The sequence below is a fragment of the Polynucleobacter rarus genome, assembly GCF_003072505.1.
Taxonomy (GTDB): Bacteria; Pseudomonadota; Gammaproteobacteria; order Burkholderiales; family Burkholderiaceae; genus Polynucleobacter; species Polynucleobacter rarus.
Genome location: NZ_NTGB01000001.1, coordinates 1,785,955 through 1,843,625, shown reverse-complemented (window position 1 = coordinate 1,843,625; position 57,671 = coordinate 1,785,955). Strand labels below are relative to the sequence as shown.

Annotated in this window: 58 protein-coding genes (1 of these 58 running past the window's edge); 39 read left to right on the top strand and 19 right to left on the bottom strand. The window is 40.4% G+C overall.

The window, feature by feature from the left end; all coding sequences use genetic code 11:
- Nucleotides 1-1,174: the 5' portion of a BLUF domain-containing protein gene (locus tag AOC35_RS08760; RefSeq protein ID WP_159077529.1), read on the bottom strand. Its footprint begins 32 nt before the window's first position; only the first 1,174 of its 1,206 coding nucleotides appear in the window; its start codon is at nt 1,172-1,174; its stop codon lies beyond the left edge, outside the window.
- Nucleotides 1,175-1,509: 335 nt separating this feature from the next.
- Here AOC35_RS08760 and bchI point away from each other — a divergent pair, with 335 nt between their 5' ends.
- Nucleotides 1,510-2,535: a magnesium chelatase ATPase subunit I gene (gene bchI / locus AOC35_RS08755; protein WP_108646714.1), complete on the top strand. Its 1,026-nt coding sequence runs from the start codon at nt 1,510-1,512 to the stop codon at nt 2,533-2,535.
- Nucleotides 2,536-4,371: a magnesium chelatase subunit D gene (locus tag AOC35_RS08750; protein WP_108646713.1), complete on the top strand. Its 1,836-nt coding sequence runs from the start codon at nt 2,536-2,538 to the stop codon at nt 4,369-4,371.
- Nucleotides 4,372-4,380: 9 nt separating this feature from the next.
- On the opposite strand, the gene AOC35_RS15825 is transcribed toward AOC35_RS08750, so the two are convergent.
- Nucleotides 4,381-4,509: a hypothetical protein gene (locus tag AOC35_RS15825; protein ID WP_281259266.1), complete on the bottom strand. Its 129-nt coding sequence runs from the start codon at nt 4,507-4,509 to the stop codon at nt 4,381-4,383.
- Nucleotides 4,510-4,518: 9 nt separating this feature from the next.
- Nucleotides 4,519-5,412, bottom strand: a complete 894-nt coding sequence (locus AOC35_RS08745; RefSeq protein ID WP_108646712.1) for an alpha/beta fold hydrolase — start codon at nt 5,410-5,412, stop codon at nt 4,519-4,521.
- Between the two features lie 227 nt (nt 5,413-5,639).
- On the opposite strand from AOC35_RS08745, the gene AOC35_RS08740 reads away from it, so the two are divergent.
- The 14 genes from AOC35_RS08740 (at nt 5,640) to AOC35_RS08675 (ending at nt 19,110) form a co-directional block, all read left to right on the top strand.
- Nucleotides 5,640-6,548, top strand: a complete 909-nt coding sequence (locus tag AOC35_RS08740) for a polyprenyl synthetase family protein (protein ID WP_108646711.1) — start codon at nt 5,640-5,642, stop codon at nt 6,546-6,548.
- Nucleotides 6,549-6,552: 4 nt separating this feature from the next.
- Complete coding sequence (locus tag AOC35_RS08735; RefSeq protein WP_108646710.1) at nt 6,553-7,713, top strand: methyltransferase; 1,161 nt, start codon at nt 6,553-6,555, stop codon at nt 7,711-7,713.
- A 100-nt stretch (nt 7,714-7,813) separates the two neighbouring features.
- Nucleotides 7,814-8,749, top strand: a complete 936-nt coding sequence (bchC, locus tag AOC35_RS08730) for a chlorophyll synthesis pathway protein BchC (protein ID WP_108646709.1) — start codon at nt 7,814-7,816, stop codon at nt 8,747-8,749.
- Nucleotides 8,749-9,753 (top strand): chlorophyllide a reductase iron protein subunit X, encoded by a 1,005-nt coding sequence (locus tag AOC35_RS08725; protein WP_108646708.1) that lies wholly within the window; start codon nt 8,749-8,751, stop codon nt 9,751-9,753. Before bchC ends, AOC35_RS08725 begins: the two co-directional genes overlap by 1 nt.
- A 2-nt stretch (nt 9,754-9,755) precedes the next feature.
- On the top strand, nt 9,756-11,285 hold the full coding sequence (bchY, locus tag AOC35_RS08720) for a chlorophyllide a reductase subunit Y (protein ID WP_108646707.1): 1,530 nt from the start codon (nt 9,756-9,758) through the stop codon (nt 11,283-11,285).
- Nucleotides 11,285-12,739 carry a chlorophyllide a reductase subunit Z gene (gene bchZ, locus AOC35_RS08715; RefSeq protein WP_108646706.1) on the top strand — a complete coding sequence of 485 codons (1,455 nt, stop codon included), beginning with the start codon at nt 11,285-11,287 and terminating at the stop codon, nt 12,737-12,739. The genes bchY and bchZ overlap by 1 nt, the downstream gene beginning before the upstream one ends.
- A gap of 114 nt (nt 12,740-12,853) precedes the next feature.
- Nucleotides 12,854-13,000 carry a light-harvesting antenna LH1, beta subunit gene (gene pufB, locus AOC35_RS08710; protein WP_108646705.1) on the top strand — a complete coding sequence of 49 codons (147 nt, stop codon included), beginning with the start codon at nt 12,854-12,856 and terminating at the stop codon, nt 12,998-13,000.
- Nucleotides 13,001-13,029: 29 nt separating this feature from the next.
- Nucleotides 13,030-13,251: a hypothetical protein gene (locus AOC35_RS08705; protein ID WP_245898471.1), complete on the top strand. Its 222-nt coding sequence runs from the start codon at nt 13,030-13,032 to the stop codon at nt 13,249-13,251.
- 10 nt (nt 13,252-13,261) lie between these two features.
- Nucleotides 13,262-13,438, top strand: a complete 177-nt coding sequence (pufA, locus tag AOC35_RS08700; RefSeq protein ID WP_108646704.1) for a light-harvesting antenna LH1, alpha subunit — start codon at nt 13,262-13,264, stop codon at nt 13,436-13,438.
- Between the two features lie 93 nt (nt 13,439-13,531).
- Nucleotides 13,532-14,356 carry a photosynthetic reaction center subunit L gene (gene pufL, locus AOC35_RS08695; protein ID WP_108646703.1) on the top strand — a complete coding sequence of 275 codons (825 nt, stop codon included), beginning with the start codon at nt 13,532-13,534 and terminating at the stop codon, nt 14,354-14,356.
- A 20-nt stretch (nt 14,357-14,376) separates the two neighbouring features.
- Nucleotides 14,377-15,369 (top strand): photosynthetic reaction center subunit M, encoded by a 993-nt coding sequence (pufM, locus tag AOC35_RS08690; protein WP_108646702.1) that lies wholly within the window; start codon nt 14,377-14,379, stop codon nt 15,367-15,369.
- On the top strand, nt 15,369-16,412 hold the full coding sequence (gene pufC, locus AOC35_RS08685; RefSeq protein WP_108646701.1) for a photosynthetic reaction center cytochrome PufC: 1,044 nt from the start codon (nt 15,369-15,371) through the stop codon (nt 16,410-16,412). The genes pufM and pufC overlap by 1 nt, the downstream gene beginning before the upstream one ends.
- A gap of 63 nt (nt 16,413-16,475) precedes the next feature.
- Nucleotides 16,476-18,035 carry a phytoene desaturase gene (locus AOC35_RS08680; protein ID WP_245898470.1) on the top strand — a complete coding sequence of 520 codons (1,560 nt, stop codon included), beginning with the start codon at nt 16,476-16,478 and terminating at the stop codon, nt 18,033-18,035.
- On the top strand, nt 18,025-19,110 hold the full coding sequence (locus AOC35_RS08675) for a phytoene/squalene synthase family protein (protein WP_245898469.1): 1,086 nt from the start codon (nt 18,025-18,027) through the stop codon (nt 19,108-19,110). Before AOC35_RS08680 ends, AOC35_RS08675 begins: the two co-directional genes overlap by 11 nt.
- A 10-nt stretch (nt 19,111-19,120) precedes the next feature.
- On the opposite strand, the gene AOC35_RS08670 is transcribed toward AOC35_RS08675, so the two are convergent.
- From AOC35_RS08670 to AOC35_RS08650, 5 genes are all read right to left on the bottom strand, one after another.
- Nucleotides 19,121-19,945 carry a carotenoid 1,2-hydratase gene (locus AOC35_RS08670; protein WP_245898560.1) on the bottom strand — a complete coding sequence of 275 codons (825 nt, stop codon included), beginning with the start codon at nt 19,943-19,945 and terminating at the stop codon, nt 19,121-19,123.
- 80 nt (nt 19,946-20,025) lie between these two features.
- Nucleotides 20,026-21,513 carry a 1-hydroxycarotenoid 3,4-desaturase CrtD gene (crtD, locus tag AOC35_RS08665; protein ID WP_108646700.1) on the bottom strand — a complete coding sequence of 496 codons (1,488 nt, stop codon included), beginning with the start codon at nt 21,511-21,513 and terminating at the stop codon, nt 20,026-20,028.
- Nucleotides 21,506-22,189: a spheroidene monooxygenase gene (locus AOC35_RS08660; protein ID WP_108646699.1), complete on the bottom strand. Its 684-nt coding sequence runs from the start codon at nt 22,187-22,189 to the stop codon at nt 21,506-21,508. The genes crtD and AOC35_RS08660 overlap by 8 nt, the downstream gene beginning before the upstream one ends.
- 11 nt (nt 22,190-22,200) lie before the next feature.
- Complete coding sequence (gene ppsR, locus AOC35_RS08655) at nt 22,201-23,622, bottom strand: transcriptional regulator PpsR (protein ID WP_108646698.1); 1,422 nt, start codon at nt 23,620-23,622, stop codon at nt 22,201-22,203.
- Nucleotides 23,623-23,687: 65 nt separating this feature from the next.
- On the bottom strand, nt 23,688-24,554 hold the full coding sequence (locus tag AOC35_RS08650; protein WP_159077528.1) for a cobalamin B12-binding domain-containing protein: 867 nt from the start codon (nt 24,552-24,554) through the stop codon (nt 23,688-23,690).
- 184 nt (nt 24,555-24,738) lie between these two features.
- On the opposite strand from AOC35_RS08650, the gene bchF reads away from it, so the two are divergent.
- The 20 genes from bchF to dxs all read left to right on the top strand — a co-directional run bounded on the left by bchF (nt 24,739) and on the right by dxs (nt 47,412).
- On the top strand, nt 24,739-25,296 hold the full coding sequence (gene bchF / locus AOC35_RS08645) for a 2-vinyl bacteriochlorophyllide hydratase (protein WP_245898468.1): 558 nt from the start codon (nt 24,739-24,741) through the stop codon (nt 25,294-25,296).
- Nucleotides 25,293-26,597, top strand: coding sequence for a ferredoxin:protochlorophyllide reductase (ATP-dependent) subunit N (locus AOC35_RS08640; protein ID WP_108646696.1), 1,305 nt, complete (start codon nt 25,293-25,295; stop codon nt 26,595-26,597). The genes bchF and AOC35_RS08640 overlap by 4 nt, the downstream gene beginning before the upstream one ends.
- Entirely contained in the window at nt 26,588-28,258 is a 1,671-nt protein-coding gene (gene bchB, locus AOC35_RS08635) for a ferredoxin:protochlorophyllide reductase (ATP-dependent) subunit B (protein ID WP_108646695.1), read from the top strand. Before AOC35_RS08640 ends, bchB begins: the two co-directional genes overlap by 10 nt.
- Entirely contained in the window at nt 28,233-32,033 is a 3,801-nt protein-coding gene (locus AOC35_RS08630) for a magnesium chelatase subunit H (RefSeq protein ID WP_108646694.1), read from the top strand. The genes bchB and AOC35_RS08630 overlap by 26 nt, the downstream gene beginning before the upstream one ends.
- Entirely contained in the window at nt 32,030-32,938 is a 909-nt protein-coding gene (bchL, locus tag AOC35_RS08625) for a ferredoxin:protochlorophyllide reductase (ATP-dependent) iron-sulfur ATP-binding protein (RefSeq protein WP_108646693.1), read from the top strand. Before AOC35_RS08630 ends, bchL begins: the two co-directional genes overlap by 4 nt.
- Entirely contained in the window at nt 32,938-33,636 is a 699-nt protein-coding gene (bchM, locus tag AOC35_RS08620; RefSeq protein WP_108646692.1) for a magnesium protoporphyrin IX methyltransferase, read from the top strand. The genes bchL and bchM overlap by 1 nt, the downstream gene beginning before the upstream one ends.
- On the top strand, nt 33,633-35,063 hold the full coding sequence (locus AOC35_RS08615) for a PucC family protein (protein ID WP_108646691.1): 1,431 nt from the start codon (nt 33,633-33,635) through the stop codon (nt 35,061-35,063). Before bchM ends, AOC35_RS08615 begins: the two co-directional genes overlap by 4 nt.
- 19 nt (nt 35,064-35,082) lie before the next feature.
- Nucleotides 35,083-35,853, top strand: coding sequence for a photosynthetic reaction center subunit H (gene puhA / locus AOC35_RS08610; RefSeq protein ID WP_108646690.1), 771 nt, complete (start codon nt 35,083-35,085; stop codon nt 35,851-35,853).
- Nucleotides 35,850-36,551, top strand: a complete 702-nt coding sequence (gene puhB, locus AOC35_RS08605; protein WP_108646689.1) for a photosynthetic complex putative assembly protein PuhB — start codon at nt 35,850-35,852, stop codon at nt 36,549-36,551. Before puhA ends, puhB begins: the two co-directional genes overlap by 4 nt.
- Nucleotides 36,552-36,560: 9 nt before the next feature.
- On the top strand, nt 36,561-37,025 hold the full coding sequence (gene puhC, locus AOC35_RS08600) for a photosynthetic complex assembly protein PuhC (RefSeq protein ID WP_108646688.1): 465 nt from the start codon (nt 36,561-36,563) through the stop codon (nt 37,023-37,025).
- 8 nt (nt 37,026-37,033) lie between these two features.
- Nucleotides 37,034-37,351, top strand: a complete 318-nt coding sequence (locus AOC35_RS08595) for a hypothetical protein (protein WP_108646687.1) — start codon at nt 37,034-37,036, stop codon at nt 37,349-37,351.
- Nucleotides 37,352-37,365: 14 nt separating this feature from the next.
- Nucleotides 37,366-38,442, top strand: a complete 1,077-nt coding sequence (gene acsF / locus AOC35_RS08590; RefSeq protein WP_108646686.1) for a magnesium-protoporphyrin IX monomethyl ester (oxidative) cyclase — start codon at nt 37,366-37,368, stop codon at nt 38,440-38,442.
- Nucleotides 38,443-38,454: 12 nt separating this feature from the next.
- On the top strand, nt 38,455-39,216 hold the full coding sequence (gene puhE / locus AOC35_RS08585; protein WP_108646685.1) for a putative photosynthetic complex assembly protein PuhE: 762 nt from the start codon (nt 38,455-38,457) through the stop codon (nt 39,214-39,216).
- Nucleotides 39,217-39,219: 3 nt separating this feature from the next.
- Entirely contained in the window at nt 39,220-40,170 is a 951-nt protein-coding gene (gene ispH, locus AOC35_RS08580; RefSeq protein ID WP_108646684.1) for a 4-hydroxy-3-methylbut-2-enyl diphosphate reductase, read from the top strand.
- Between the two features lie 123 nt (nt 40,171-40,293).
- Nucleotides 40,294-41,163: a chlorophyll synthase ChlG gene (gene chlG, locus AOC35_RS08575; protein WP_108646683.1), complete on the top strand. Its 870-nt coding sequence runs from the start codon at nt 40,294-40,296 to the stop codon at nt 41,161-41,163.
- A 1-nt stretch (nt 41,164) separates the two neighbouring features.
- Nucleotides 41,165-42,493, top strand: a complete 1,329-nt coding sequence (locus tag AOC35_RS08570) for a BCD family MFS transporter (protein WP_108646682.1) — start codon at nt 41,165-41,167, stop codon at nt 42,491-42,493.
- Between the two features lie 16 nt (nt 42,494-42,509).
- Entirely contained in the window at nt 42,510-43,715 is a 1,206-nt protein-coding gene (locus tag AOC35_RS08565) for a geranylgeranyl diphosphate reductase (protein WP_108646681.1), read from the top strand.
- Nucleotides 43,712-44,200 (top strand): TspO/MBR family protein, encoded by a 489-nt coding sequence (locus AOC35_RS08560; RefSeq protein WP_108646680.1) that lies wholly within the window; start codon nt 43,712-43,714, stop codon nt 44,198-44,200. The genes AOC35_RS08565 and AOC35_RS08560 overlap by 4 nt, the downstream gene beginning before the upstream one ends.
- Before the next feature lie 9 nt (nt 44,201-44,209).
- A complete protein-coding gene (gene hemA / locus AOC35_RS08555; RefSeq protein WP_108646679.1) occupies nt 44,210-45,526 on the top strand; it encodes a glutamyl-tRNA reductase in 1,317 nt (438 codons plus the stop codon).
- Between the two features lie 11 nt (nt 45,527-45,537).
- Nucleotides 45,538-47,412 carry a 1-deoxy-D-xylulose-5-phosphate synthase gene (dxs, locus tag AOC35_RS08550; protein ID WP_108648779.1) on the top strand — a complete coding sequence of 625 codons (1,875 nt, stop codon included), beginning with the start codon at nt 45,538-45,540 and terminating at the stop codon, nt 47,410-47,412.
- A gap of 101 nt (nt 47,413-47,513) precedes the next feature.
- Here the strand turns inward: dxs and AOC35_RS08545 are convergent, their stop codons facing one another.
- From AOC35_RS08545 to pufB (AOC35_RS08530), 4 genes are all read right to left on the bottom strand, one after another.
- Nucleotides 47,514-47,696 (bottom strand): hypothetical protein, encoded by a 183-nt coding sequence (locus AOC35_RS08545; protein WP_108646678.1) that lies wholly within the window; start codon nt 47,694-47,696, stop codon nt 47,514-47,516.
- Nucleotides 47,697-47,914: 218 nt separating this feature from the next.
- Nucleotides 47,915-49,285, bottom strand: coding sequence for a PucC family protein (locus AOC35_RS08540; RefSeq protein WP_245898467.1), 1,371 nt, complete (start codon nt 49,283-49,285; stop codon nt 47,915-47,917).
- A gap of 89 nt (nt 49,286-49,374) precedes the next feature.
- Nucleotides 49,375-49,557, bottom strand: a complete 183-nt coding sequence (locus AOC35_RS08535) for a light-harvesting protein (protein WP_108646676.1) — start codon at nt 49,555-49,557, stop codon at nt 49,375-49,377.
- Nucleotides 49,558-49,572: 15 nt separating this feature from the next.
- Nucleotides 49,573-49,725, bottom strand: coding sequence for a light-harvesting antenna LH1, beta subunit (gene pufB, locus AOC35_RS08530; RefSeq protein ID WP_108648778.1), 153 nt, complete (start codon nt 49,723-49,725; stop codon nt 49,573-49,575).
- 330 nt (nt 49,726-50,055) lie between these two features.
- On the opposite strand from pufB (AOC35_RS08530), the gene AOC35_RS08525 reads away from it, so the two are divergent.
- Nucleotides 50,056-50,502, top strand: a complete 447-nt coding sequence (locus AOC35_RS08525; protein WP_108646675.1) for a DUF2076 family protein — start codon at nt 50,056-50,058, stop codon at nt 50,500-50,502.
- A 124-nt stretch (nt 50,503-50,626) separates the two neighbouring features.
- Here AOC35_RS08525 and AOC35_RS15820 read toward each other — a convergent pair whose 3' ends face one another.
- A complete protein-coding gene (locus AOC35_RS15820) occupies nt 50,627-50,758 on the bottom strand; it encodes a hypothetical protein (protein ID WP_281259263.1) in 132 nt (43 codons plus the stop codon).
- Between the two features lie 91 nt (nt 50,759-50,849).
- Nucleotides 50,850-51,269, bottom strand: a complete 420-nt coding sequence (trxC, locus tag AOC35_RS08520) for a thioredoxin TrxC (protein WP_108646674.1) — start codon at nt 51,267-51,269, stop codon at nt 50,850-50,852.
- A 139-nt stretch (nt 51,270-51,408) separates the two neighbouring features.
- Between trxC and AOC35_RS08515 the strand changes: the two genes are divergently transcribed.
- On the top strand, nt 51,409-52,068 hold the full coding sequence (locus AOC35_RS08515; protein ID WP_108646673.1) for a peroxiredoxin: 660 nt from the start codon (nt 51,409-51,411) through the stop codon (nt 52,066-52,068).
- Nucleotides 52,069-52,262: 194 nt separating this feature from the next.
- Here the strand turns inward: AOC35_RS08515 and AOC35_RS08510 are convergent, their stop codons facing one another.
- The 5 genes from AOC35_RS08510 to AOC35_RS08490 all read right to left on the bottom strand — a co-directional run bounded on the left by AOC35_RS08510 (nt 52,263) and on the right by AOC35_RS08490 (nt 56,493).
- A complete protein-coding gene (locus AOC35_RS08510; RefSeq protein WP_108646672.1) occupies nt 52,263-52,736 on the bottom strand; it encodes an MEKHLA domain-containing protein in 474 nt (157 codons plus the stop codon).
- A 44-nt stretch (nt 52,737-52,780) separates the two neighbouring features.
- Complete coding sequence (locus tag AOC35_RS08505; RefSeq protein WP_211307495.1) at nt 52,781-53,623, bottom strand: amidohydrolase family protein; 843 nt, start codon at nt 53,621-53,623, stop codon at nt 52,781-52,783.
- Between the two features lie 714 nt (nt 53,624-54,337).
- A protein-coding gene (locus tag AOC35_RS08500; RefSeq protein ID WP_425440625.1) for an IS3 family transposase occupies nt 54,338-55,560 on the bottom strand; the annotation gives its coding sequence in 2 pieces (ribosomal slippage) (nt 54,338-55,267 and nt 55,270-55,560; 1,221 coding nt in all).
- 133 nt (nt 55,561-55,693) lie between these two features.
- A complete protein-coding gene (locus AOC35_RS08495) occupies nt 55,694-55,891 on the bottom strand; it encodes a hypothetical protein (protein ID WP_108646671.1) in 198 nt (65 codons plus the stop codon).
- Nucleotides 55,892-56,052: 161 nt separating this feature from the next.
- The gene (locus AOC35_RS08490; RefSeq protein WP_108646670.1) at nt 56,053-56,493 is read right to left on the bottom strand and encodes a DUF6641 family protein; all 441 of its coding nucleotides are present in this window, start codon (nt 56,491-56,493) and stop codon (nt 56,053-56,055) included.
- A 734-nt stretch (nt 56,494-57,227) separates the two neighbouring features.
- Here AOC35_RS08490 and AOC35_RS08485 point away from each other — a divergent pair.
- On the top strand, nt 57,228-57,671 hold a 444-nt coding region (locus AOC35_RS08485), incomplete at its 3' end, for a GIY-YIG nuclease family protein (protein ID WP_170107036.1).

The window sequence follows — 57,671 nt, the reverse complement described above, 5'->3', positions numbered from 1 at the left end:
TTTGAATCGGTTTAGGTACGGTTAGAGACTGATTAAAGACATCAAGCACATTTTTTTTCAGTTCATTTGTTACGTTACAAATTAAATCAGCGCCAAAACTTTCATGATTTTTTGAAAGATTCGAGAATCCACGTCCTTTAAGGATGATGGCGATTTTAGGATTCAAAGAATAATCATAAATATGCCCAATGAGCATTTTTAAACGCGCTAACTGACTTGCTTTAAAAAGAGTTGGACTTTGGGATAGATCTAAAACATCAATTTTATTGGTATGTACATAACTTAAAAGTTGTTCATCCGTTTTAGAGAAATTGAGTGTTACATCCATACCTGCTTGCCATAGAATTTCATAGTCAATCACGCTTGAAATAATATGTTGTTCTCCAGGCATGTTAGCAACCGTAACCTTAGGTGAATTACTAATAAAAGAACCTGAATGGATATGACGTATTTTTCTAAAAAAGACCAGGGCCCGATTTAGGGCAATCGTTACTTCAAATTCATTAAATAAGTCCTCAGAACTGAGGTCTCCTAAATATAATGCTAGAGGACCGATGACAAAGGAATAAAAGTTACCTAAGGACTGGTTATTTTTCTGAAAATAAGCTTGTAACATTTGTTCAGGTAAATCAGACTGGTCAGTGATTAAAAGCTTTGCTAGGCGATGTATTTCATAAGTATCACGGACTGTTGGAGCCTGATTTAACTCATGATTCTTTAATAGAGCAGGCCAAATATCTTCTCTTACAAGATTAAATAATAAGTCAGAGGTTCTATTTTGAGGGCTGTATGAATCAATCGAGCTTTTATAGATATTTTTTTGTTTAAATAGCTTCATGTTCCAGCCAGAATACAACCTATAAGGTGAGTAGCTTAAAGGTTGGATTTCAGTGATGGAATGGCGATCATCAGCGAGGATTTTTGCCCACGTGCTCTCCAGTTTATCTGGGGGGCCTTCAATGGATTGAAAAAAATCTCCATTGTTATATAAAAATATACCGGTAACACCAAGTTTTTTATTATTAGTAGAAGCTGCTAATTCTAGTTCGCCTAACTGATCATCATTAAATACTTGTAAAGCCTTACTGCGATAGGATAAATGGGCGATAACAGGAGCTTGAGATACATTTTTTGGCAATATTAAGTCTATTGCTTTAGTCATTAATGGACTCACATCATCTCCTCTTTATGATGACTTGAACTAGTTTGTTCAAGCTTCTTCAATCTGCAAGTTCCTCGGCCCAATTCAGAAGATGTTGAAATTGAAAAAGATCAGATCTAAACATCTATTTTTGATGAGCTAATAAAACGGAAGCGTTTTCCTTTTGCAAAAAAACGAATTAAGTAATAAATTTATTAAATTACACCAATTATGTCAATTATAATTTACACAATAATTTCAATTCTTAGGGAAAGTACTAGGCTTTGTGAATTTTCATTAAAAAAATATATGTTAGATTATTCAATCCTTTTTAAAAATCAAAAATAGCTATATAAGAGAGAATAAACATGGCTTTAAATTTTCCATTTACAGCAATTGTTGGCCAAGAAGAAATGAAGTTGGCGATGATTCTTTCGACGATTGATCCAAGTATTGGTGGAGTGCTAGTGTTTGGAGATCGTGGAACCGGTAAGTCAACAATGGTTAGGTCTCTAGCTGCTTTACTGCCGTCGATGAGTGCTGTTGAAGGTTGCAGCTACCATTGTGACCCGATGGGTAAGGTTTTATGTAGTAACTGCGCTGCTCTAAAAGCAGCTGGTAAAAAATTTAAGTCCCAAACTATTGATGCCCCAGTCGTAGATTTACCACTTGGCGCTACAGAAGATCGTATTGTTGGCTCTTTAGATATTGAGAAAGCTTTGTCTCAAGGGGTGAAGTCATTTGAAAGTGGGTTATTAGCTAAAGCGAATCGTGGTTATTTATATATTGATGAGGTTAATTTATTAGAGGATCATTTAGTCGATTTACTGATTGATGTTGCTGCGTCCGGCGAAAACGTGGTGGAACGTGACGGCTTGAGTATTCGTCACCCAGCAAAATTTGTGTTAATTGGCAGTGGTAATCCTGAAGAGGGTGAGTTACGTCCGCAACTATTAGACCGTTTTGGCTTATCTGTAGAGGTGAAGACTCCGAGTGAAGTCATGACCCGTATTGAAATCATTAAACGTCGCGAATTATATGAACGTGATCCTGAGGCCTTTATTCAGCAATGGTCTGAGGCACAAAATGAATTACGAGAAAAAATCATTGCCTCCCGTAAAAGACTTCTAAAGGTGCAAGTTAATGATGAGATCCTGATTCAGGTATCTCAGTTATGCGCTCATTTAGGAGCTGACGGTCTGCGCGGTGAGCTGACGATGATGCGCACCATCAGGGCTATTTGCGCATTTGAGAATAAGAAAATTGCTAATTTAGAGATGCTAAAGCGCATTGCTCCCTACGCGCTAAGGCATCGACTGCGACGTGATCCACTCGACGATACAGGTTCAACTGTTCGTATTGAACGTGCATTAGAAGAACTATTTCAAAAGTAAATGGAGCAGTCTAGACTAGACTCCGAGCAGGACCAAAGGCGTTGGTCTGATGCTTGTTTGATTGCAAAAATTGTCGCAATCGACCCAGCAGGACTTGGTGGCATTTGGGTCAAATCTCAGGCGGGACCTGTCCGAGATCAATGGTTAAAAGGCTTACAGAATTTGATCAACGGTCAAGTCTCGCTCATTAAAGTACCAAGCAATGCAGATGAAGGTGCTCTCATTGGCGAGCTAGATTTATTGAAAACCTTAGCTCAACAAAAAAAGGTCTACTCACTGGGAATTTTGGATCAAATCCATGATGGTTTACTCCTCATGCCGATGGCCGAGCGCATGAAATCTCATACTGCTGCCTTATTGACCCAAGCTTTTGATACCACGGGACAATTCGGCATGATTGCTTTTGACGAAAGCCTGACAGAGGAAGATCAACATTTATTATCTCGCTTGGAAGAGCGATTAGGCTTTCAGATTAACTTAGAGGGGCTGTCTTATCGTCATTGTGAGTTTGCTTTGGAGCCAATTGATATTTTGCAAATCCGAGCAAATTTTAAGCAAATAGAAGTGCCCATTGAAGCGTTGGAAGCGATGATGATTGCAGCGCAATCATTTGGAATAGATTCCTTACGGGTAGGTTTATATGTTGCTCGGGCAGCACGTGTTCTTGCAGCATTGCGTGGAGGGGATTACCTTGAACAGGGTGATATTCAGACGGCAACTCGCTTAGTATTTGCTCATCGTATTACGCGCCTACCTCAACCTAAAGAAGAACAACTAGAGCAGGATCCAGCAGAAGAGTCTCCACCAGAGAGTAAAGAACCACCTCCGGATGAGGCACCCAATCCAAACGATTTACCGCCTCCGCCAATTGAGCCACCCCCCTCTGAACAAGAGTCAACGGATGAAAGAAATCAAGACAAGCCAGAGCCTCCAAGCTTAAATCGTGAAGATTTAGAGGAGATGATCATTGAAGCAAGCAAAGCCACTTTGTCACAAACCTTGTTGGATTCGTTTGATCAAAAACAGAAAATGATTAAATCAAATGCAAGCGCTCAAGGAAAAGTTGGCCAATTACAAAAAGGATTACTGAGTGGTCAAGCGATGCCTTCTCGTAAAGGTCGACCAAGTTATAAGCATAAAGTCGACATTTTAAAGACGATCCAGGCGGCGAGTCCTTGGCAAAAAATTCGGCGTTTAGAAATGCAAGGAGAGCGGGCAACTGCTAAAGGGATCATTATTAAGGTAGATGATATTTATCTCAAACAATATGTCCAGCGCACCAGCACTGTTACGGTCTTTGTGGTGGATGCATCAGGTTCATCGGCCATGGAGCGTTTATCCGAAGCTAAGGGCGCAGTAGAGTTACTCCTCGCTCAATGTTATATCCGCAGAGACCAGGTGGCCCTCATTACTTTCCGTGGCAAAGCGGCAGAGTTGGTTCTGCCCCCCACGAGGTCGCTGGTAAGAGCTAAGCGTCTATTATCTGGCATGCCAGGTGGCGGAGGAACACCACTTGCTGCAGCGATCCAGGATGCCGCACAATTCGGTAAAAAATTAAAGTCTAAAGGTCAAACTCCGTTACTAATTCTTTTAACGGATGGTCGAGCAAACGTAACCCTTGATGGCGTGGGAGGGCGTGAACAAGCCTTTCAAGATGCACTAGCCTGTGCTAAAAAAGCGCGAGCGGAGCAATTACAAATGTTATTTATTGACACTTCAATGCGACCCCAAGAAACGAATCAAAGAATTGCGAGTGAGCTTGGTGCGCACTATTTGCCACTACCTCAAGGTAAATCAGCCTCAGTTGTCGAAGCGGCAAAAATGTTAATTGATTGAAGTGGCGTTTTAGGACTTATTCTTTTTAGATTCGCCGATTCTGCCCATGGATTGGTTACCAAAGTGATACGCTCTAAGAAACATTGCAAGGCCAAAAACACCTAGTCCGATACAAATTAATTTTAAAGTAAGGCTCATTTTTTTCCTTTAAATAGGTAGTTGGTGAATCGTTTTTTCAATGATTTCGATACATCGATGAGTGCTAACTTCCGGCAATAAATGTCCACCTTCCTCAAGATAGATAGTTGCCTCAGGAAAGTATTTATCTAAAATTGGTATGAGGGCAGATTGTTTTACCCACAGATCTTGTTTGCCGACTACAAAAATAAATTGGGTTTGAATGAGCGAGCTCTTGGTAAGTAATACTGGTATATCGGAAGCTGCCATAAAGTTCATTGAACCATAAATATGACTTTGTTCTTTGAACAAATATCGATAGGGTTCGCGTTGTTCTTCACTCAGTATCGAGTTGGTCGAATCCAATAATTTGTTAATCATATTGGTTTTAGGAATGCTCGCGGCAAGAAAGCTTGCCGTCAGTCCTGAAGTCATCAAAGGATTAATTAGTGGCCCTAGAAAAAACAACAAGCTGCTGGGTGGACTTACTAAGGAAGGATTAAAACCAATCACTGCTTCGGGCGGTTTAGTGAGAAGCAAGCTTAATGCCAAGGCACAATTCGTACCTGCGGAATGTCCGATGATGATATTTGGTGTTGGTATCTCAAGAGTTTCAAGCAAAAGCTTTAAGTGTTTTGCAATTTCATCGATATGCAATTGAGATTTTTGAGCGCCACGACTAAAGCCGTGTCCAGGTAAATCAATCGCCAGAACGGTGTAATTCGCCCGAAAGTGATTGAAAATATTGGCCCAAGAATGGGTTGATGCGCCCGTGCCGTGAATAAAAAGCAGCGACTTTGCGTTTGGGTCTGGATGCTTACATAACTGAAAGTGCCAATTGAAGCCCGATAGTCGCAAGGACTGACTGTACTGGCGGTTTGGCCAGTTTGATGGTACTCGAGTGATATCGGTGGTCATCGTCATTTGCGCGGGTCTTTTTTTAAGTCTTATTTGTCATCTGACAGATTACTTGAAATTTTTTCATCAAATTCATATTACTAATAAAGAAATCATCAATTGAAGATTAGGGTTTGCCCTAATATTTATTGAATTAATTGACTTTCCTGATTGATGTGTCTATATTTGTTTACATATTAAGTGAATAATATTATTTACACATTTGTTGCAATTATAAATTACGGGGAGTCAACATGTCACCTAAATTGCTTATTGAGCATGCTCTTGAAGAAGTTTTAAAGTCCTTTGAAAATCAAGGTGGGCCAGAGTCACTCAATAAGGCTATTCGACATGCTGTCATTCCAGGCGGTGCCAGAATTCGTCCGCAACTCTGTTTAGCCGTTGCATTTGCCTGTGGCAATGATGATCCAAAATTGGCGATGGGTGCTGCTGTCGCTTTGGAGTTAATGCATTGCGGCTCTTTGGTGCATGATGATTTACCTTGCTTTGATAATGCTGAGTTGCGCAGAGGGATTCCTTCGGTACATGCGGCTTACGGCGAACGTTTAGCCGTTCTCGCGGGAGATGCTTTGATTGTGATGGCATTTGAGGCTCTCCTGCATTCTGCTGAAGACTCACTCAATCGTTTAGCACCTGTGATGAAAATCGTAGCGCAGGGTGTTGGTGTTCCTAACGGCATTATTGCTGGACAGGCTTGGGAATGTGAGCCAAAAGTGAACTTAAGAACCTATCAAAAAGCTAAAACAGGAGCTTTATTTTCAGCCGCAACTTCTGCTGGAGCTTCGGCAGCAGGATCTAATCCTCTCGTGTGGGCCACTCTAGGCGATAGCCTAGGAGAGGCATACCAGGTGGCTGATGATATTCGTGATGTGATTGGTGATATGCAAAGTTTGGGTAAGCCAGTTGGTAAAGATATAGAGTTAGATCGTCCTAGTGCGACCCGCCAATTAGGCCTTGATGGTGCGGTTGAATACTTTGATGAGCTAGTAGCTCGAGCTATACACTCAATTCCAGAGTGTCCAGGTCAAGATATGTTGAAGAAGTTAGTCCTCAGTGAATCCGAGCGATTGGTACCAAATGCACTGTATGACAGAGTACAGAAAGAATTGGTTCAAAAGTCTAACAAGACTTCAACGGTTTAGTTGAATGGAAAATATTTCCTTGAATATGCTACCGATTGATAAAGATAAGTATTCCTTATTGGATAATATTTTGATCAGAAAAGATCGATTAATCGCGAATCGTCAATTCCAAAGAATCGTTGCTAAAGTCCCATTTTTAAGTTCGATTTCTAAGAGTAGAGCAAAGGGTGTCTTTGACCTCATGGCTGGTTTTGTGTATTCACAAATATTGCTTGCCTGTGTGCGTGTGCGCCTTTTTGAGCACTTAGCAAATGGTCCTTTGAGTTTGGAAGAGCTTTCTAAAAAAGTAGATATGCCAATCAAGGGCTTGGAGCGCTTACTACTCGGTGCACAGTCATTGGAACTAATTGAAACCAGAGGCAATCGTTTTGCTCTGGGAACACTCGGAGCTCCTCTCGTCGGTAATCAAGCCTTGCTGTCAATGATTGAGCATCATGGGGCACTTTATCAGGATATGAGAGATCCGATTGCCTTATTGCGTGGTGAGCTCAAAGAAAAAGCGCTAGAAAGTTATTGGCCCTACATAACAGAACAAAGTGAAGAGTTAAAGAGTTTAAGTGATACAGATAAGGTGTCTCAGTATTCGGCTCTGATGTCCGATTCTTTACCGCTAGTGGCTGACGAAGTGATCGATTCTTATAACTTTAATCAACATCAGTGTTTGTTAGACGTTGGTGGTGGCCAAGGCACCTTTATTTCACTTTTGAGTCAGCGTGTCAAACATCTGCAATTTCAACTCTTCGATTTACCAGGGGTTGCGCAATTAGCCCAAGAAAAATTAGATGAAACATTGGGTGCCGGACGAGTTCAATGTTTTGGTGGTGATTTTTTTAATCATCCGATTCCAAGTGGTGCAGATCTTGTGACCCTGATACGAGTCATTTTTGATCATGATGACGCGAGAGTAAAGCAGTTATTAAGGTCTATTTATCAGTCATTACCCTCAGGCGGCAAGCTTTTGGTGGCTGAGCCAATGGCAAATACAGAGGATTTACCAGCAATGGGGCAGGCTTATTTTGGGTTTTATTTGTTAGCGATGGGTCGAGGAAGGCCGAGAAGTTCTCAAGAAATAAAAGATTTTTTAATTGAGGCTGGGTTTAAAAGAACAAAATTAGTTAAAAACATGATGAAAATCAATGCTCAAATTGTAGTTGCTGAGAAATAAGGAATTTGCTACTTAGGGTAAATACTGATGTAGAATGAAGTAAACAATGTAACAATAATTTTACATTGTAGGTGTAAATCAAAATTAACAGGAACTATAAGTGGAAGCTCAGGCAATTGTAATCAATCAACCTAAACAGGTTTCTTTGAAAAAATTACAAATTGAAGATTTGGGTATGGATGATGTTGCTGTTGAAATGGAATATAGCGGCATTAGTACCGGCACAGAAAAGTTAATCTGGAGTGGTTTGATGCCCCAATTCCCTGGAATGGGCTATCCATTAGTGCCTGGTTATGAATCGGTAGGCCACATTACTCATGTTGGCGAAAATGCTAAGTTAAAAGTTGGTCAGCGTGTTTTTGTGCCGGGAGCCAAATGCTATGGTGAGGTAAAAGGTCTGTTTGGCGGTGCTTCTTCTCATGTGGTTATTCCTGCTCAAAGAGTAACTCTTCTCGATGAAGATGATGGTGCAGAGAGCATCCTTCTTGCGTTAGCTGCTACGGCTTACCATGTAACAGAAGGTAGAGAACAAGCTCAACCAGACTTAATTATTGGTCATGGTGTTGTCGGAAGGCTGCTTGCCCGAATTGCTGTTGCTAAAGGAAAAACACCTATTGTTTGGGAGACAAACCCGATCCGATCCACTGGGGCAATGGGCTATAAAGTGGTTCATCCTAAAGACGATGATTTTCATCAGTATGGTGTGATTTGTGATGCTAGCGGTGATTCCGAAATCATTAACACACTAGTAAGCCGTTTACGTCCACAAGGTGAAATTGTCCTTGCCGGATTTTACGATCGCCCAATATCTTATAACTTTGCTCCTGCTTTTATGCGTGAAATGAAAATGCGCATTGCTGCTCAGTGGCAAGCTAAAGATATCGAAGAAGTTCATCAACTCATTCGTTCTAAGCAATTGGCATTGGATGGGTTGATTACACATACCAGCAACCCTCAGGAAGCTGGCTCAGCTTATCACACTGCATTTAACGATATGCAATGCTTAAAAATGACTCTAAATTGGAGAACAGCGTAATGAATAATCCTATACCTGCAGAAGCAACTGTGCAATTTATGAATTTGAAAAAAGAGGCTGCGGTGGAACCAGATCCAGTTTCTACAAAGCCGGTTACCAAAGAAACACAAATTATTGCGATTTACGGTAAGGGTGGAATTGGTAAGAGTTTTACTTTAGCGAACCTGTCTTACATGATGGCTCAACAAGGTAAAAAAGTCTTATTAATTGGCTGTGATCCAAAAAGTGACACGACCTCTTTACTCTTCGGCGGCAAAGCTTGCCCCACCATTATTGAAACTTCATCGAAGAAGAAATTAGCTGGAGAGTCAGTTGAAATCGGTGATGTTTGTTTTAAACGTGACGGTGTCTTTGCTATGGAACTCGGTGGGCCTGAAGTAGGTCGGGGTTGTGGCGGTCGCGGTATTATTCACGGCTTTGAGACACTTGAAAAATTAGGATTCCATGATTGGGGTTTTGATTATGTTCTGTTAGATTTCCTAGGTGACGTTGTCTGCGGAGGTTTTGGTTTACCAATTGCCCGCGATATGTGCCAAAAGGTAATTGTGGTTGCAAGTAACGATTTGCAATCCTTGTATGTTGCGAATAACGTTTGCTCTGCGGTGGAATACTTCCGTAAGCTTGGAGGAAACGTTGGTGTCGCCGGTATGGTTATTAATAAAGATGACGGTACAGGTGAAGCTGCGGCCTTTGCTGAACGCGCTGGAATTCCAATTCTTTCAGCAATCCCAGCAAATGAAGATATTCGTCGTAAGAGTGCTAATTACGAAATCATTGGTAAACCAGGTACTGAATGGGCAAGTCTATTCGATATGCTCGGAGAGAACGTTGCAAAAGCGCCACCGGTAAGACCTAAGCCATTGTCCCAAGATGAATTATTAGGCTTGTTCTCTGGAGACCAAGTGGGTCGAAGCGTTGTGCTTGAGCCAGCAAGTCTATTTGACATGGTTGGTAAGGTTGAATTACATAAAGATTCACTCGAAGTCATTTACGACAAAGCCTAATCATGACTGACAAAAAAATAATCCCAATCCTAAAAAATCCGGAAGCAATGAATGCTGATGGTATAGGTTGTCATTCCGGAGCAGAACAAATGATTGAAGCTGCAAAAGCAGCCAATAAATCAGAAGTTCTGCAGCGCTATGCCAAAGATTATCCTAAAGGTCCTCATGATCAACCGCAAAGTATGTGTCCTGCTTTTGGATCCTTACGTGTTGGTCTTAGAATGCGACGTACTTCAACTATTTTGTCAGGATCCGCTTGTTGTGTTTATGGTCTGACATTTACATCACACTTTTATGGCGCAAAAAGAAGTGTGGGTTATGTACCGTTCAATTCAGAAAGCTTAGTTACAGGCAAGCTATTTGAAGATATTCGAGAGGCGGTTTATCTAGAGGCAGATCCTGTAAAGTATGACGCCATTGTCATTATTAATTTATGTGTTCCAACTGCTAGTGGAGTTCCTTTGCAGTTGTTACCAAAAGAAATTAATGGTGTGCGAATTATTGGGATTGACGTGCCAGGGTTTGGTGTGCCAACTCACGCAGAAGCAAAAGATGTATTAGCTGGCGCAATGCTGAAGTATGCAAGAAGTGAAGCCGAGGCAGGTCCAGTCACAGCACCTCGTCAAGGTAAATCTGAAAAACCTACCATTACATTATTAGGCGAAATGTTCCCGGTTGATCCGGTTGGTATTGGCATGATGCTTGAACCAATGGGTCTGGCAGCAGGTCCAGTTGTGCCAACTCGTGAATGGCGCGAGCTATACCAAGCGCTCGACTGTGCAGCAGTAGCAGCGATTCATCCATTTTATACAGCGAGTATTCGCGAGTTTCAGGCAGCTGGAAGAACTATTGTGGGTTCTGCTCCAATTGGTTATGACGGTACTGCTGCATGGCTTGAAGAAATTGGTAAATCTTGCAATATTTCCGCAGATCTCATTGCAGCCTCACAAAATAAATTTCTACCAATGATTAAAGGTGCTTTATCGGCCAAACCTATTAAGGGTCGAATTACCTTAAGTGGTTACGAAGGATCTGAGTTACTCGTGGGACGCCTCTTAGTCGAGAGTGGAGCTGATTTACGTTATGTAGGTACAGCATGTCCTAAAACGATTTGGAGTGAAAACGACAAAAATTGGTTAGAGTCAAAAGGTGTTCGTGTTCAGTACCGCGCATCTTTAGAGGATGACTTGGCAGCCATTGATGAGTTCCGCCCTGATTTAGCCATTGGTACAACGCCAGTCGTGCAAAAAGCTAAACAACTTGCGATACCTGCTTTGTATTTTACGAATTTAATTTCTGCACGACCTTTAATGGGAGTAGCTGGTGCTGGATCTCTTGCACAAGTCATTAATGCAGCCATTGCTAATAAACATCGCTTCAAAGTAATGGAAGACTTTTTTAGTGAAGTTGGCTCAGGCCATAATGCCGGTGTTTGGGACGAAGTACCTTTAGACCGACCTGACTTTAAAGCGAATGTTCGTCGTCGTTTAGAAAAAGAAATGAAAAAACGTAAAGCTGAGGAGATGGGCTAATGTTGATATTAGATCATGATCGCGCTGGCGGATATTGGGGCGCAGTATATGTATTCACTGCCATCAAAGGCTTACAAGTAGTCATTGATGGACCGGTTGGCTGTGAAAATTTACCAGTCACATCAGTTTTACATTACACCGATGCACTACCACCGCATGAGTTACCAATTGTTGTAACTGGATTAGCTGAAGAACAGCTTGGCCGTGAAGGTACTGAAGAGTCAATGAAGCGTGCTCATAAAGTATTGGATCCAGATTTGCCGTCAGTTGTCGTCACGGGATCTATTGCCGAAATGATTGGTGGTGGCGTAACTCCAGTCGGTATGAACATTGCTAGATTTTTGCCAAGAACGATTGATGAAGATCAGTGGCAAAGTGCGAATCGTGCCATGTATTGGTTATGGACTGAATACGGTGTTAAACATATTCCAGAGCGTCCAGTTCGTAAAGAAGGTGAAAAGCCACGTGTCAATATTATTGGCCCAGCCTATGGCATGTTCAATATGTATAGTGATTTAGCAGAAATCAAACGACTAGTTGAAGGTATTGGCGCTGATATTAATATGGTATTCCCACTTAGCAGTCATTTAGCTGATGTGGCAAATCTAGTAGATGCTGATGTCAATATTTGTATGTATCGTGAATTTGGTCGTTTGTTATGTGAAAATCTTGAACGTCCATACTTGCAAGCTCCAATTGGTATGCATAGTACCACTCAATTCTTAAGGAAATTAGGCGAGTTATTAGGTATAGATCCAGAGCCATTTATTGCTAAGGAAAAACATACGACTTTAAAACCTATTTGGGATTTATGGCGTTCCGTCACACAAGATTTCTTTGGTACTGCAAGTTTCGGTATTGTCGCTAATGAAACTTATACCAGAGGAATGAGAAGTTTTCTAGAAGATGAAATGGGCTTACCTTGTAACTTTGCGGTTTCAAGAAAACCTGGCGATAAAACCAATAATCAAGAAATCCGTGAATTTGTTCAAAAGAAAACACCATTAGTTTTATATGGAAGTTTTAATGAGCGCATGTACGCTGCTGAAGTTGGCGGTCGAGCTGCTTTTATCCCAGCATCTTTCCCAGGAGCCATTATCCGTCGCCATACCGGTACGCCGTTCATGGGCTATGCAGGAGCAACTTACATTATTCAAGAATTCTGTAACGCTTTATTTGATGCCTTATTCCATATTCTTCCTTTAGGGACTGATCTCGACAAAGTAGAGGCAACGCTTGCTAAACCTGGTCAATTAGAAAATTTACCTTGGGATGAACAGGCTCAAATGATTCTGAATCAGATTGTTGCAAATCAACCTGTTCTCACACAAATCTCAGCAGCTAAACGTTTACGTGATCGTGCGGAACGTGAGGCAAGATTAGCTGGTGCTTCCCGCGTAACTGAAGAATTATTAAACCGTATTCAGGCAACAGTAGGTGCTGGAGTCAATTGATGAGAACACAAACTCATTTATTAATGAGTAAAGAATTTGACGGCTATCCGTCATATCCCCAAGCTACACGGGGTGAGTGTAGTAACTGTAGTTTTGTTTTTAGGAGTTATCAGCATGAGTGAAAACAGATCTGTATCTGGTTTAACCGATGATGAAGCAAAAGAGTTTCATGTATTTTATGTGCAAGGACTGGTTGGTTTTGCCTCCATCGCAGTAGTTGCTCATATTCTTGTATGGGCTTGGCGTCCTTGGTTTAGTTGATGTTGTTGTAAAAAAATAAAGGAAATATCATGGAAAAAAAAGCAGAATTAATCTCAGAAGTTATGGAGAACGATTCATTCTCTTTCAAAGTAATTTTTATTTTATGTTTTGTCATTTGTTTCATGGTGACTTTATTGACATTTTTTCTGCCGATGGGGTGGCGTAGTTGGCTACCAGGTTCAGAGGGAGGTAAATCTCTTTTTGATTCAACCAAAGCAGGTGTTTATAGCTTTATGTCTTTCTTAACTTAGGAGAAGCATTATGTGGAGAATTTGGAAACTATACGACCCTTTGAGGGCGATGGTAGCACAAGGCGTTTTTCTCTTTGCATTAGCCGCAATGATTCATTTGATTTTATTGAGTACAAATCAATACAAATGGTTAGATGGTATGTCACAGCAGCAGTATTTGCAGTCACGTACTGCCGCAGCAAAGTAATTTGTATTATCAAGCCTTGGACGGGGTTGTTAAAAACTCCATCCAAGCACGAATTCTAAGTATTTTAATTTTGAATAAATGGGAGAGCACATCATGGCGATGCTCAATTTTGAGAGAAAGTACCGAGTTAGAGGTGGAACTTTAATCGGCGGAGATCTTTTTGATTTCTGGGTTGGTCCTTTTTATGTGGGATTTTTTGGTGTCACCACATTATTTTTTAGTTTTCTTGGTACCGCTATGATACTTTGGGGAGCTGCTCACCAAGGTGTATTTAATATTTGGCAAATCAATATTGCTCCTCCCGATCTTAAATATGGTCTAGGAACTGCGCCGATGATGGAGGGTGGTTTATGGCAAATTATCACCATTTGCGCACTAGGTGCTTTTGGTTCTTGGGCTCTGCGAGAAATTGAAATTTGTCGAAAATTAGGAATGGGATTGCATGTTCCTTTTACCTATTTAATGGCTGTATTTGCTTACTTCACTCTTGAAGTGATTCGTCCAATCATGATGGGTGCTTGGGGTCATGCTTTCCCATACGGCATTATGAGTCACTTGGATTGGGTTTCTAATACGGGTTATCAATATTTACATTTTCATTACAATCCGGCTCATATGATTGCCGTGACTTTGTTCTTTGCAACTACGCTTGCCTTATCACTTCACGGTGCTTTAGTTCTCTCCTCAACTAATCCTGGAGCAGGTCAAACTGTTAAAACCCCAGAACATGAGGATACATTTTTCAGAGACATTATTGGCTACTCAGTTGGTACTTTAGGTATTCATCGGGTGGGATTATTCCTAGCTGTTGCGGCAGTTTTTTGGAGTGCTGTTTGTATTATTATTAGCGGCCCTTTCTGGACCAGAGGTTGGCCAGAGTGGTGGACTTGGTGGTTAAATATGCCGATTTGGCAATAATGTGATTTCGGAGAATTAATATGGACTATCAAAATCTATTCACTCAAACTCAAGTTATTGGACCGGATAATCACGGTGTTCCAATTAATGAATACGATATGCGTGAGCGTAGTCGTGGCATTGGCTTCAGTTATCTGTTAGGTAAGCTTGGAAATGCGCAATTAGGGCCAATCTATTTAGGTCGTTTAGGGGTTGCATCACTCATCTGTTTCATGACAGCATTTGTGATTATTGGTTTCAATATGCTTGCACAAGTGGGTTGGAATCCAATTCAAATGGTTAAACAACTCTTTTGGCTTTCATTAGATCCGCCATCTCCTAAATATGGACTTCGCCTAGCACCTCTGAGTGAAGGTGGCTGGTGGAATATCTGCGGTCTATTCCTAACAACTTCGATTTTATTGTGGTGGTTAAGAACCTATAATCGCGCTAAAGCATTGGGGATGGGTACCCACGTGCCTTGGGCTTTTGCTGCTGCAATTTGGTTATATCTTGTTTTAGGTCTCTTCCGTCCAGTATTAATGGGCAGTTGGAGCGAGGGAGTCCCTTTTGGAATTTTCCCGCACTTAGACTGGACAGCGGCATTATCGATTCGTTATGGGAATTTGTTTTATAACCCATTTCATATGTTATCGATCTTCTTCTTGTATGGCTCTGTTCTATTATTTGGAATGCACGGCGCTACTATTTTAGCGGTTGGTCGTTATGGTGGTGAACGTGAGATTGAGCAAATTGTCGATCGTGGTACAGCCTCTGAACGAGCAGCGCTTTTCTGGAGATGGACCATGGGCTTTAATGCAACGATGGAATCCATTCACCGTTGGGCTTGGTGGTTTGCGGTATTGTGCCCAATTTCAGGTGGTATTGGAATTTTGTTAACCGGTACATTTGTAGATAACTGGTACGTGTGGGCAATGCATCATGGCATGGTTCCTTCTTATCCATCAACCAATATGATCGATCCTTCGATTGCTACTCCAGCATTTACACCAGCAATTCAAGGAGCAAAATAATGAGAAAAATTTATTTATCACTAGTTGCTCTTTTAGGCGCCTCTTTGATTCTATCTGGTTGCGAACGACCTTCTTTCCAAAGAGACCAAAGTGGTTTTAGAGGAACTGCAATGGTTAACGTGCAGAATCCAAGAATTAATGCGGATAAAGCAAAACTGAATGAATTACCTCCGTCAACAGGGCCTATTCCAGGAGACGGTCCCAAAGCTGCTGATGTTTATAAAAACGTTAAAGTACTTGGCAACTTAAGCCAAGCCCAATTTACAACGTTTATGGTAAGCATGACTAGTTGGGTAGCACCTCAAGATGGTTGTTCTTATTGCCACAATGTAGCTAATTTTGCTGAGGATGCTAAATATACTAAAATAGTTGCACGTCGCATGATTCAGATGAATCAAAATATCAATGCAAATTGGAAAGATCACGTTAAAGAAACGGGTGTAACTTGTTACACTTGCCATCGTGGTAATAATATTCCACAAAATGTTTGGTTTAAAGAAGTGCCACAAGGTATTAGTGGACCTGCTTTAGGGCAACGTAATGGCCAGAATGCACCAGCTGCTTCCGTTGCCTATTCATCTTTAACTAATGAGCCATTCTCTAAATACTTGTTACAAAGTAATCCAGCACGTATTCAGGGTAAAGAAGGTTTGCCAAATGGTAATGTTCATTCTCTTCAAGAAACTGAGCATGTGTATGGCTTAATGATGCATTTCTCTAAATCTTTAGGAGTAAATTGCACCTATTGTCATAACTCAAGAAGCTTTGCAGATTGGTCACAAAGTACTCCTCAGAGAGGTTTGGCTTGGTATGCGATTCAAATGGTAAAAGATACTAATAATACGTATATGGAGCCATTGTCATCCACTTTCCCAGCACATCGTTTAGGTGGCCTAGGAGACGTGGCTAAAGCTAATTGTGCCACTTGCCATCAGGGAGTAAATAAGCCCCTCTACGGCAAAAGTATGCTTGCAGATTATCCTTATTTAGCGAAGCAATATTCAGAGACTCCGAAGGTTGGAACGTCTTTGGCAGCTAAATAATTTACCGGTGTTGTAGCGCTGTTTTATGGCGCCTTAGGGCGCCATTTTTTAAAGGAATCAGTAGTGGATACTCAAGTTGATCGATTTAAGATTTCTTATCTTAGTAATGAAGATCAATCACATCCAGAACATTCCAGAGCTATTGTAATTGGCTCAGGCTTTGGTGGCCTTGCTGCTGCCATCCGATTAGCAGTAAAAGGTTATGAAGTCACTGTTCTTGAAAAATTAGATTCTCCAGGTGGTCGGGCTTATGTTCATCGTAGAAATGGCTATACTTTTGATGCTGGCCCTACAATTATTACCGCACCATTCTTATTGGAAGAATTATGGACTCTATGCGGTAAAAAAATGAGCGATGATATTGATCTGCGTTTAATGGATCCTTTTTATCAAGTGCGCTTCAATGATGGGAAAATTTTTAATTACACCGGTGATCCTGAGAAAATGCGAGCAGAAGTGGCTAAATTTTCTCCGCGTGATTTACCCGGTTATGAAAAATTTTTAAAGGAAGCCGAGAAATGTTACAAGCTTGGCTTTGAGGATTTAAGCGCCGTCGCTTTTACAAAATTTACTGATCTATTAAAAGCTCTGCCAAGTATGATCAAAATGAAAGCTTGGGAGAGTATTTACACTCTGGTTGCAAGATATTTTAAGGATCCCCAATTACGTCAAGTGATGAGTTTTCATCCCTTATTGATTGGTGGCAATCCCTTTTCTGTAACAGCTGTGTATGCCTTAATTAATTCCCTCGAGCGTAAGTGGGGAGTCCATTCTGTCATGGGTGGTACCGGTGAATTAATCCGCGGTATGGCGAAACTATTAGATGGACTTGGTGTAAAAATTCGGTACAAAAGCCAAGTAGATAAAATCAACATTTCTGACAATAAAGTAACCGGCGTTACTCTTCAGGATGGACAAATTCTTTATGCCGACCACGTGGTTTCTAATGCCGATTCTGCCTGGACCTATCGCTATTTAGTAGAGGAAAAATATCGAAAACATTGGACTAATAAGAAGGTCGAAAATGGTCGATATTCAATGAGCTTATTTGTTTGGTATTTTGGGGTTAAACGTCAATACCCTGAGGTACCTCATCATATGATGTTGCTCGGTGATCGTTATGAGTCTTTGCTCACAGATATTTTTAAAAAGCATCATTTGGCAAAAGATTTTAGTTTATATCTTCACCGTCCTACGGCAACCGATCCTTCAATGGCGCCAAATGGACATGATACTTTCTATGTTTTATCACCGGTTCCGCATCTTGATAGTGGGGTCAACTGGCAAACTGAAATGGAGTCTTACCGTACTTCGATACAGGCATATTTAGAACAAACAGTATTACCTGGACTTGGTGAGCATATTACAGAATCTTTTTGTATGACACCGCAGGACTTTAAGGATAATCTTTTATCTTTTAAAGGGGCCGCATTTGGGCTTGAACCTTTGCTCTTGCAAAGTGCTTGGTTTAGACCACATAATATTAGTGAAGATATTCAAGGTTTATATATGGTAGGCGCAAGCACTCATCCTGGCGCTGGAATTCCTGGCGTTTTATCATCGGCAAAAGCTTTGGAGAGCGTAATGCCGGCAGTTCAAAAAAGGAGCAACCATGCTTTCTAAATTACTGATTAATCCCTTCGCGATGTTTCAACATCAAAGTTTGATGGCCAATAGCTCATCATCTACAACTACCGATACGATTCAGTGCGAAGAACTGATGCGTGGGGGTTCGAAATCATTTTTTGCTGCTTCCAGAGTTTTACCAAAGCGCGTTCGTAATCCGTCCATTGCTTTGTACGCTTTTTGTAGATTAATGGACGATATTGTTGATGATGGTGGCGATGATATTAGTATCATTCAAACATTACAAGAACGGATTGATTTGATTTATCAAGGTCAACCGATGGATGTACCTGCGGATAGAGCCCTTGCAATCGTTGTTGCTGAATACAAAATTCCTAAAACTCTCCTAGAGGCATTACTGGAAGGCTTTAAGTGGGATAAGATGGGGCGCAGATATGACACCATTGATGAACTTTATGAATATGCAGCCCGTGTTGCAGGGACTGTTGGTGCGATGATGTCTCTCATTATGGGTACGCGCTACCATGAACCAATTGAGCGAGCCTGCGAATTGGGTTTAGCCATGCAATTGACGAATATTGCCCGTGATGTTGGCGAAGATGCCCGTAATGGTAGATTGTATTTGCCACAGGATTGGTTGCGTGAAGAGGGTATCAACCCGGACGACTGGTTAAAAAATCCTACTTTTACCGCTGAAATAGCTCGGGTAGTGGACCGCTTACTAAAAACGGCGGATACCTTATATCAACGCTCACAAAATGGTATTACAAAATTACCCAGAGATTGTAGGGCTGCTATTTATGGTGCAAGGTTAGTTTATGCACAAATTGGCCGCCAAATTGAAAAACAAGATTTAGATTCTGTATCTCAACGCGCGATTGTGTCGAGTGGTCGTAAAAAGGTATTAATGCTGAAGGCTTTATCGGCCATGATTCATGTCAAACAAGTGAAAACCAATCTTGAGCCGATTAAAGAGATTCAATACTTGGTTGAGGCTGTGCCATTTGAAGACCCATACGCGCACTATGCCGGTAGTTTAGAGCAACGTATGGTTTGGGTTATCAATACGCTTGAAAAAGCAGAGAGACATCGTTTAGCACGAATGAACTAACCTTCTCTGTCTAAGTGAGCCTTGGCATTCTCCAAGGTAGCATCATTTGTACAATTGTTGCAGAAAATCTAGGGACATTTAAGGTTTCATGCATACAGCTTACTTCTTCCCCTAGCCAGATGCTTTGTAAAATAGAGCGGCTATAAAAAGGTGTATCTTCAAGATCTTGGATGACTGCAACCTTGGTTTTATCTGAGCGAATATGACGTTGAATGTGCCACATAGTTTTAGGAAGAGCCTGGCGACTTCCAAGCTCAAAATTTGTAATACTGCCATCTTGATTAAACTTCAGAGCTAAGAGATATTCACGACCATTTTTTTCACGAACGTCATACATTACTGCAGTACTGCCATCTTTTAATAAAGATCTTGCCCAATCCCATTCTAAAAAGGGACGATTGATGGGTTCATCACCCTCATTCGAATCTAAATAAGCATGTCCAGACCATTTGAGTTGTGGCTCAGTAAACTCCACTTCAACCCGAGATGTGGGAGCTAACGGTCCCCAGCGATGCTTACCCTGCGCATCAAGAGGGACTGAATAATTAAATAATTGCTCTGGATGCACCTTCACTTTACCGATTACTTTTTGACCAAATGGAACTGCACGTTCTTTGATATTAATTTCTAAAGATTGTCCGTTCCAATGCAGATCACTTGGTCCTACTTTAAAGTTGCTTGCATCTCGGTAATTAAAGCGTTTACCTCTTTCGGTCATCGTCCATCTCTTTTTACCAGGGCTATAAAGGGCAACATTGATACAGCAGTGATTATTGGGGTCGGCAAAATCCTTACGGTTGGCCCATAGGTAGTAGGGTGAGAAGACGCTCCCTATAAAAGCAATAATAGTGATGCCATGTTGACCATCATCACTGATCCCATCGACATACCACCAAAGGTAACCACCATGGGGGACTACTTGGTCAAAGGCAGGTGATCCATCAGCGTTGCGGCCGCCAGTCTTCCCGACAAGGCAGCCATTGGTACTCCCGGTCCCGGATGAACGCTGCCCCCGGCTAAAAATAGATTCTTGATCTTGGAGATTGAACTGGGCCGTTGAAAGGAGCTCATCCAACCGTGGGTTGCCATGCCATACAGCGCTCCCTTGGTTGCCGGAAATAGCTGATGAAAATCTTGCGGTGTTGTTCTGACCATTTCCCAAGACTGCGGGTTGATTTGAAAGCCACTTTTGCCAAGTAGTTGAAAGACCTTGTTTTGACATAACTCAATTTCCTTTTGAGAGGTAGAGGAATCCCCATTTGCTGGCGCATTGACTAGCAGCAAAACTTTTTCTGTTGGAGATGATAAGTTTTCTGTATGAGTTCGACTTTGAGCGCATAGATATACAGTTGGTTTTTGAGGAAGTCTATTTTCAGTAAAAATATTTGTAAATTCACTCTGATAGTCATCATCAAAGAAAACATTGTGATGACTGATTGGTAATTGATTTGCGGGGATACTCGCGGACCAAGTCACTGCAGATAAAGAGGATACCGTGGGGATAGGCGGTGTTGCCGTACTTACCTCACCTCCCAATAGGCCACTAGAAAGTGCAGCAATATCACCATTGAAAATAATGGCATCCGCAGGGATGATTTCACCGGTGTCGAGTTCTACTTGAGACACTTTTTGGTTTAAACATTTTATTTTTTTTACAAGGGTTCCGTATCGGATTTTAGCTCCCCTAGCCAAGGCTAATTGAGCGATGGTTTTTGGTAGTTCTGTCATACCACCGTTGATTGACCAAACGCCAGCCGTCTCTACATGAGCAATGAGCATTAAGGTTGCTGGGGCTAAAAAAGGAGATGATCCGCAATAAGTGGCGTACCGTCCAAAGAGTTGTTGTAGCCGAGGGTCTGGAAAAAACGATTCAAGTGATTGCCAAAGATTTTTAAAAGGACCAATACCCATCAATGTTTTGGTGCCAGATAGGCCGAGTTGACTCATCATGCTGGGAAGACTTGGGCGACGTGCCCGAATATAAGGTTTTTCTAGTGAGTCATAGACTTTTTGACTGACTCGGCAAAAGTCTAAAAATAAATCGGCTTGTTTTTTTCCAGAGAAATCTCGAATCGCTTGGGCACTTAATTGTTGATCAGCAAATAAATCGAGTTGATCTTTACCCCAAAAATGCCTTGCTAACACAGGAAGCTTCGTTGTGGCAATTAAACTGCTAAAGTCTTCACCACATTCTTTAAATAATTCTTCAAAAACCCAGCGCATCGTGAATACGGTTGGGCCAGAATCAATGTTCAGATTACCAGCTTGAAGAGTACGAATTTTCCCTCCAGGATGATGCTCTTTTTCTAGCAGAGTAACGTCATACCCTTGATGAGACAAACGTAAGCAGGCAGAAAGCCCAGCGATACCACCGCCAATAATAATAATTTTTTGCTTAGCCATAGTGCTTGCCTCGCCAAACCCCTTTGGCATCGATTGGTACGAATCTCGTAAACATAGATTCAGTAAAGAACTCACCTTTATAAGCGGTTTGAATAGCTTGTAAATGGGCTCCACTGCGGGCGTATTGATCCATTGCTGCAGTTGATTCCCACATCGTAAATGTGGCTTGTCGCAAATAAGGAGCTTCGCCGATACCTGCGGCAAGAATGCAACCTGGGTCGCGTTCTAAAGACGCTTGCGCAGGTGGCGCTTTACTCCAGAATTCGGGGGCTTTTGAAAACTTGATCGAGGCACGTGTAATTCCTGCGATGGGTCCTGTTAACGGAGCTTCTTGCGTTATTTGAAGCGTGTTTTTAGACCAAGAACCTTTAGACGAATATGCTTGGAGCATTACAGAAAAAAACTCACTTGAGTGTTTTTTATAATTCTCAATAATATTTGAAGTATTCAAAAAGTCTTTAGCTCGTTCCATTGAGTCGAAAACGCAAAGTAAACCTTGCTTGTTGAAACTTGGATTTAAATCAAAGCCACCATGCTTGCCACATCCAAGGACCTTGACAAACTTGATACCTGGAATATTTTTGAATGGATATTTACCGATGACTAGGCGAGAGATTCCCCAGGGTATTGAGCTTGAGGGGTAATTTACAAGGCACAACAATGATGTTTCTTGCATCATTGCCTTCGTTACAAATCTTCGGTTCCGTTTGGATCGGTAATACCAAAACGGCGCATTTTAATGTAAAGACTTTGACGGGATAAGCCTAACATTTCTGATGCAGAAACACGATTATTCATGGTGAGTTCAAGCGCAGACATAATGCACATTTTTTCAATCATGTCAGTAGTCTCACTCACAATATCTTTCAACGGAACTCGTCCTACGAGTTCTGTTAGCTTTGTAGCAGTTTGTTTAAGATCGCTCGTTGCCTGTCCACGCTGTGAAAGGCGTTGGCTGATTTGCCTAATGTTAAACCCAATATAAGACTCTTGTTCAGTGACAACTTTGACAGCTGAGACTTCTACCTCAATACCAGTTGCATTACCGCTAGGCACAATATTAGTAATGTAGTGTTTAATCGAGTTTTTATCTTTTAGATTATTAAGAATCACCCTTAAATCAATGCTTGCGCGTCCAAGCCAATTATCAATCGGTTCATCAACCAAATCACTTGATTTTTCAACTTGCGTCATCTCAGCAAAAGTTTGATTAGCACTATAAATTTTGCCATTCAGATCGGTAATTACAAACGCATCTGAAGAAAACTGAATCGCACTAATTAGGCGTTCATTATTTGGATTGAGCTTAAAGTCCTGAATGATTTCTGATAATGGAGTGACATTAATTAAAAATACAGTTTGATTTTCTTCTCTTAAGAAGTTCACAGTTATTTCAGCTTGGACTGTGTTTTTAACTAATTTCACATTTGCTTTTTTAGGAGTATTGATATTTCTAGAGTTATTTAACAACTCTTGTAATTGACTAAAGTCATTCATATCAATAAATTCTGCGAGAGATCGTCCAACCATCCTCCGAGCCTTATCCGTCATAAGGCTTTGGGCAACAGAATTAGCCTCAATAATTTTGAAAGTACTACCATCAATAATGATGTGTGCATTCACGCTCAGGTCAAACAGTTGACGATACCGCGCCTCTGCGAATCGAAGTCGCAGATAATCCGTTTCGATCGCTTGTTGGGCTTCAACCAATCGTTGTTGAAGGTTTGCTAGGCTACGTAAATCTCGTCCAATACCTAAAATCTTATTGTCTTTTTTAAGATGAAGGACAGATACCATTAAGGGCAGATCTGGATTATTGGGCACACTTAAGTTAATTTGGCGCCACTTTTGCGCATTTTCACTGACCGTGGGTGATAAAAGAGACTCTACTTTTTTACGGCTTTCTAAAGTGCTACATTCAAGCCATGATTTTCCAATCAAATGCTTTAAATGACTAAATCCAGGAGTTTGGGTGTTTAAGACATTTTCAATGATTCCATCTTGGTCCATCACTAGAACAGTGTCTGAGACATAACTCACCAATTCGGCAGCTGCATTGGCATCGATCGACTCAATATTGTTAGTAAGGTTTGGTATGGATGGATTCATTTATTCAATCTAAAGTGTAAACAATCGTAAACAATCATTGTAATATTTTATAGACAATGATCTCATTAATTTAACCCTATATTCTTTTTGTTACCCACAATAATTTCCGCCATTCTAATTGCTTCGTTTGCATCTGCAGACTTAATATCGGCATCAATTTCATCAAAAAGTTCTGGGTGACTATTATAAAGTGGTCCGCCAACCATGAAAGAAACATTTGGATTCATTGATCGGGCGCGAAGAGAAGCAATCATCTCATTTAAATCTTTAAGCTGTTCAACGTAGCCAATTGAAACACCAATGACATCAAACCATTGTGAAAAAATTAAAGTATTGATTTCTTCTGAAGATAAGTTTGGTTCTCCCCAAACCCGCCATCCCGCTTTTCTAAAGAATTCAGCCACGATAAATAACCCTAAAGTATGCTGAGATTTAGGAGCTGGAATTAATAGGGCGTTAAGATTTTCAATGGGCATACTGTTTTTCATCTGAAAATCTTTGGTCAGCTCGTAAAGAATATGTTGCAGGCGCCACAAGCCAATGGTCACCTCTGTAAAGCTAACAATGTCTTCTTCCCATAGAACTCCCAACTTTCTTGCTGTCATCGGAATAAGGTCTAAGTAAATAGACTCTATCGAAACTTGTTTCGAGATGAGTTTCTTAATATATTCAATGCAAGACTCTTGGGAGCCATTCATTGCGAGACCACTTAATAAATCAATCTCGGGAGTGTGAATTTTTCTAAGCCCAGGGGTCGCCAACTCCTCGAGAGGTGAGTTTGCTTGATGACTAACTAGAAGTCTTGGAATGATTTCTTGATCTAGCATCTTGATCAAAATATCAATGGGTTGTTTAATATTTGAAGTTTCATTTTGATCATCTTCAAGACAACTATCTTCTTGATTAAAGCTTGAATCTTGAGTGTGTCTCATTACCTTCTCCGGGAGAGTGGTTTTTACATCGTTAAAAGACTTAACCATACTCTGCTCCGTGTTAAAAAATAGTAGGGGATATACCGTAAATTTAAATTTACACGCTTTTTAAACATATGTCTAATTTATTTTACACAAATAAGGGAAATCCCTATATTGTGTAACATAAATAAGGCGTAAACTTTTGTTTACAGATGTTGAATATTATTCATTAGGCAGAGAAATGAACGAGAAGAGTAAGTTACTTTACACCCCAGAACAGAGGATCAAAAGAGATCAATCTGTTTGGACACTTGTTCAAGGTGTTTTGGCTCCCGTGCAATTTTTAGTCTTCTTAGTAAGTATAACCTTAGTTATCAGGTTTCTAATGACCGGAAAAGATTATGACTATGCCAACTATTCCATCATGCTAAAGACCTTTCTGCTCCTTTTAATCATGGTTACTGGTTGTATCTGGGAAAAGGTTGTCTTTGATAAGTACTTATTTGCAGAGGCGTTTTTTTGGGAAGACGTCTTTAGTATGCTCGTGATTTTCCTTCACTTGAGTTACGTCTACTGTCTATTGAATCAAATATTGAGTCCTAACGCCTTAATGATTTTAGCCCTGTGTGCTTATGGTGCCTACTTCATTAATGCTGCTCAATTCATTTGGAAATTAAGAGTTGCACGAAAAGAATATGAGGCTTTGCAAAACAAAGCCTCAATGACTAACGAAATATTTCAACAAGGTTATGCCTCATGAATGCAGTTATTCCAATCCAGGCAGTAGTTCAATCCGGTTGTGGAACACCTCCAGAAGTCATCCGTGAACGTGGACAACGTGAAGTATTTTGTGGATTAACTGGCATTATTTGGATGCATCGTAAGATTCAGGATGCATTTTTTCTGGTGGTTGGTTCACGTACTTGTGCACATCTCATTCAGTCAGCTGCAGGGGTGATGATTTTTGCCGAGCCTAGATTTGCAACAGCAATTATTGATGATCGTGATCTTGCAGGGCTTGCCGATGCAAATGCTGAATTAGATAAAGTCGTTCAAAGATTATTGGCAAGACGTCCAGATATTAAACTTCTATTCCTTGTCGGTTCATGCCCATCTGAAGTCATTAAATTAGACTTACACCGTGCAGCCGGTCGTTTAGATAAACAATTTGGTCCTCAAGTACGAATTCTGAATTATTCAGGAAGCGGAATCGAAACAACCTTTACCCAAGGTGAAGATGCTTGCTTAAATGCGCTTGTCCCACAGTTACCGGTAACTGAAGAAAAAGCCATCATGATTGTGGGTTGCTTACCTGATATCGTTGAAGATCAGTTTGCAAGGCTCTTTACTGAGATGGGTGTGACAAATGTTAGCTTTTTCCCACCACGCAACTCAAGAACACTTCCAGCGGTCGGAAGCAATACGCAATTTATCTTAGCTCAACCATTTTTAGGGGATACAGTCCGCGCACTAGAGTCTCGTGGAGCTAGTCATCTAAGTGCCCCATTTCCATTTGGGATCGAGGGAACAACTGAATGGTTAGCTGCAATTGCAACTGCGATGGGAGTCTCACAAGAGATATTTGATAAAGTGACAGCGCCGAAAAAAGCAAGAGCTGAAATGGCTTTGGCACCACTCAAAGAAACTTTACAAAATAAAAAGATTTTCTTCTTCCCAGACTCGCAGTTAGAAATTCCTCTTGCTAGGTATTTAAATCGTGAGTTAGGCATGGAGCTTACAGAAGTAGGCACACCTTATTTGCATAAGCAAATTTTAGAAAAAGAATTAGCTTTGTTACCACAAAATGTCCAGTTATCTGAGGGGCAAGATGTAGAGAAACAATTAGATCGACTCAAGTTGGCAAAGCCAGACATGGTCGTTTGTGGTTTAGGCTTAGCTAACCCACTAGAGTCTGAAGGATACACAACAAAATGGGCGATTGAACTCGTGTTTAGCCCAATTCATGGTTACGATCAAGCAGCCGATCTGGCCGAGTTATTCGCAAGACCTCTGCGTCGTAAAGCAAAACTACAGTTTGATACGGAGGCCCTATGCAATTAACTCTTTGGACCTATGAAGGACCGCCTCACGTTGGAGCGATGCGGATTGCTACAGCGATGACAGATTTGCATTATGTATTGCATGCGCCACAGGGCGACACTTACGCCGATTTACTTTTCACAATGATTGAGCGTCTCCCCAAAAGACCTCCTGTAACGTATACAACCTTTCAAGCGCGTGACTTGGGAGGAGATACTGCTCAACTATTTAAAAACGCTGCTAAAGAATCTTTTGAGCGTTTTAAACCACAAGCTATGATTGTTGGTGCTTCTTGCACTGCCGAGCTGATTCAAGACGATCCAGGTGGTTTAAGTAAGGCATTAAATTTACCAATCCCAGTCATTCCCTTGGAATTACCGTCTTATCAAAAGAAAGAAAATTGGGGTGCTTCTGAGACTTTTTATCAAATTGTCCGCCACTTAACCGTGCAGGATACAAAAATAGCAGCAGCTACTCATATCAGCCAACGTCAAGAAAAATTGGCAGCAGGTAAAAAGCCAAGTTGTAATATTTTAGGTCCCACAGCACTTGGATTTAGGCACCGTGACGATATAAAGGAAGTGAGCAAAATGCTCACGATGTTAGGTATTGAAATTAATGTAGTTGCTCCTCAAAGTGCTAGTCCAAGTGACATCACTCGAATTCCACAAGCTGATTTTAATGTTGTTCTTTACCCAGAAATTGCTCAGACAACAGCTTCATGGCTTTCAAGAATGTATGGCCAACCATTTACTAAAGTAGTTCCAATTGGTGTCAATGCAAGTATTGATTTCATGAAAGAAGTAGCGCAGTTAGCGGGCATTTCTGAAGAAAAAGTATTAAAAGAAATTAAGTCAAATTCTTCCTGGTACGCCCGTTCAGTTGATTCTACCTACTTGACCGGTAAACGCGTCTTTATTTTTGGCGATGCTACCCATGTGATTGCAGCAGCTAGAATTTCTCGTGATGAAATGGGTTTCCAAGTCGTTGGGATGGGGACTTACTCGAGAGAGTTTGCGAAAGATGTACGTGAAGCAGCGAAATCATATGGTTTAGAAGCCATCATTACAGATGATTATTTAGAAGTTGAAGAAAAAGTTGCAGAGCTTTCCCCAGAACTGGTTCTTGGCACGCAAATGGAACGTCATATTGCCAAGCGTTTAGGGGTTCCTTGTGCCGTCATTTCTGCGCCAGTGCATGTGCAAGATTTCCCAGCTAGATATGCTCCGCAAATGGGCTTCGAAGGTGCCAATGTTATTTTTGATACTTGGATTCATCCGCTGATGATGGGTCTAGAAGAGCATCTCATCATGATGTTTAGAGAAGATTTTGAATTTAATAGTAATGTCCCTGCCTCACATTTGGGACATGTTGGAGCGGCGTCTGCATCCTCCCATCAGGTCACTGAAGCAGCTCCATATTTTGAATTAGAAGTTCCCGTAGTTGATCAAGAGCAACCTGATAAAAAAGAAGAGTTTGATACGCAACAGCAGTCTACAACTCAACAATCTTCTGTAGATCAAGCGGTGTGGTCTGCAGATGCCTTAAAGGAATTAGGCAAGATTCCATTTTTTGTACGAGGAAAAGCTCGGCGAAATACAGAAAAGTATGCAATTGAGCATGGTATGCAGCAGATCACCTTGGAGACGCTTTACGATGCAAAAGCCTATTACAGTCGTTAATAAAACTCCTCTTAAATTTGTCTTAGTGACGATGGATACCCATCTCCTAAGTGCAAGTGAAAAGGCGAGTTTTGCATTAAAACGTGAAATGCCGAATCTGGATTTTAAAATTCATGCGGCAGCTGGTTGGGCTACAGCACCTGAGAAGCTTGCTGAGTGTAAAAAAGATATTGCTGAGGCTGATATCGTTGTCACTACGATGTTATTTTTGGAAGACCACTTTTTACCTATTCTTGAAGATTTAAAAGCGCGTCGCAATCATTGTGATGCCATGGTCTGTGCAATGTCTGCGGCAGAAGTGGTACCCCTTACCAAAATCGGTGATTTTGATATGAGTAAGCCAGCAAGTGGACCACTTGCATTGCTCAAAAAAATGCGTGGCTCTAAAGAGAAGAATACAACGGGTGGTGCTGCGCAAATGAAGATGCTACGTCGTTTGCCAAAAATTCTAAAATATATTCCTGGAACCGCTCAGGATGTGCGTAATTATTTCTTGACCCTACAGTACTGGTTGGGTGGTTCAGAAGAGAATATGTACCATATGGTCCGTTTTCTCATTCATAAATATGCAGCTGGTCCAAGAGCATCACTTAAAAATGCCAAGGGTAAGATTGTTGAACCGGTAATGTATCCCGATTCTGGAGTTTACCATCCGCGCCTCAAAGGACGTATTAGTGAAGAACTAAATCAAGTTCCTAAACTTGTACCTGATCACAAGGCAAAAGGTAAGATTGGTATTTTGCTACTTAGATCTTATGTTTTAGCTGGTAATACACAGCACTATGATGCTGTCTTTGCGGCACTTGAAGCGCGAGGATATCAGGTCGTTCCTATTTTTGCTGCAAGCCTTGATGCACGCCCTGCGATTGATCAGTTCTTAATAAAAAATGGCAAATGTACCGTAGATGCCATGATTTCTCTCACAGGCTTTTCACTTGTTGGTGGTCCTGCTTACAATGATGCCAAAGCTGCTGAAGAGGTGTTAGGTAAACTAGATGTACCGTACATGGCAGCCCATCCAGTAGAGTTCCAAAATCTTTCTGATTGGGGTAGTTCCGATCGTGGCTTACTACCTGTGGAAAGTACCCTTATGGTGGCTATTCCTGAATTAGATGGTGCCACTAATCCAATGGTTTATGGCGGCCGTTCTGGTGCACCTGGCACAACGTGTACAGGTTGCCATCGTCAATGCACCTTCACTGAAAAAAATAATGTGAATGATATGTTCACCTGTGTTGAACGGGTAGATATGCTCGCAGCCAGAATGGATAAGATGATTTCACTGAAGAAATCATCTCACCATGATCGTAAAGTTGCGATTGTTATTTTTAACTTCCCACCAAATGCGGGAAGAGTGGGAACCGCAGCGTATTTAGGTGTCTTTGAGTCCATTTATGAAACCATGGCACGTATGAAGCAAGATGGTTATCAAGTAGATATGCCTGCCAGCGTCGACGAATTAAGAGAATCTATCCTGCACGGTAATGCACAGCAATTTAATACCGATGCAAATGTTCACTTTAAGATTTCAACAAATGACCATGTCAAACGTGAGACCTGGTTGAAGGACATTGAAAAACAATGGGGTCCTGCACCTGGTAAACAATTAAGTGATGGTTCTGGAATTTTTGTATTAGGTAAACAGTTTGGTAATGTACTTCTTACCGTTCAACCGGGCTTTGGATACGAAGGTGATCCAATGCGTTTGTTATATGAAAAAGGTTTTACGCCTACACACGCTTTCTCAGCTTTCTATCGTTATTTAAGAGAAGATTTTGGAGCCCATGCAGCGCTTCATTTTGGGACTCATGGCGCTTTAGAGTTTATGCCTGGTAAACAAACAGGCTTGTCTGGCAATTGTTGGCCAGATCGTCTTATTAAAGATTTACCTAATATTTACTTATATGCGTCTAACAACCCATCAGAGGGTGCCATTGCGAAGAGACGTTCAGGTGCAACATTAATCAGTTATTTGACTCCACCGATTGCTCAAGCAGGTCTTTATAAGGGACTTGCAGATTTAAAGGCCTCAGTAGAACGTTATCGCTTATTACCAGAAAATGACCATGACCTTGCCAATGTTGTGGAGCGTGAACAACTTAGCGAGTTAATTTTTACCCAAGCGACTAGTATTGAAATTATCTCAGCCACAAGTTCCTGGGAAGCTCTTACACAAAAGCAAATCAGCGCTGAAGTAGTGAAGTTGAGTGAAGAGTTATTAGCATATGAATATGCCTTGATTCCAGAGGGCTTACACGTTATTGGTAAGAAAAAAACATTAAGTGCAAATTTAGAGATGCTAAAGAGTATGGCAAAGTTTAGCGTCGAAGTAACCCTGGAAGATGAGGTCTTCCTGGATATTGTTAAAGGATCTTTACCTCAAGAAATTATTCTTGCGCATAAACTTGGCAAAATCGAAAATATCGAAAAAATTATTACGGATTTACAGACTGCATATAAGTTCATGCAAATGGATAGTGAATTAGATGGACTGATGAATGCGCTGGATGGAAAATATATTCCCCCAGCACCTGGCGGGGATGTATTACATAACTTAGACGTACTGCCAACGGGGCGTAACTTACATGGTTTTGATCCTTTCAGAATACCTAGTCAGTATGCAGTGAAAGATGGTGCGCAACAAGCACAGCGTATTTTAGATCGCCACATGGCTGAAGAAAATGTCTTGCCTGAGTCGATTGCTATCGTCTTATGGGGTACGGATAATCTTAAAACAGAAGGTGCACCAATTGGTCAAGTTCTGGCATTAATGGGAGCTCAACCACGTTTCGATAGTTATGGACGTTTAGCTGGCGCTACATTAATTCCTTTAGAAATTTTAGGTCGTCCTCGCATTGATGTGGTTGTATCTATCTCTGGTATTTTCAGAGATCTCATGCCATTACAGATTAAGTTGTTAGCCGAAGCTGCTTTATTAGCAGCTAAAGCTGACGAACCTGCTGATCAAAATTTTGTGCGTAAACATGCCCTTGATTATATGGCGAGGATGGGTTGCGATATGGAGACAGCTGCACTACGCGTCTTCGGTAATGCAGACGGTACCTATGGTGCAAACGTAAATTTATTGATCGATAACAGCAAATGGGATGATGAAGAAGAGTTATCGAATACCTATAAGAAGCGTAAAGGTTTTGCATATGGGGTTAGCGGAAAACCTCAATTACAGAAGGCTGAGTTACTAGAAGGTATTTTTGCTGATGTGTCACTCACTTACCAGAATTTAGACTCCGTAGAACTTGGTGTAACAACGATTGATACCTACTTTGATACTTTAGGTGGGATCAGTCAAGCTGTAAAACATGCAAAGGGTGGCGTTGATTCGCCAGTTTATATCGGTGATCAAACTTCGGGTAAGGGAGTGGTCAGAACGCTCAACGAGCAAGTAACCTTAGAAACTAGAACACGTATGCTCAATCCAAAATGGTATGAGGGCATCTTACAACATGGCTTTGAGGGTGTGCATCAGATTGAAACCCATTTGACCAATACTTTTGGTTGGTCAGCAACTACCGGTCAAGTTCAGCCATGGGTTTATCAACAAATTACAGAGACTTTTGTCTTAGATGATGTAATGCGTGAACGCTTAGCAGATTTAAATCCAAGCGCCACGGCCAAAGTAGCAAATCGTTTGCTTGAAGCAAGCGAAAGGAAGTATTGGAATCCATCCGCACAAGATCTCGCTAAATTGCGACAATTTGCTGAAGAGTTAGAAGATCGACTCGAAGGCGTCTACCAAGGAGTAGCAATTTCATGAACACAGTTTCAGTCCCTATCTCAGTATTGAATGCAGCAAAACCACCTGATGGTGATGGTAGTGTTCAAGTGCACCTTGACCCTAATATCAAAATTGGAAATGCAAAAGTATTTGCCATTTACGGTAAAGGTGGAATTGGGAAGAGTACCACTTCCTCCAACTTATCGGCTGCTTTTTCAAAGCTTGGTAAACGTGTATTACAGATTGGTTGTGACCCAAAGCATGACTCAACCTTTACTCTCACCGGTAAATTAGTACCCACGGTGATTGATATTTTAGAGACAGTGGATTTTCATGCAGAAGAACTCAAGATAGAAGATTTTGTCTACGAGGGTTATAACGGTGTGATGTGCGTTGAAGCCGGTGGTCCTCCTGCCGGAACTGGTTGTGGTGGTTATGTAGTTGGACAAACAGTCAAACTCTTAAAAGAACATCATTTATTAGAAGATACAGATGTCGTGATATTTGACGTTCTTGGCGACGTTGTATGCGGCGGCTTTGCTGCTCCTTTACAACATGCAGATCGTGCCTTAATCGTTACAGCAAATGATTTTGACTCCATTTTTGCGATGAACCGAATTGTTCAGGCGATTGCTGCCAAAGCTAAAAACTACGATGTACGTTTAGGCGGTGTGATTGCTAACCGTAGCGCAGGAACCGATCAGATTGATAAGTTTAATAAACGCGTGGGTTTAAAGACGATGGCTCACTTTCCTGATCTTGATGCAATTCGTCGCAGCAGATTAAAAAAATGCACTATTTTTGAAATGGAAGAGACCCCTGAAATCCTAGCAGTACAAAACGAATATTTACGATTAGCAGCTTCCTTACTAGAGGAACTTCCACCGATTGAAGCAGAAAGTTTGAAAGACCGTGAAATTTTTGATCTTTTAGGATTTGATTGATGACAACAATACGATACGAAAAAAAACGTAGTGAGCTTGAAGAATATTTTGATCGGACAGCTTCGCAAGCATGGGCAAAGTTAACTTCTGATGCACCTGTCAGTGGGATTCGAGCAACCGTAAGGGCTGGTCGTGATCAAACCCGAGATATTCTTTTGAGTCGTTTACCAGAGAATCTTGCTGGCACTAGGATTTTGGATGCAGGTTGTGGAACTGGTGCTTTGGCAGTCGAATTAGCTAAACGAGGCGCACACGTGATTGCCGTTGATCTATCTGCTACCTTAATTGATTTAGCTAAAGAGAGACTAGATCCTAGGTTAGAGCATTTAGTTGAGTTTCATGCAGGTGACATGTTAGATCCCAAATTTGGTTATTTTGATTATGTAGTTTGTATGGACTCAGTGATTCATTATCAAGGTAACGATAAGGTCTCTGTTCTCGGTCAACTCGCAAAAAACACACAACATAAAATCATCTTCACTTTTGCGCCGAGTACGTTTGCTCTTGAACTGATGATTCGCTCTGGCAAGCTTTTCCCCAAAAAAGATCGCTCGCCCTTTATTGTGCCGATTGCTGAAAATCAGATTCGAGATGAAATCAAACAGGCAGAAGATTTAAAAGATTGGGATGTCACTTTCACCCAAAAAGTATCAAGTATGTTTTATAAATCACAAACGATGGAAATCACTAAAAAATGAAAGTTCCATTTTTAGTCAATAGAAAAACCTGGACTGCCGTAAGTCCTAAGTTACTCCCATTTGCAGATGTGGTGAGTGATGACTTACCTTTGTCTCGGCTTTTACGATTGTCTTTATTCCAAGTTACCGTTGGAATGGCTGCAACGCTATTGATCGGCACCTTAAATCGCGTATTGATTCTTGAGATGGGTGTAAGCGCTTGGTTAGTTGCATTAATGGTTGCCCTACCTTTACTGTTTGCCCCCTTTAGAGCATTAATTGGTTTTAAATCCGATCAACATCGCTCTGTTTTAGGTTGGAAACGAGTACCTTATATTTGGATTGGTACCTTATTACAATTTGGCGGCTTATCGATTATGCCTTTTGCTTTGATCCTATTATCAGGGGATACGCAGTGGCCGATTTGGTTTAGTCATATTGCCAGTGGTCTAGCATTTTTACTCGTTGGTGCTGGTATGCAGACCACACAAACTGCAGGACTTGCACTCGCCACAGATATTGCAACTGAAGAGTCTCGTCCCAGAGTAGTTGCTTTGATGTATGTCATGCTACTAGTTGGTATGGTCATCAGTGGCATCGTATTTAGTTTTTTCTTAAATCCTTTTACACAAATTCAATTAATACAGGTTGTTCAAACTGCTGCTGCAGTAACTTTATTTCTCAATCTTATTGCCTTGTGGAAACAAGAAGCTAGACAACCTCATAAAACAAATCCAGCCATCAAGAGACCTGAATTTAGAGAAAGTTGGAATCAATTTGCTACCAAAGGAAAACTAAAGCGTTATTTAGTGATGCTTGGATTGGGTACTGCGGCATTTAGTATGCAAGATATTATTTTAGAACCTTATGGTGGCGAGATTCTTCACTTAAGCGTGTCACAAACCAGTTTGCTGACTGCGTTAATGTCAGGTGGCGCTTTATTTGCTTTTGCTTTAGCTGCACGTTGGTTATCAAAAGGGATGGAACCCTACAGGATTGCCGCCTTTGCTTTATTAGTTGGTTTATTGGCTTTTTCTGCAGTCATTTTTGCAGAGCCGATGAATTCAACCATCATGTTTAGAGTTGGAGCAACCTTCATTGGCTTTGGGGCAGGTCTATTCTCAATTAGTACTTTAATTATTGCCATGAAAATGGACAATATTGGTATGACAGGAATGGCTATTGGGGCTTGGGGTGCAGTAAATACTACTGCCTCTGGCATAGCAATTTCATTAGGTGGCTTAATTCGCGATTTGATTTCAGATCTAGCAAAGCAGGGACTTTTAGGAGATGCCTTAAATAACCCCGCCACAGGTTATCAATTTGTATATCACATTGAAATATATTTAATTTTTGCAACATTGATCGCATTGGGTCCTTTGGTAATCTATCAATCCAATCAAAGGGTATCAACCAAGAAGTTTGGATTGGCAGAATTACCAGGCTAATTTTTTATAGGAGAAAGTTATGACAGGATTTGGAGCAATTACCGCTGGTTGGGATGTAGCATCACTCATTTTTACAATATTTATTGTATTTTTTCTTGGGTTGGTGATTCATTTGACTTTAGAAAGTAAACGAGAGGGGTTTCCTCTTGAGTCAGAGCGCTTTGGAAAAATAAGCAATGAAGCGGGCCTGATTATGATGCCTAAATCTAAGTCATTTTTGACGGAATCAGGGCAAGAATATTTAGCTCCATTAAAAAATGCTCCAGCACCAGAGGTGCTGAATGCAGTTCCTGCTCATCATATGAATGGTGCGCCATTAGTACCGACAGGTAATCCATTACTTGCAGGTGTCGGCCCGGGTTCTTATGCTAATCGTGCTGATGTACCAGATGTAGGCTTGCATGGTGAACCAAGAATTATGCCAATCTCACAACTACCAAGTTTTTCGGTTAATAAAAATGATAAAAATCCGATTGGCATGACTGTTTATGGTGCTGATCAGAAACCGGCTGGCAAGGTTACCAATCTGTGGGTTGATCATATGGAGTCAATGATCCGATATTTTGAAGTGGAATTAACACCAGGTAACAATGTATTGATTCCTTTGAATTTCGCTTTGATTAAAGAGGGTGGTGTTAGAGTAAATTCAATATTAAGCCATCAATTTAGCGATGTACCAAAAACGAAAAGTAATTCACAAATTACCTTACTAGAGGAAGAAAAAGTGATGGCTTATTATGGTGCAGGTACTTTGTATGCAACGCCTGATCGTCAGGAGCCATTAGCATGAGAAAAAATCTCAATAATGGTCGTGAATATGAACTAGAAGCAGAGTACGGCTTACCTGAAAAACTTCCAGAAACTGAAAAAGTAATTTGGCAGGGTTCTCCAAATGTTTGGAGAACTGCTAAAGATATATTTTATATTCGCCCCGTCATTGTTTATTTTTTATTTCTTGTTTTTTATCGAATTTATGATGGAGTTGTTTTAGAGCATAGTTTGCAAGCAGTGATTATTTCCACTGCTTGGATGATTTTTCTGAGTATCGTAAGTATCGGATTACTAGGTACACTTGCCTTCTTTACCGCTAAATCTGCAGTTTATACGATTACAAACCGCCGCATCGTAATGCGAATTGGTATGGCTTTAACTTTATCGTTCAACTTGCCATTTAAAGAAATTGTAAGTGCAGACTTTAAAGCCCAAAAAGATGGTTATGGAAATATCCCCTTAAAGGTTAATCAGGACACCAAAATAGCCTACTTTCATTTATGGCCTCATGTTAGACCAATGAATTTTAATCATCCTGAGCCGATGCTTAGAAATATTGCCAATGTTAAAGAAGTCGCGGAATTAATCAAACAGGCCTGGGCAACTGAAAATCAGATTGTAATCAACCAAGTTGCAACCAACACACCAATAATTCAACCTAATCGTTCGCGACAGGGTTTAAATGTTGGACTTACAAACGATTTAAGCCTAACTTAAAGAAATCTAATGTCCAATAACCAACTTCAATCCAAAATCTCACCTTCGATCAAAATCTCACCTTCGATCAAGGCATTCGTGATCTGTATCGCGCTCAGCTTGTTTGGTTATTTTATAAGTACATTATTTTTAGATGAAAAAAATCAAATACAAAAAGCGCAGCCAGTTCAGGTAAAAGTATTGAAATTTGAGGATAGAGAAGATGGTGGGGTTACTGTTATTGATGCTACAACGAATCAAATTATCGATGTAGTGCAGGGCGAGGCAGGGTTTGTTAGAGGAATCTTAAGGACAGTTGCACGTGAAAGAAGGATCCGTGGACTAGGGAAAGAGGACCCAGTCAATTTGATGGCTTTTAATGATGGCAGACTAGTTTTGTTAGACCCATTAACGAATACTCAAATTGAATTAGAGTCTTTTGGTTCGCAAAATGTCGAAAGCTTTAAAGTATTTTTGAAAAATAATAATTCATAGGAATCAACATGTCCAAACAAGTTAATTATTCATTAGATATGTCAAATACTTGGGAGGACTTATACGCCCATGTTGAACTAGAGGGTGTTGATATCGGACCTGGCGACGCGATTCAATTGCATCAAGTTCCAGTTGACTTGCCTTATGGTCAAAAAAGAAGAGTTACTGGCAAGGCATCTTATTTTAAAGCGAGTAGTTTGAAGAGATGGTTCATTCGGACATTCTCTCGCTTTGAAATAACAATGCTTTACGAAGTCAGTTTTTCATCGACACGATTTTCACAACAGCGCGCAAGAGAGTTGAACTTGCAAAAGAAGTCTATATAAAAAAAGGATAACTTATGAATACCTTAGCTCCGGAATTTAAAAATGATTTTCCAATCAACCTTTCTACTGATAAAGCCTTAGAAAATACGGTTTTAAGCCCACGTTTTTATACCACTGATTTCGAAGAAATGGATGGTATGAATATTGAGAGTATGCGGGGTGAGTGGAATAAATTGATGAAAGAATTTGAATCTGATCCTAATCAGTCACACTTTCAACGTCCTGAGGATATGCTCAAAGACTACTCAAAATTACCTGATGGTCTTTATCAAGAGTTTTTGGATTTTATGATTAGTTCAATTACTTCAGAATTCTCTGGTTGTGTACTTTATGCAGAAATTAAAAAGAAAGTTAAAAACCCTGATCTAAAGGAACTCTTTGGATATATGGCACGTGACGAGAGTCGTCATGCTGGTTTTATCAACCAATGGTTAAAAGATTTTGGAGTTGGTATTGATTTAGGATTTTTAGCGAGAACTAAAAAATATACATTTTTTAAGCCAAAGTTTATTTTTTATGCAACCTACTTATCTGAGAAGATTGGTTATGCGAGGTATATCAAGATATTCCGTATCGTGGATCAGAATCCAGAGATTCGCTTTCACCCGATATTTTTGTGGTTTGAGAAATGGTGTAATGATGAATTTCGTCATGGCGAAGCGTTTGCTGTATTGATGCGCTCTGACCCGAAATTATTATCGGGTGTAAATAAGCTTTGGATTAGATTCTTTTTACTTGCCGTATATGCAACCATGTACGTTAGAGATCATTCACGGGTGGAGTTTCATAAAGCTTTGGGAGTGTCGCCAACGCAATATGACAAAGAAGTATTGCACTTAACTTCTGAAATCTCCAAGCAGGTATTTCCATTCACAATTGATTTAGATAATCAAAATGTTTGGGATAAGTTTGACAAATTAAGAGTTTTATCTGATCGGATGGAAGAATATAAAGAACAGCCTGGCCTCCTCTCAAAATTGAAGCGTTTGGGTACAGGTATTCAAGCTGGAGCAACATTTGTTAGTTTGTATTTAATTCCTGTTGTGCCGAATGAATTAAAAGCAGATTTCCGCTTAAAGCCTGTTTGGTAGAAAGTACCCTAAATGAAAGGTGCTGTGTTTCCTTTTTTATTTACTATCTTTGTATGGTGGTTTAGTACGGGCTTTATTTTATGGCTGGACCGTCTATCCCCTATGCGCTTTAAATGGATTATGGTGGTTAACACAGCAATTCTCATTGCGGCATTTTGGGGCTTGAATGTTAGTAGCCAATCTTCCTCGGTTGCAGATGCGTATTGTGCTTTTTGCTGTGCCCTATTAATTTGGGCTTGGCAAGAAATTGCTTTTTTATTAGGATATGTTACGGGTTCAAGGAGAACTGCCTGTCCTGATGGTGCAAAAGGATGGGCACGTGCTAGATATGCTTTTGAGGCGTTAAATCATCATGAGTTAGCTTTGTTATTACTGTTTATTGGTGTGGCAGCATGTAGTTGGAATGCAGATAACTTAACTGGCTTTTGGACTTTTGTCATTCTTTGGCTCATGCGGCAAAGTGCGAAGTTAAATATTTTCTTAGGTGTACTGAACCTGAATGAAAACTTTCTTCCGAAGCACTTAAAGTATTTACAAAGCTATTTTCGTCGTCGTTCTATGAATTACTTGATGCCTATTTCTATAGTGGCATCTTGCTTGTTTGTAGTGCCCCTATGGAGTGGAGTACTAACTGAGGGGACTGCCTCTTTTGAGATGGCTTCTAACGGCATTCTTGCAACCCTATTAACGCTTGCGATTGTTGAGCATCTATTTTTGGTTATACCGTTTCAACTTGAATTTTTATGGAAGTGGGGCTTTCGCGAAGAAAGGTAAATTATGGGACATTTAGACGCTGATATTTTGCTTGCTCAACCTAGGGGATTTTGTGCTGGGGTGGACCGAGCGATTCAAATTGTGAAAGAGGCGATTCGCCAATTTGGAACGCCAATTTATGTGCGTCATCAAATTATCCATAATGCTAGAGTGATTGCTGAATTAAGTAGTGAAGGTGCAATCTTCATTGAAGAATTATCTGAGGTACCGGACGGTTCGACGCTTATTTTTAGCGCACATGGTGTCTCAGCAGAAATTAAGTATTTAGCCAGCTTACGAGACTTGCGTATTTTTGATGCAACCTGTCCTTTGGTGAATAAAGTGCACGTTGAAGTTCAAAAATTACACGCTGCTGGAATTCCGATTGTGATGATCGGTCATCATGGCCATCCTGAGGTGGACGGCACGATGGGTCAGGTGAAAGACAATATTTATTTAGTTGAAAAAGTGGCTGATATTGCCAAGTTGCCCTTAGGGCAAGATCAGCAAATTGCTTATGTGACTCAAACCACTTTATCCATTGATGAGACTAAAGAGATTATTACTGCATTAAAAGCAAGTTTTAACAATATTGTAGAGCCTAAAAAACAAGATATTTGTTACGCTACTCAAAATCGTCAAGATGCAGTAAAAGAGCTCATTCCCCTAGTGGATGTGATGGTAGTTGTTGGAAGTGCCAATAGCTCAAATTCAAATCGACTCAGAGAGTTAGCAACCAAGATGGGCGTTCCGGCTTATTTAGTCGATGATCCCCTACAGGTGAAGCCTGAATGGTTCTTCGATAAAAAGCGTGTAGGTATATCTGCAGGAGCTTCTGCACCTGAAAACTTAACCCAAGAGATTATCGACGTGGTTCGCCATTATGGGTTGCGAGTTGTAAAGACACTGCCAGGTATTGTCGAAAATACAGTTTTTTCAATGCCAAAAGGTTTGCAAAAAACTGCATCCTTATAAGAGGAATCTCCTTTAGGAATTTTTAGGACTACTAGGGAAAATCCTTAGTTATTTTCATGGTATTTTTTAAGATTAAGTGTAAAATTTAATTTACACAATTGTCGTAAATAAAAAAATACAAACATGAAATTGCCAGCGTTTATAGAGTTACTTAAACCTATCACATGGTTTCCACCCATGTGGGCATTCACTTGCGGCGCAATCAGTTCAGGTCAAGCTTTTAGTCAGAATTGGCAAGTTATTCTGCTCGGTATCCTTTTGACAGGTCCTTTAGTCTGTGCATCAAGCCAAGCCGTAAACGATTGGTTTGATAGGCATGTTGATGCTATAAACGAGCCGAATCGACCAATTCCGTCAGGGCGCATTCCTGGCAGGTGGGGACTTTATTTAGGAATCATTTGGTCGTTACTATCATTGGCTGTAAGCTCTTTTTTAGGAACTTGGGGATTTTATGCGACTTTATTAGCACTCGCGTTTTCGTGGGCTTACAGTATGCCGCCCATACGATTAAAACAAAATGGCTGGTATGGAAATCTAGCTTGCTCGATTAGTTATGAGGGCTTGGCTTGGATTACTGGAGCTGCACTGTTATCTATCAGCCTTACACCAAGTAATCCATCCTTATTATTTGCTGGACTTTATAGTATTGGTGCCCATGGCATCATGACTTTAAATGACTTTAAAGCGATTGAGGGCGATAAAAAAATGGGAATTCGATCTCTTCCAGTTCAATTAGGTGCCGATTCTGCAGCTAAAGTTGCTTGCCTCATCATGTTGGTTCCGCAAGTCATCGTTTGTATTTATTTATATTTGATTGATCAAGCTTGGCATAGTCTTGGGGTCTTCATGTTGATCATGATCCAAATAATACTCATGAAATTTTTTATTTCCAAACCAATAGAAAGAGCGATTTTCTATAGCGGTTTTGGAGTCCCATTATTTGTTAGTGGCATGATGGTTGCTGCTTTCGGTATTCGTCAATTGGGAGTGTGAAATGCTCAGCGCAAATCCTACAACAACTCTTATTAATCAGCAAACAAAGGCGGATGGATCTTTGGGTTGGTTTGGAATTATTCGACTAGGCTTAGTGCAAACTTGTATTGGCGCAATAGTAGTAATGACTACATCAACACTCAATCGAATTATCGTAGTGGAGTTGAGCTTGCCAGCCTTAATCCCCGGAATTCTGGTGGCACTACATTATTTTGTGCAGGTTATTCGTCCTAAGATGGGCTTCATATCAGACCAAGGTAAGCGAAAAACTCCATGGATTATTGGAGGAATGGGTGTACTAGCTTTGGGCGGTGTAGCCGCATCAATAGGGACTGCTCTCTTAGGTATAAATTTAGTAATTGGATTAATCGTATCATTTTTCGCATTTGTGATGATTGGAGTGGGCGTAAGTATTAGTGGGACCTCCTTACTAGCGCTATTAGCAAAAAGTGTAAATGACCAACGTCGAGCGGCAGCTGCAACGATTGTATGGTTGATGATGATTTTTGGATTTGCCATCACCAGTATTTTGATTGGAAAATTTATTGATCCCTATACACCACTGAAAGTGGTAACGATAGCTGGAGTTGTCTCGATGATTGCTTTTCTATTGACGACACTTTCTTTATTTCGATTAGAAGAGACAGTCAGCAAATATGCCCAAAGTTTGCCAGAGGCTAAAAAAGATCAACTATCTTTTAAACAAGCAATTGCTGAAATGTGGAAGGATCGTGACATACGTCACTTTACTCAATTTATTTTTATATCGATGTTAGCTTTTAGCTCCCAAGATTTAATCCTTGAGCCTTTTGCTGGCATTGTTTTCAATTACACAGTTGGTCAAACCACTAGCCTATCTGGATTACAGCATTCAGGGGTATTAGTTGGGATGTTAATGGTCGCTATTTGTGGCAGTAGTTTTTTAAGGAAGTATTTTGGTTCACTCAGTTTTTGGACAGTTTATGGTTGTATTGCTTCTGCGATTGCAATGGCAGGTTTATGTGTCGGTGGTTTAGTTGGTCCGAGTTGGCCACTCAAGCTCAATGTTTTTTTATTAGGTGTTGCAAATGGTGCATTTTCGATTGCAGCGATTGCTTCGATGATGCGCTTAGCCGTAGCTGATGGTGCAGGTAAAGAAGGCGTAAGAATTGGTTTATGGGGTGGAGCACAGGCCATAGCTTTCGGCTTAGGAGGCTTACTAGGAGCTGTTGCAAGTGATGCAGCAAGATGGTTAATTACAGATTCAGCAAGTGCTTATTCATTTGTATTTAGTTTAGAAGCATTGTTATTTGTGGTTTCAGCAAAATTTGCAAAAAATATTCAACGATAAATATTAGGTGGATGATATGAATAAAGAAATTTTTGACGTTGTTGTGGTTGGTGGTGGACCCGCAGGAGCAACAGCTGCTGAAACCTTAGCGAAAAAAGGGAAGAAAGTATTGTTGTTGGATCGAGATGGCAGAATCAAGCCGTGTGGTGGAGCGATTCCACCGAGGTTGATCAAAGATTATGAAATACCTGATTCTCTATTAGTTGCAAAAGCAACCTCTGCAAGAATGGTTTCACCAAAAAACAATAGAGTAGATATTCCGATTGAAGATGGCTTTGTAGGCATGGTTAATCGTAGCGAATTTGACGAATGGTTACGTGAACGAGCAAGAAAATTTGGTGCTGTAAGGCGTGTTGGAAATTTTACTAACCTTGAGGAAGAGGGTGATTTAGTAAAAATCACTTACCGTGTTCGTGAAAAAGCTGAAATTGGTAGTGGTGTTTTATCAGAAGTTTATGCACGTGCAGTAGTTGGCGCAGATGGCGCAAAATCAGGGGTAGGAAGAGCTGCTGGAGTGCCTGGATGCTCCGAGGCAAATTATGTTTTTGCGTACCATGAAATAATTCGTAGACCAGCCGTCACGAATAGTGATTATGATGATTCGCGTTGTGATGTTTTATATCAAAAAGATATTTCTCCAGATTTTTATGGATGGGTATTTCCTCATGGTGATACTTTAAGTATTGGAACGGGAAGTGCTGATAAAGGATTTTCACTCAGAAACGCAGTTGGTAAATTACGTGCAGATATTGGACTAGCCGATGCAGAATTAGTTCGTCATGAAGGTGCGCCATTGCCCATGAAGCCTCTAAAAAAATGGGATAACGGTAAAAACGTCATCCTGGCTGGTGATGCAGCTGGAGTTGTAGCCCCAGCTTCAGGAGAAGGAATTTATTATGCAATGTTAGGTGGTCAACTTGCAGGTGAAGCGATTGAAGAGTTTCTCGTTACCAATGAAGTTAGTAAATTACGTTTAGCCAGAAAGCGCTTTATGAAAGAACATCGCTTACCATTTATTGTATTAGGAGTCATGCAACATTTTTGGTATACGAGTAATAAAAGGCGTGAGAGTTTTGTGAAAATGTGTGAAGACAAAGACGTACAAAAGCTCACATTTGAAGCGTACATGAATAAAAAATTAGTACGTAAAAAACCGATGGCTCACATCAAAATCTTTATTAAAGATATGGGGCACTTATTAGGAATTGCAAAGACTTCATGAACAGTTCTTTTTACCGTCAACCCCATATTATTGCTGCTGGAGCCTGGCTGCTCGTGGTTATTATGTTGGGCGGTTTATTAACTGATTTAAGCCCATGGTATTTTAGTTTGAAGCATCCAGACTGGAAACCACCTGATTGGGCTTTTGGTATCATTTGGACTAGTATTTTTTTATGTGCTTTTTTTGCGTGGATATTGGCTTGGAGTAAATCATCTACAAAAATTCAAAAAAAAATCCTTTCGATATTGTTTTTAAGTAATGGGTTTTTAAATTTGTTCTGGAGTGTTTTGTACTTTAAATTACATCGTCCTGATTGGTCTTTGTTTGAGGCGCTATTTTTATGGGCTTCTGTTTTGGGAATTATTGTGTATTCGTGGGGATTAAGTAGGCAAGCTAGTTTGTTTATGTTGCCCTACATTGTTTGGGTTAGCGTCGCAATCTTACTTAATCTAGAAACAATTCGTTTAAATGGACCTTTTCAATAAAACTCAATTATGTTAAATCTATTAACTATCGGTATCCAACATCAAATTGCTCCAGTTAGTGTGAGAGAAAAGGTGGCATTTTCAGAGGAAAATTTACCAGATGCGCTCCTTGATCTAAGGCAGTATTTGAATCAATTTAATAATGAAACGAATTCTGAGGTAGCAATTTTATCTACCTGCAATCGAACAGAAATCTATTGTGCTGCAAATGACCAGCAGATTTCACCAGGGTTACTTCAGGCTAGAACAATCGACTGGTTATCATCCCAGCAAGGTATTGCAAAAAGTGAGATTCTTGATTACGTTAAAACTTCTGTTGCTTCTGAGGCGGTTAGGCATGTGTTTCGAGTTGGGTGTGGTTTAGATTCGATGGTTCTTGGGGAGACTCAAATACTTGGTCAAATCAAAAAAGCGGCTTATACAGCTCAGCAAGCTGGATCGATAGGATTGCATCTCAATCAATTATTTAATCGCACTTTTGCCGTTGCTAAGGATGTCCGAACGAATACCGAAATCAGCTCTCATGCTGTTTCAATGGCTAGTGCGGCCTTACGCTTATCACAAGGTGTGTTGGGCGATATTGAAAAGCAAAGGATCTTATTTATTGGTGCTGGTGAAATGATTCAGTTATGTGCTGTTTACTTTTTAGGTAAAAAGCCACGTTCAATCACTATTGCTAATCGCACTATTGAGCGGGGTGAAGACTTAGCTAAATATATTTCTGAACAAGGTTATTCTTGCGACTCTATTCCATTATCTGAAGTGCCAGAAAAAATGGCAGATTTTGATATTGTGATTTCCTGTACCGCTAGTTCCTTGCCTATTATTGGCTTAGGTATGGTCAATACCGCCCTCAAGAAACGTCGCTATGCCCCAATGGTGATGATTGATCTTGCTGTCCCAAGAGATATTGAGCCTGAAATCAGTAATTTAAGAGATGTCTATTTATATACGGTAGATGATTTAGGTCAGGTAGTCAAAGAGGGTAATGATTTAAGGTTAGGTGCTGTAAAAAATGCTGAAATGATCATCGATTTGCAGGTTAAAAACTTTATGCATTGGTTTATGCAACGCTCTTCGGTTCCCTTGATTAATAGTCTTAAGCAAAGAAGTGATGAGTTACAGAACATTGAATTAGAAAAAGCAAAAAGAAAGATACAACGTGGCGATGACCCAATGGAAGTAATGGCTGAGTTGGCACGTGCTTTATCAAATAAGTTTTTACACGGATCTTTACATACACTGAATCATGCTGAGGAATTTAGTATTGATGAGTGTCAAAAAATTGTATCGAAAATATTTATAAGCACTGGACGAAAGGGCTGAACATGTTAAAAATGACTAATTTACTGAAAACTATTCAGTCTCCTTCGGATCTAAGAGAATTAAAGAGGACTCAACTTCCTCAAATTGCGAATGAACTTCGAGAATTTTTACTCGATTCTGTTTCTCAAACAGGTGGTCACTTATCTTCAAATTTAGGTACGGTCGAACTAACTGTCGCATTACATTACGTATTCAATACCCCAGAAGACAAAGTAGTCTGGGATGTGGGTCACCAGAGTTATCCTCATAAAATTTTGACTGGTCGTCGTGATCAAATGTCTGGTATACGGCAATTGGGGGGAATTTCTGGATTTCCTAAACGATCTGAGAGTAAGTACGATGATTTTGGTACGGCACATTCTTCAACGAGTATCTCTGCTGCAACTGCAATGGCTCATGCTGCCTTAATCCAAGAGAAATCGAATGTTGCCATAGCTGTAATTGGTGATGGAGCGATGACTGGCGGAATGGCTTTTGAAGCGATGAACCACGCTGGAGTCACCAGAAATTTACCCTTGATTGTGATTTTAAATGATAACGATATGTCAATCTCACCAGCGGTTGGAGCTTTAAATCGTTACCTTGCAAGATTAATTAGCAGCCCTTTGTATGACACAACCAAAAACGCAGTCGGTAATGTCTTATCTATTGTTCCTCAATTACGCGAATTTGCAAAACGACTAGAAGAGCAAGCAAAAGGAATGGTCGTACCTAATACGATATTTGAAGAATTCGGTTTCAATTATATTGGCCCAATTGATGGTCATGATTTAAATTCCTTAATTCCAACACTACAAAATATCCAAAAACTAGCCTTACAAGGAGATGGTCCTCAATTTGTGCATATCGTGACAAAAAAAGGCAATGGATATGCTCCCGCTGAGGCAGATCCAATCAAATATCATGGGCCAGGAAAGTTTGATCCTAAAGTTGGAATCTTGCCTTCAAAGACGGTAAGCAAAAAAACATTTACGCAAATTTTTGGTGAATGGATTTGTGATATGGCTAAGGTGGACGATAAGCTAGTTGGTATAACGCCAGCGATGCGTGAGGGGTCAGGATTGGTGGAATTTGAGAAAAATTTCCCGAAGAGATATTTTGATGTCGGTATCGCTGAACAACATGCAGTTACTTTTTCAGCTGGTTTAGCATGTGAAGGTTTAAAACCAGTCTTAGCAATTTATTCAACTTTTTTACAGCGAGGTTACGATCAGCTCATACACGATGTAGCATTGCAAGATCTGCCAGTTATGTTTGCCCTAGACCGAGCTGGAATAGTTGGTGCTGACGGCGCGACCCATGCCGGTGTTTATGATATTCCTTACCTGCGCTGCATACCAAATATGCTGGTCATGACGCCGAGTGATGAGAATGAATGTCGTCAGTTATTATCGACGGCTTACTATGCGAAACATCCAAGTGCAGTTCGCTATCCGAGAGGTAGTGGTGTTGGAGCTGAGGTAAGCTCAAGTTTAGATGGGTTGCCGTTGGGACGTGCAAACCTTAGAAAAATGACCACACAACTTACCGGTAAGCGCCTTGCAGTATTAGCATTCGGAACTCTATTGCATCCTTGTTTGGAGGTTGCTGAGAAATTAGACTTAACAGTTGTCGATATGCGTTTTGTAAAGCCTATTGATGAAGAGATGTTGACACAAATCGCTAATACGCATGACGGACTTATTACTATTGAAGAAGGATCTATTCAGGGTGGTGCAGGAAGTGCCTGTGTAGAGTACCTAAATCAAATTGGATTAGCTTTACCTACCCTACATCTAGGATTGCCAGATCGATTTATTGATCATGGAGATAGTCAAGTGTTGTTAGCGGCTTGTGGCTTAGATGCCTCAGGTATTGAAAGATCAATTATTACAAGATTTTTTTGAGACTGAATTATTCATCATTTAATTTAAATATTAAAAAAGCACGAATAGTTTTAAGTAACTATTCGTGCTTTTTTTATCAAACTTTAATGTCTAAGGGAAGATTATTTCTTCTTCATCGAGTTAAGCCTTAAGATTCCGGCAATGATTACCCCAAAAAAGATTGCGGCGACCCAAATACCGAAAGATCCTACAGAGCCTTGCGGCATTAATAAGCGAAAAACGATCATTGCAACAACAGCAATAATTGCAAAACCGACATATTTTGTGATGTGAGTAGATCCCATATTCATCTCCTAAATCAATGTAAAAAATTGAATTATTTTTTTGGTGTTTTATCTTTATTGAAATAATTAGCAAGCCAAAAAAACACAACTAGAAACCATAACATTAGAAACAAGTGGTAAATTTTCAATTCTATTCTCCTTGGTGGGTAAGTATCAATAAATCATACATCAAAATAAACGGACTTAAAACGGTGATATCTTGAAAAACAACGTAATTATTACGTTTTACTTGCACTACGAACTTTAATGAGGGGCAACATTGTTAGGATTGTCATCATCAGCATACAGATTTCAATTGCGTAAACCGTACTGTAACCCATCAATGAGGAGTTGGTATTCGTTGCTACAACATCGCGAATAATGCCTCCCAATGTAATTGCTAAACCTGCAGCGGAGGCCTGTACAGCGCCCCAAGCCCCAAGAGCTAATCCACTTTGTCCTTCTGGAGCAAGATTCATGGTTGCAGTTAAGGTACCATGACCAAATAAGCCCGCACCAAACCCAATAAAAAGAGTACCTAGGGCAAAGAGAATCGGTTCACCAATATTGCCAGAGAGGATCACAGCCAAGAAGGCAGGGATACCTACTAAGGCCCCTATACTTGACATTTTAAATGGATCAGCTCCTTTGCTGAGAATATGCGAAGCCCATGCAAAACCAAACAGTCCACCTGCTGCTAAGGCAGCAGTTAAGCTAGTAGTTTGTGATACGCTCAGTTTTAAAATATCTCCTCCATAGGGCTCAAGAAGGATGTCCTCCATTGAGAATGCAATAGTCCCAAGGCCAACAGCAATTAAACGACGCGTTGCATAGTTACCTTCTAAAAAGGCATCCCAAGATTCTTTAAAAGTTTTACTTTGAGGTTCAGCTGGATATAAATGTGCAGGTCTTCTTGCCTCTTGTTTCCAAAGTGCAATAACATTCAAAACAAGCGTCATCACTGCTGCGCCTTGAATGACTTGTATCAATCTTCCAGGACTAAAATCACTGAGAAGATGACCAAAAATAATAGCACTAACAATCATGCCAATTAGTAGCATGACATACATAAGCCCAACTACTTTAGGTTGAGATTCCGGAGGGACTAAATCATTTGCTAAAGCTAATCCAACAGTTTGGGTTGTGTGCAGACCAGCACCAACAAATAAAAATGCAATACCCGCACCTAATTGGCCTATCCATTGGGGAGCATTATTGGCTTGACCTGCGCCTGATAGCACCAATAAGCCAAAGGGCATCATGGCAAAACCGCCAAATTGTACTAAGGTTCCCATCCAAATATAGGGAACCCTTTTCCAGCCTAATGCAGAACGATGCGTATCAGATTTAAAGCCGATAACGGCTCTAAATGGTGCAAAGATTAAGGGAATAGAAATCATGATGGAAACTAATGATGCAGGTACCTTCAGTTCCACAATTAAAACTCGATTTAAGGTGCCAATTAGCATGACTAAGGCCATACCAACTGACACCTGAAAGAGCGACAAACGGAGTAAGCGCGATAATGGGACATCTGGAGTTGCAGCATCTGCGAAAGGCAAAAACTGCGTACTAAGCCTAGACCAATTACTAATGAATTTTCGGCTCATTGATGTCATTTATATAATTATAGTTATTTAAACTTAGGAACAAATCAGGATGAAATTCATCCTGATTTATTCTTTTAACCAAGTTACTACTATTTGGCCGGTTCTTTTGCCACCGCTGCAACTGGGGCGCTTCCTTGTAAAAAGCCTTTAACCCAAGTGGTATTGTTTACTAATTGCAGGTGAACATTGAATGATGCAAATGCTACTGCAGTAATAATAAGTGGAATACCAACAGATGGCTTAACTACACACCATAATTTTCCGTAGATCATTTTGTGCCCCTTCGATTATTTGAGCCAAGGTGAATAAATATAAGCCAGTAAGTGAGCTAACGCAGCAATTAAGCCAAAGAACTGAGTTCCTTGAATTAAGTGTCTGTGAATCTCTTCTGACTCCGCCTCTGTAAGACCTGTAGGCCATACTTTATTTGGATCTGACATGTTGAAATCTCCTTTGGAAAGATCTTTTCGTGCAAAACCCGCACGTGGGCTATTCATGGATAAACAGTATTTATTAAAAATTATTTACCCATTCCTATGTGTAATGTAAATTATACATTTCAAGATGTCAATAATTAATTACATATTTTTGTCTGAAATGCTAAAATTATTCAACATGTGATTGGGGTTGTGTTTCACTAGTTTGATGGGTTTTATTCATAGTTATTAGTAGAGATGAATCAAAAAAATCCATAGTAAATAACAAGTTAAAAGTAAGAGTTGTCTTGAATTACTTTTGTAAATTATTAAATCATCATTGAAGGGGACTTTATGACTGAGAACGAGTCATTCGAACTAATGGGTTTTTTAAGGCAGATGATTCAAACTCGAATCATCTATAAAGATATTCTTGCAGAAAAACAGATAAATGAAGCATTTTCTACGCAGCCCAATGCAAGTTATCTTTTAGTGCAGAGAGCTATTTTTTTGGAGAGAGAGTTAGAACAAACTAAAAAGAACTTAAGCGAGCTACAAAGCCAATATCAAGTTATTCCAACGGCTTTAAAGCAAGACACATTTTTGAATGAATTAATGAGTAACTGGGGTAAAAATTTAGAGGCTCGGGAGAATACGATGAATGAGAAAGCACTTACAAAGAAGAAAAAGTTTTTATCGTTTGAAGATAAGGGACTCTTATTTTTGATTAAAAACTCAAAAATTATTTGGTTATTGGTTTTGGTTGCATGGGGACTTGCTTACTTTATTAAAAATAAGTAACTCAAATTCAACAATATTTATAAAGCAAATTGATGAAACAATAAAGGCATAAAGAACTCATCTTTAAGCCTTTATTAAACTAGATTTAAAATCAATCTAGCTTATTTAAAACAAGTTACCGTGTTTAAAAGTTAATACTTGTAAGAAACCATAAGCATACAGATATCAAAGTGAAAATACCAATAAAAGCAATGATCCCGTTGCGATAAAGATTTTTGGCTTTATCTCTAGCTTCGATAGCACGTTCTTGACTCATCTCTTTCTCCTTTTGTAGTTATCCATTTTATTTTATATGAAACTTTTAAATATAGGAAATAAAAAATAAACTGCCTTATTTTTTATATTAATTAATAAAATCTTGAGACAAGCTGCTCTAGCTGTATTGAAGAAAGCGCTCCAGAAATTCTTTCTATCTCAGAGCCATTTTTAAAGATTGCCAGAGTAGGAATGGAGCGAATAATATATTGTTGGCCAATACTCGGATTGGCTTCTGTATCTATTTTTACGTGCAAAATCTTTTCTCCATGTTTTTTGGCGCTAACTTGGAAGGTTGGAGCAAACATTTTGCAAGGCCCGCACCAAGGCGCCCAAAAATCAATGATGATGGGTAATTTATTTTGATTGATGATTTCTTTAAGACTAGCTTGATCGACCTCTATAGGCCCTAAAAGTAAGCTAAATTGACAAGCACCACAAATAGGCTTTTCATTTACACGGTCACAGGGCAAGCGATTCAATTTCTGACAATTTGGGCATTTAATAATCATTGCGACTACCTTTTCTTGTTACTAATTAATCAGAGCTAAATTATCTTATTGGTATAAGTTCGATTATCGGCTTATTTAAAGTTTAATAGGGGGCAGTTTCAAGGTTAAAATATAGAAATTACTTAAACAAGGAGCCAAAATGTCCCTACGAATTAATGATGTTGCACCAAACTTTACTACTGATTCAACTGCTGGAGAATTAACCTTGCATGATTGGATCGGGGATAGCTATGCTATTTTATTTTCTCACCCAAAAGATTTTACGCCAGTCTGTACCACCGAGTTCGGTGCGGTTGCTCAATTAGCACCTGAATTTGCTAAGCGCAATACCAAAGTAATGGGTGTCTCAGTTGACAGCGTAAATGATCATCAAAAGTGGAAAAAAGATATCGCTGCATTTGCAGGCGCTCCTGCAGACTTTCCGATTATCGACGATACCTCTTTGCAGGTAGCAAAGCTCTACGACATGTTACCAGCCGACGCTTATCTTCCCGATGGTCGCACTCCTGCGCATAGTGCTACTGTTCGTACCGTATTTATTATTGGTCCTGACAAAAAAGTGCGCTTAACCATCTCTTACCCAATGTCTGTTGGACGTAACTTTGCAGAAATCCTCAGAGCCTTGGATGCGATTCAAATAACTGATGGCTTACCTTTGGCAACTCCAGCAAACTGGGTTCCTGGTCAGGACGTGATTGTTGCTCTGGCTTTAAATGACGAGCAAGCTACAGCCAAGTACGGTGAGCTCGATATTAAATTGCCTTATTTGCGCTTTGCTAAGTCACCAAAAAATAATTGAATAAGTTTGTTTGCAGAAATTATCAGTAACTTCTACGTGAACAGGTAACCGTAAGACACAAGGGCTGTTTAAGCACGTGTCTTACGGCTGTGAAATTAATAATGTTTACAGAGTTGGCTCAATCATGGTTTTAGTGCGCCAGCCTCATTAAGCTTGTAAAGACATTAAGCTATCAAACCAATCCTTGAAGGATGTTAGGTAAAGTTCGCAAAACTAGCGGCCTGACCGATGTTATTGGAGTCTTTATCGAAGAGGTTCCAGACAGTAGCATTTGCGATTTGAAACTTGCGACCCGTTTTTGATATTCGCGTTCCTGAGTAATTATCAATAAAACCCTTTGAAGCAACTTCATCAAGAAGATATTGTCTCGCCGCCTGATCAGCGAACTCTGCTGAATATCTTGAAGGTAAGCAAATTAATTCTCCCCATGTCATCTCAAAGACTTCTTGAGCTTTAAGGTTCCCATAAAAGAATATAGGATCTTTACTCTTATCATGGGCAAGAACCACAAAAGGGGCTTCATACAAAAGTCTACCTAAATTAAGCTGATCATTCGAGAAGATAAGACTCTTCTTCGTTAATTTTTGATAAGAGTTCACTATTAACTGAGCAATTTCATTGTGGAAATTATTCGCTTGACTTGGTTCTAAATGATTATTCAGATACATCCTTGCATTGGTTATTTATAAATCAAAAGTCCATTTTTAATAACTTAAACCATAGGCCTGTAAAGGCTAACAGCGTTACTCCATAAAACCTTTTCCGATACTGTCGGGCCTAATACATCCTTAACTAATTGAATATCCGCTGGTTCAAAAGGGCGTTTTGCGCGGGTTGAGGGAAGGTCGGTGCCGAACATTAAAGCATTTGGATTACGGGCAGCGATAAGCTCTAGAGCTTTCGGAACATTCATGTTAACTCGGCCAAATCCGGTGACTTTAATTTTTGCGCCTGAGTCCACTAAATCCAGTATTACCGGTAGGCCCTTCTCAGTCATTCCCATATGATCAATTACAATTTGAGGGAGTTTAGACAGTTTTGCAACATGAGGTCTTAGTGCTGCAGCATCTGCATAGATCTCTGCGTGCCAACGCCCTATGTTATGAACGCGTGTGGCTAAAGCAACGATATCGTCCACGGAATCAATACGTCCTCGAAAAACATTAAAGCGAAGACCTCTGACTCTAATTAATGTGAGGTCGGCAATCTCTGTGTCTGAAATATCTGATGGAACTTGCGTTATACCTACCCAGCGAGGACCAAGTTGAGGTAGCAGGGCTCGTAAATAACTTTGGTCATTGCCATGAAAAGAGCCAGAAACTATCGCACCTGAAGTGATGCCTAAAGGCATCGTTTGCGCCTTATATTCTTCAAGAGTGAAAGATGGAGGGATATATCCTTGGTTGGAAATAATGGGGTAGCGCGTATCAATGATATGACAATGCGCATCAAAAATTTGGGAGTTTGGTTTTACTATAGCGCATCCTACAAGGGACATTCCAGTAAAGGCGCCAGCCCCAAGTACAAGTCGACGACGATTTAAGTTAGTGACCATAGTTTCTCTTCATTGGGTATTGTTTTAATTTGAGTTTCTCATACTCTATCTCACTTGATGAATGTGCGATATTATTTTAATTTTAGAGTAGTGATACTTTCAATGAACACTTTATTTAAACTAGACGAATGACCGAGCTACCTTCATGGTTGCAAGCCGCTCGTGATGCATGGCAGTGGCGTGGTACAAGCAGACCTGACTTTGCTCAAGTGCCGGAATAGTTCACTTTTTCTTTAAGAATTGCTGTGAGGAGTCATATATAACTAGTGGGTTTTCAATTGTCGTGTCTAAGGAGGAAGAGTTAGCATAGATTGTTTTCGTTTGGCAAACGATGTAAAAGAGGGGTAAATTCCGCTCTGCTGCTTACATAGTGCTTACATGACATCCAAAAGAAAAAAGGCTTTAAAAGCACTTCGCTCTTAAAGCCTTATACATCTTGGTGGGTCGGGCGAGATTCGAACTCGCGACCAACGGATTAAAAGACACGCTGATTGACCGTTTCGCACCCTATTTTCAAAGTGATACAGCGTAGGGGCAAAGTTGTGCGTGCGTGCTGTGCTTTTGTCCCACGCGGCGTAAAAATACTTTACGCTTATGTTTGCTATGCCTGTCGTGCGTGATTTGATGTCTATTTTATTATCCAGTATTTCTGACAAAAAAACCATATATTTAGAGTGGACCCGATAGGCTGGACAGTTTTTAACTGGGTTTAAGCTATACTTTTACTGCATTGCAACTGTGCAGCGTTGCCCCGTAATCCACTTCTTGTTTCAATCCTACAGGATATTTCTGAAGAATCAAAGCACCCCCACCTTGACCTGATTCATAAACTTCTTGAGGAGTCCTATCGGATAATGCTTGGTGAGGTCGTTCTTCATTATAAAAATCAAAATATCTTTTTAATCCAAGCTTTAACTCTTTCGTATTCGAGTAGCTTTGCAAATAAATGTCCTCATATTTCACACTTCGCCAAAGTCGTTCGACAAAAATATTGTCAAAGACTCGGCCTCTTCCGTCCATACTAATACTAATTTCTTCCCGCTTGAGGACAGAAGTAAAAGCATCGCTGGTAAATTGAGCCCCTTGATCACTATTGAAGACTTCTGGTTTGCCATGCCGGATGAGAGCATCCTCTAAGCAGGCGATACAAAAACTGGCCTCCATCGTATTGCTAATTCGCCAACTGAGGACCTGCCGTGAGTACCAATCAATAACTGCCACCAAATAGACAAATCCTTGAGTCAATCGAATATAGGTGATATCGGTACTCCAGACTTGATTCGGTCTGATCACCAAGACTCCTCGCAGTAAATAGGGATAGATTCGATGACCGGGCTGTGGTTTGCTCGTATTTGGTCCTGGGGACATACCAGCAAGTCCCATCAAACGCATCAATCGTTGTACTCTTTTACGCCCAATTGACTCGCCACGCCGCCTCAAAAAAGTCTTCATCCGTCGACTACCAAAAAATGGTCGGCTAGTGTACTGCTCATCAATCAGCTGACTGATCCGCAGATCATCTTCACCCCCCAAGGCTGGAACTTGCTGAGCATGGAAACTGGATCGGGCAACGCTAACTAAGGCACATTGGCGACTCACTGAGACCCCTTGAACTTTGCCAATCCATGACATACGGATCAAGGTAGGCTGATCCCGGACTTTTTTTTAAGCCAATCCAGTTCTACCTTTAATTTGCCAATTTGGCTATAGAGCTGATCAGGCTCACTGTGCTCAGAGATAGGCTTTGGACCACGCTTACCCTCAAAGATGACTTTACACTGATCTAAGATGGCTTTTTTCCATTGTGCAACTTGGACTGGATGTACCTCATACAGCTGCGCAATCTCATTAATTGTCTTATCAGACCGTATCGCCTCAAGCCCAACTTTCGCTTTGAAATCAGACGTATGGCTAACCCGTTTTTTTCTTTCGCTCATATCTTTCCTTTAGATAGAGCATAGCTTAAACTACTGTACAGAAAACCGGGTCCACTTCAATTGAGGTATTTTTAGCATTTCTGGTTTTACCAAAAGCGGACTTGTGCGATTAGCTACAGCATCTCTAAACTTTTTACGCTGACTTATAGCGTTGCTGTTGTTGCTTGCGTTGCTGTTCAGCCTCACGCTGTTGTCGCTGTCGATCTTTCTCATTTTTAAGTTGTTGCTTGTCACGCTGAACTGTTTGCTTGAGAGAGTTAACGCGAGCTTGCGCTGGGGTGAGAGGTGGCTTGGGTTTGATTGGCTTAAGGACGAATTCATAGAAACGCATACAGTATTTACCTTATCCATAGCTCACTTCCGTGTAGTCTAATACATTTCCAACTCCATATTGAGCCTCGCCCAGTTGCTTTGCGAGGTAGGCATTTTCTGCATAGACAAGAGTGAAAGCTGTCTGTGATTGATTAATACGAACCCATAACTTGTATTGCTTCATTTTTTAAATCCGCTTCTTAACTTATTCGCGGCAAAATCTATCGCTGTATCTAACTCTCCAGCTTCAACTGCAGACTTAATGACCTGTAGTGTTGGCACTAACTCAGCAGAGGTATTGATTTCAACTGCATACTTGCCCTTTGCCAACTCTAATACTTTTGAACCATAGCGGATAGCGAGTGCCAGTTTGCCGTTATCCCCCACAAACCACCAAGCCTTAATTCTTTTTTGTGTTTCAACTTGCTTGCGTATGCCTGTGTCTTTGTCCGTATAACTACGAAAGCGATTAACAACAAACAGACCTCCTTTTTCTTCTGCTCGTGCTAACTCAATCTGCTCCCATATGCGCTTGCCTAGTTTATTTCTTCGTTGTAGCACTTGTGGAACTTGCGAAGGCTTTTTAGTAGTAGTTAACTTCAGTGTGGCTAATGTGCTCATTGTGTTTCCTTGTTTTGTTTGCTTAGTAAAACAATAAAGTCGAGCAAGCTGAGAGGACAACCAGTTTTTAGACTCATTGCCAATCTCACCAAATAAAATACCAGTTTTTTATTAGTATTCTTATCATTTGTATAAATAACTTAGACAAATAGAACATAGGAAAGTTGTATTTGCCAACAATCACTACCGAAAATGAGCAGTGGCACTCAGTCGTTATGCCACCCAAAAACTGGACTATGAGTCGCAGGGACGGAAATTCTGGGCGGTAGCAGAGACTTGTATTCACTATCCTTTACAGGACGCCATTAGCCTTGCTAGTTAATATGAATCAAGTATAGAAATAGCACAAAGACGACAGTCTATAAGACTGTGAGCGTCACGAGAAAGCACTGCTTACACAGCAACTTTCAAACAAGACAAAGGTAGCCACTTATTGCTTTTGTCATTGTTGCGTTTTAAAGCCGCACATAAAAGGAGACAGCAAAACCGCCCTTACCTTATTGGTTGTGCCTATAGTGGTGTAGTAAAGAACTCAGCGAAAGAATCTTTTACTACTACTGAGCCTGTTGCTTAAGGCTCAGTGTAGGTAGAATCTAGCGAAAGCCTTAACATCAATCATCAAATAAAAATAAGAAAAGAAAAATGTGATGAGCGCAAGCGAAATCACAGGCGAACGTAGTTTGCCTTAATGAACAGAGTAATATATTAATAATATCTACTTTATCCTAATCAAAATGGCAGATGCATACACAATTAAGATTCATGTTCTAAATGGTGATCCAGAGGGTGTTAGGATTATTGACAGAATGAATTGGACTGGACAGGGAATCGCTTTTCCTAGAGAAGAGTGGCAAAACATTAAAAACTTAAAAGAATTTAGTAGTCCCGGAATTTATATCTTAGTTGGTCATCCTAGCGATGACGATGATTTACCTACTCTCTATATAGGTGAGGGTGATGGTATTGGCAATAGAATCGAAAGTCACGCTAAAAATAAAGAATTCTGGTCTTGGGGAATAGCTTTTGTTTCAACTAATAACAGCCTAAATAAAGCGCATGCTCAATGGCTCGAATATGCTCTTATTTCAAGGGCAAAGGAAATTAATCGTTGTAAGTTAGATAATTCAAATTCTCCCCAAGCTCCCATACTTAGTCTCTCAGATAAATCTGATACAAAG

Bases quoted from the DNA above. Each gene is read 5' to 3' on its own strand.
- bchI (WP_108646714.1), top strand. From the start codon at position 1,510: ATGGCTTTAAATTTTCCATTTACAGCAATTGTTGGCCAAGAAGAAATG.
- AOC35_RS08750 (WP_108646713.1), top strand. From the start codon at position 2,536: ATGGAGCAGTCTAGACTAGACTCCGAGCAGGACCAAAGGCGTTGGTCT.
- AOC35_RS15825 (WP_281259266.1), bottom strand. From the start codon at position 4,509: ATGAGCCTTACTTTAAAATTAATTTGTATCGGACTAGGTGTTTTTGGC.
- AOC35_RS08745 (WP_108646712.1), bottom strand. From the start codon at position 5,412: ATGACGATGACCACCGATATCACTCGAGTACCATCAAACTGGCCAAAC.
- AOC35_RS08740 (WP_108646711.1), top strand. From the start codon at position 5,640: ATGTCACCTAAATTGCTTATTGAGCATGCTCTTGAAGAAGTTTTAAAG.
- AOC35_RS08735 (WP_108646710.1), top strand. From the start codon at position 6,553: ATGGAAAATATTTCCTTGAATATGCTACCGATTGATAAAGATAAGTAT.
- AOC35_RS08725 (WP_108646708.1), top strand. From the start codon at position 8,749: ATGAATAATCCTATACCTGCAGAAGCAACTGTGCAATTTATGAATTTG.
- bchY (WP_108646707.1), top strand. From the start codon at position 9,756: ATGACTGACAAAAAAATAATCCCAATCCTAAAAAATCCGGAAGCAATG.
- bchZ (WP_108646706.1), top strand. From the start codon at position 11,285: ATGTTGATATTAGATCATGATCGCGCTGGCGGATATTGGGGCGCAGTA.
- pufB (WP_108646705.1), top strand. From the start codon at position 12,854: ATGAGTGAAAACAGATCTGTATCTGGTTTAACCGATGATGAAGCAAAA.
- AOC35_RS08705 (WP_245898471.1), top strand. From the start codon at position 13,030: ATGGAAAAAAAAGCAGAATTAATCTCAGAAGTTATGGAGAACGATTCA.
- pufA (WP_108646704.1), top strand. From the start codon at position 13,262: ATGTGGAGAATTTGGAAACTATACGACCCTTTGAGGGCGATGGTAGCA.
- pufL (WP_108646703.1), top strand. From the start codon at position 13,532: ATGGCGATGCTCAATTTTGAGAGAAAGTACCGAGTTAGAGGTGGAACT.
- pufM (WP_108646702.1), top strand. From the start codon at position 14,377: ATGGACTATCAAAATCTATTCACTCAAACTCAAGTTATTGGACCGGAT.
- pufC (WP_108646701.1), top strand. From the start codon at position 15,369: ATGAGAAAAATTTATTTATCACTAGTTGCTCTTTTAGGCGCCTCTTTG.
- AOC35_RS08675 (WP_245898469.1), top strand. From the start codon at position 18,025: ATGCTTTCTAAATTACTGATTAATCCCTTCGCGATGTTTCAACATCAA.
- crtD (WP_108646700.1), bottom strand. From the start codon at position 21,513: ATGGCTAAGCAAAAAATTATTATTATTGGCGGTGGTATCGCTGGGCTT.
- AOC35_RS08660 (WP_108646699.1), bottom strand. From the start codon at position 22,189: ATGCAAGAAACATCATTGTTGTGCCTTGTAAATTACCCCTCAAGCTCA.
- ppsR (WP_108646698.1), bottom strand. From the start codon at position 23,622: ATGAATCCATCCATACCAAACCTTACTAACAATATTGAGTCGATCGAT.
- AOC35_RS08650 (WP_159077528.1), bottom strand. From the start codon at position 24,554: ATGAGACACACTCAAGATTCAAGCTTTAATCAAGAAGATAGTTGTCTT.
- AOC35_RS08640 (WP_108646696.1), top strand. From the start codon at position 25,293: ATGAATGCAGTTATTCCAATCCAGGCAGTAGTTCAATCCGGTTGTGGA.
- bchB (WP_108646695.1), top strand. From the start codon at position 26,588: ATGCAATTAACTCTTTGGACCTATGAAGGACCGCCTCACGTTGGAGCG.
- AOC35_RS08630 (WP_108646694.1), top strand. From the start codon at position 28,233: ATGCAAAAGCCTATTACAGTCGTTAATAAAACTCCTCTTAAATTTGTC.
- bchL (WP_108646693.1), top strand. From the start codon at position 32,030: ATGAACACAGTTTCAGTCCCTATCTCAGTATTGAATGCAGCAAAACCA.
- bchM (WP_108646692.1), top strand. From the start codon at position 32,938: ATGACAACAATACGATACGAAAAAAAACGTAGTGAGCTTGAAGAATAT.
- AOC35_RS08615 (WP_108646691.1), top strand. From the start codon at position 33,633: ATGAAAGTTCCATTTTTAGTCAATAGAAAAACCTGGACTGCCGTAAGT.
- puhA (WP_108646690.1), top strand. From the start codon at position 35,083: ATGACAGGATTTGGAGCAATTACCGCTGGTTGGGATGTAGCATCACTC.
- puhB (WP_108646689.1), top strand. From the start codon at position 35,850: ATGAGAAAAAATCTCAATAATGGTCGTGAATATGAACTAGAAGCAGAG.
- puhC (WP_108646688.1), top strand. From the start codon at position 36,561: ATGTCCAATAACCAACTTCAATCCAAAATCTCACCTTCGATCAAAATC.
- AOC35_RS08595 (WP_108646687.1), top strand. From the start codon at position 37,034: ATGTCCAAACAAGTTAATTATTCATTAGATATGTCAAATACTTGGGAG.
- acsF (WP_108646686.1), top strand. From the start codon at position 37,366: ATGAATACCTTAGCTCCGGAATTTAAAAATGATTTTCCAATCAACCTT.
- puhE (WP_108646685.1), top strand. From the start codon at position 38,455: ATGAAAGGTGCTGTGTTTCCTTTTTTATTTACTATCTTTGTATGGTGG.
- ispH (WP_108646684.1), top strand. From the start codon at position 39,220: ATGGGACATTTAGACGCTGATATTTTGCTTGCTCAACCTAGGGGATTT.
- chlG (WP_108646683.1), top strand. From the start codon at position 40,294: ATGAAATTGCCAGCGTTTATAGAGTTACTTAAACCTATCACATGGTTT.
- AOC35_RS08570 (WP_108646682.1), top strand. From the start codon at position 41,165: ATGCTCAGCGCAAATCCTACAACAACTCTTATTAATCAGCAAACAAAG.
- AOC35_RS08565 (WP_108646681.1), top strand. From the start codon at position 42,510: ATGAATAAAGAAATTTTTGACGTTGTTGTGGTTGGTGGTGGACCCGCA.
- AOC35_RS08560 (WP_108646680.1), top strand. From the start codon at position 43,712: ATGAACAGTTCTTTTTACCGTCAACCCCATATTATTGCTGCTGGAGCC.
- hemA (WP_108646679.1), top strand. From the start codon at position 44,210: ATGTTAAATCTATTAACTATCGGTATCCAACATCAAATTGCTCCAGTT.
- dxs (WP_108648779.1), top strand. From the start codon at position 45,538: ATGACTAATTTACTGAAAACTATTCAGTCTCCTTCGGATCTAAGAGAA.
- AOC35_RS08545 (WP_108646678.1), bottom strand. From the start codon at position 47,696: ATGGGATCTACTCACATCACAAAATATGTCGGTTTTGCAATTATTGCT.
- AOC35_RS08540 (WP_245898467.1), bottom strand. From the start codon at position 49,285: ATGAGCCGAAAATTCATTAGTAATTGGTCTAGGCTTAGTACGCAGTTT.
- AOC35_RS08535 (WP_108646676.1), bottom strand. From the start codon at position 49,557: ATGATCTACGGAAAATTATGGTGTGTAGTTAAGCCATCTGTTGGTATT.
- pufB (WP_108648778.1), bottom strand. From the start codon at position 49,725: ATGTCAGATCCAAATAAAGTATGGCCTACAGGTCTTACAGAGGCGGAG.
- AOC35_RS08525 (WP_108646675.1), top strand. From the start codon at position 50,056: ATGACTGAGAACGAGTCATTCGAACTAATGGGTTTTTTAAGGCAGATG.
- AOC35_RS15820 (WP_281259263.1), bottom strand. From the start codon at position 50,758: ATGAGTCAAGAACGTGCTATCGAAGCTAGAGATAAAGCCAAAAATCTT.
- trxC (WP_108646674.1), bottom strand. From the start codon at position 51,269: ATGATTATTAAATGCCCAAATTGTCAGAAATTGAATCGCTTGCCCTGT.
- AOC35_RS08515 (WP_108646673.1), top strand. From the start codon at position 51,409: ATGTCCCTACGAATTAATGATGTTGCACCAAACTTTACTACTGATTCA.
- AOC35_RS08510 (WP_108646672.1), bottom strand. From the start codon at position 52,736: ATGTATCTGAATAATCATTTAGAACCAAGTCAAGCGAATAATTTCCAC.
- AOC35_RS08505 (WP_211307495.1), bottom strand. From the start codon at position 53,623: ATGGTCACTAACTTAAATCGTCGTCGACTTGTACTTGGGGCTGGCGCC.
- AOC35_RS08495 (WP_108646671.1), bottom strand. From the start codon at position 55,891: ATGCGTTTCTATGAATTCGTCCTTAAGCCAATCAAACCCAAGCCACCT.
- AOC35_RS08490 (WP_108646670.1), bottom strand. From the start codon at position 56,493: ATGAGCACATTAGCCACACTGAAGTTAACTACTACTAAAAAGCCTTCG.